Here is a 57,671-nt window from a genome sequence, read left to right on the forward strand (position 1 = left end):
GGACGTCGATTTCGTGTTCTCCGCGGTGAACATGCCGAAGGCCGAGATCCGCGCCATCGAAGAGGAGTACGCGAAGACCGAAACCCCGGTCGTGTCCAACAACAGCGCCCACCGCTGGACCCCGGACGTACCGATGGTCGTGCCGGAGATCAACCCGCAGCACTATGAGGTCATCGAGCATCAGCGCAAGCGTCTCGGCACCACGCACGGTTTCATCGCCGTCAAGCCGAACTGCTCCATCCAGGCGTACACCCCGGCTCTGGCCGCATGGCAGGAATTCGAGCCGCGCGAAGTCGTGGTGAGCACCTATCAGGCTATTTCCGGCGCCGGCAAGACGTTCAACGACTGGCCGGAAATGCTGGGCAACATCATTCCGTTCATCTCCGGCGAAGAGGAGAAGTCCGAGAAGGAGCCGCTGAAGGTTTTCGGCCACGTGGACGAAGCCAAGGGCGAGATCGTGCCGTTCGACGGCCCGCTGAAGATCACGTCGCAGTGCATCCGCGTGCCCGTGCTCAACGGTCACACCGCCACCGTATTCATCAACTTCGGCAAGAACCCCACCAAGGACGAGCTCATCGACCGTCTCGTCAACTACACGAGCAAGGCCGCCGAACTGGGCCTGCCGCATGCTCCGAAGCACTTCATCCAGTATCTGACCGAGGATGACCGTCCGCAGGTCAAGCTGGATGTGGATTACGAGGGTGGCATGGGCGTTTCCATCGGCCGTCTGCGCGAGGATTCCATCTTTGATTGGAAGTTCGTGGGTCTGGCCCACAACACCCTGCGCGGTGCCGCCGGCGGCGCTCTGGAAAGCGCGGAAATGCTCAAGGCATTGGGTTACATCACCAAGAAGTGACGCGCATGGGCGCGGTGACGCGCTGCGGATGACGTGGCATGCGCCCGCATCCATATGTCGGCGGAGGCCGGGTCGGGAAACCGATCCGGCCTCCGTTTTTGCGCTTATATGGCTGATGCCGTGCAGCACAGCTTGTGGGGAGGCGCGATACGAAAAAACAGTGCGCAGCATGATGCGCGAATACGAAAATATGCAAACGCACAAACGCACAAACGCACAAACATGCTTACATAACACTTGAGGCGGGCCCACGCGCTTGCGTGGAACCCGCCTCATGCGGAAAACGTCGAGTCGGAACCCGAATCAGCGACCGGTGCCGCCGTACACCACGGCTTCCACCTGGTCGGTGTCAAGACCGTACGCGGTGTGCAGCGCCTTGACGGCGTCGTTGAGCTGATCCAACGGCACCAGGGCGGCGATGCGAATCTCGGACGTGGAGATAATCAGCACGTTGATGCCCTTCTCGCTCAGCGCGTTGAAGAACTTGGCGGCCAAGCCGGAATGGGTCTTCATGCCGACGCCCACCACGGCGACCTTGCCCACGTTGGTGTCGATATCGAAGGACTTGTAGCCGAGCACGTCGTGTCTTTCGATGAGGATCTCACGAACCTGCTTGACCGCAGCTTCAGGCACGGTGAAGGAAATGTCGGCGGTGCCGACGGACGCGCCCGCCTGCACGATCATGTCGACGTTCACGCCGGCCATGGCCAGCTCGGTGAACACCTTGGCGGCCATACCGGGCTCGTTCGGCACGCCACGCACCGTGGCCAGAGCCTCGCTGCGGTCGTGGGCCACACCGGAGATGACCGGCGCCTCCGGTCCGAGGTCGGGGAACAGGTCACCCATGGATTCGTTCTTATCGCTCATGTTCTCTTGCTTTCGCTTCTGTTGGGATGGGAGTGGTTTCGTTGACTAGTCGAGGTTCGGCAGCGTGCGCGGATCCACGCCGTTCGGCACGACCAGCGTGCCGGTCCTATGGGAGAAGGACGAACGCACGTGCAGCGGCATGTTGAAACGCTGGGCGTATTCGACGCAGCGCAGCGCAAGCACCTTCGAACCGCATGCGGCCATTTCGAGAATCGACTCGTAGTCGATGCACGGAATGCGCTTGGCGGTCGGGACGATACGCGGATCGGCGGTGAACACGCCATCCACATCGGTGTAGATCTCGCACATGTCGGCGTCAAGCGCGACGGCCAAGGCGACCGCGGACGTGTCGGAACCGCCACGGCCGAGCGTGGTGGCGTCACCATTGGCGTTGATGCCTTGGAAGCCGGCCACGATCGCCACGTCACCCTCGTCGAGCGCATGCTTGACACGGTCGGGCTTCACGGACTTGATATGCGCGGCACCATAACGCGCATCAGTGAAGAAGCCAGCCTGCTGACCGGTGAAGGAGTGCGCGTTGGCACCTTCGGCGTGGATGGCCATGGCGAGCAGGCTCATGGAAATACGCTCGCCGGCGGTCATCAGCATATCCATCTCACGCTCGGGCGGGTTGGAATCAATGCTGAGGGCCTGATCGATGAGGTCATCGGTGGTGTCGCCCATGGCCGAAACGACCACGGCGACGGAATTGCCCTTCTTTTTCGTCTCCACAACACGGCGGGCGACGCGCTTGATGGATTCGGCGTCGGCCACGGAGGAGCCGCCGTATTTCTGCACGATGAGAGCCACAGTTGTCCTATCCTCTATCTCAAAAGTTTCAAACCTGCGTCTCATAGTACGCAAGTGTGACGATTATATGGAGGGGCATATTACCGTTGACTGCCCCGTTCACGATTTGGGACGCCGAAACGGGGCGGTTTCGGCCGCGCGGATGCCGGTTCAGGCTTCGGTTCAGGCTTCGGTTCAGTGGCCGAGGCGGGCTGTCGGACGGGTACGACCGGCACCGCTTGGTACCACCTGACCGCCGATCAGGTTCCGATCAGGCTTCGCGCCTGCCGGACAGCGCACGCCCGAGCGTGATTTCGTCGGCGTATTCGAGATCGCTGCCCACCGGCAGACCGCTGGCCAGTCGCGTCACCTTCAATCCGACCTGACTGAGCAGACGGCTCAGATAACTGGTGGTCGCCTCGCCCTCGATATTCGGGTCGAGTGCGAGGATCACCTCCTTGACTTCACCGTCCCCCAGTCGTTCCAGCAGTTTCGCGATGTTCAGGTCGCTCGGGCCCACATTCGCCATGGGGTTGATGGCACCGCCGAGCACGTGGTACAGGCCGTGGTATTCGCGGGTGCGTTCGATGCTCATCACATCCTTGGGCTCTTCGACCACACAGATCATGCTGCGGTCGCGGCGCGGGTCGGAACAAATCGGGCACGGTGATTTTTCGCACACGTTGCCGCATACTTCACAGAATTTCACCTTCGCCTTGACCTCGGCGATGGCGTCGGCCAAGTCAGCCGCCTCACGTTCGTCACTGCCGAGGATGTAGAAGGCGATGCGCTGGGCGCCTTTCGGTCCGATGCCGGGCAGTTTGGAAAACGCGTCGATTAACCGTTGGATCGCCCCATCGTAGGCCAATGCCATGCGTCACTCCTCCGTATGCTTCGTTGTCTGATGCGCGTTACGCGGGTTCCTCGGGTCGTCGGCCGCGAACTCCTCGACCTTCTTGACCTCGAACAGGCGTTTGATGTCGTCGGGGCTCATGGCCGTGGCCGCACCCAACGATTCGTCGCTCATCGAATATTCGTCCTCATCGGCCGCGACCTGCGGTTGTGCGGGCGCGGTGGCCGCGGGCATCGCCCACGGGTCAGGTTCGGCCGGCGCCATCGGTTCCGGTTCCGGGCCCGAACCCGGCATGGGTTCAGCCGGAGGCGGAATCGGCGCTCCCGCCATCTGCCACGGGTCGTCGGACAGGTCGACGCCGGAGGATGCGCCCATCCGGTTCTGCTGGTTCGCCTGTCCAGGCTGGTTCGCCTGGTTCGGTGTTCCGGCAGCCGACGCGGATGCGGATGCGGCTGTGGACTGCGCGGGCGTTCCCTGCACGGCGGTGGATGCTGCCGGAGTGGCCCACGGGTCGATGCCGTCGCTCAGATCCGGCACTGCGACATGTTTGTGATGTTCCTCACCCTGACCGTTTGCGGCGGTCTGCTGGGCGGTCTGATTCTGCGGATGCGACTGCGGGGGCACCGCCCACGGATCGTCATCCGCTTCCGTTCCCTGCGCAACCTGGCTTGCCTGCGCCGTCGGCGCCGCTTGCCCGGCGGCTCCGGGAACAGCCCAGCCGTCCACGGTCTCATTGGCGGAGGATACCGAATCCTGCCGCTGATTCACCGATCTTTCCGGAGCGAAACCGTCAAGCGATCGATGCGCGTCGGCATCATCGGACGCGTCCCCCTGCGCACCCGACGTATCCGAAGCGTCGGACCGTTCACGGGACGTCGATTCACCGACGGGTTCACCCCACTGCGAAACGTTTGCCGTGGCGGATTTCAGGTTCTCCTGCAACAGCTGGGTCTTGATGCGCTGCTGTTCCTCCGCGGGAAGCTGCTTGAACGCCGGCGCGCGCACGCCGTCATCGGTGAGCTTGGTGGGTGCGATTTCGACATGTTCGCCGAAGGCCTTACGCACTTCGGCGCGCACGATGTCGACGACCTTGGTGGTGCCGTCGACCGCTTCCTTCGCAACACCCAAAGCGAAGGCATACTTGCTCAACGCCTTGTCGAATTTCAGCCACAGACGCATTTTCCCGGTGCTCGGCTGGGGCGCGTACTTGACGCGCACCACCTTGTCGCGGGACACGTACCCGCGTACATCCTGCGGAAGATCGCGTACCAGCGCATCCCATTTCTCGTCCGGCGCGCGACCGTCCTCGGCCTGGGCGGCAGGCTGCTGCTGAGATTCAGATGCCTGCTGCGTGTTCCCGCCCTGCGACTGCGGCGCGGCAGCCGTGGCGGGATTCGCCGTATTCTGCGTGGCGGCGAAACCGGATGCATCAAGCTGCGGCGAGGACGGTTGCGTCGAAGCGGCGGTTGCGTTCTGGCCATGATCCTGACCACGTTCCTGGCCGTGCTCCTGATTGCGCGCGGCACCGGCGAAACCACCGTGTGCGGGCGCGGATCCCGTATTGCGTGAGGCACCGGCGAAACCGATATGCCCTCCCGCCGGAGCGGCATGCTGCGCCGCGTTCGTCACGCCAGCGTTGGTGCCGGGCTGGGCGCTCACGGGTGCACCCGCGGAAGCCGCATGGTCCGCCCAACCGTTCTCACGTTCGGCAAGCAGACGCGCCGCCAGCAATTCCAGCCTCATACGCGGCGAAATGGCGCCCGTCATGTTGGCCAACGTGGCGTTCATCGTGTCGGCCATCACCGTGAGAGCGTTCAAACCAAGCGCTTCGGCCTGGCGGCGCAGCTCGGACATATCCTCACCTTCGGCGGAATCGGACAGCACGCTTTCCGCGCGATCTCCCGCCAAGGTGAGCACCATGAGGTCGCGCACGCGGGCCAGCAGATCCTCGACGAAACGACGCGGATCGAAACCGCCCACCACGACCTTCTGCACCACGTCGTAAAGCGCTTCGCCATCACCGTCGATCACCGCGTCGATGCCTTGGCCGATCAGCGCATCCGGCGTGAAACCGAGCAACGCCACGGAAGCGTCATGCGTGATGACACCGTCGACGGATCCGATCATCAGCTGATCAAGCACGGACAGGGTGTCGCGCATGGAACCGCCGCCTGCACGCATGGCCAGCCTGAGCACGCCGGGTTCGGGCTTGATGTGTTCCTTCTCGCAGATTTGTTCTAGGTACGGTCCCATAACCTCCTGCGGCACAAGGCGGAACGGGTAATGGTGCGTACGCGAGCGGATGGTGCCGATTACCTTGTCGGGTTCTGTGGTGGCGAAGATGAACATCACGTGCTCCGGCGGCTCCTCAACGATTTTCAGCAGCGCGTTGAAACCTTGCGGGGTGACCATATGCGCCTCATCGAGGATGAAGATCTTATAGCGGTCGCGCGCGGGCGCGAATCCGGCACGTTCGCGCAGTTCTCGCGCATCGTCCACACCGTTGTGCGACGCCGCGTCGATTTCGACCACGTCGATGGATCCCGGGCCTCCCGTGGCGAGATCCTTGCAGGACTCGCATTCGCCACACGGGTGGGAGGTCGGCCCCTTCGCGCAGTTGACGCAGCGGGCGAGGATTCGTGCGGAACTGGTTTTGCCGCATCCTCGCGGTCCGGAGAACAGGTAGGCATGCGTCAGCTTGCCTTCGTCCAACGCCCGCATCAGCGGCACGGTGACCTGCTCCTGTCCAATAACGCCTTCGAACGTATCAGGGCGATAACGACGATAAAGAGCCAACGCCATATTTCTCAACACCTTCCGGTACTAGCCAGCGCGCATCGCGTGCGCACCGCCACCTTACTGCATTCCCGTCCCGGCACATCATGCCGCGACGGACTATGCGAACCGCACGCATACCCACCTTACTGATTTCCGCACACCGATGCCATACGGCCCCACGCCTTCGGCATGTGCGCGTCGGAATCGACTCGTCAACGGCCATGCGCACGACGTGCACACGGCATCCCGGCCTGCCCGCATCCCGTACACTGGAATCTATGAGTTCCGGCAAAACCCCAACGCCCAACGGGAAGGACGACGCGCGTCGCGCGGCCATCGTGCGCGCGGCACGTGATATCTGCGCGGAGAAAGGCTTCTCCAAGGTCACCGTCAGCGACATCGCCAACCGTGCACGTATGACACGATCCTTGTTCTACCACTACTTTGCCGATAAGAGCGAAGTGGCCGACGCCGTTCTCGACGATGTGGCCGGGAGCATCCTCGCCCAAATGGAGGAATGGAACGCCAACCGCGAGACCGGCAATATCGATGGGGCGTTGAACGACTTCGTCGTGCTCACCCGCAGAATGATCGTGGATGAGAGTCCGTTCTCTGCACGTCTGGTCCAGGATGGCAACGCCGCGCTGTACATCCGGTTCCTCGACCGGGTCACCGACCGCATCGCCGATCTGCTGCAGCAGACCACGGCACGTGATTTCGAGGAACGTCACGATATGCCGATCGTATGCGTGCACGAAACGTTCGTCATGCTCGTTTCCGGGGTGATTTCGCTCATCCGTTCGCATCCTGACGTGTCCAACGCCACCATCAAACGGCTTATCGCGCAGACGCTGCATCTGAACGATTACGTGCATTTCGACTGAACCGGGTTCCCGTCGGTATTCGGCAGGCAGCATTCGGCAGACGGCATTCGGCAGGACCGTCCAACGGGTCAGCCCGGCCGAACGTCCGAATGCCGGGCGGATGAACGGCTTTCAGGCCCGCCAAGGCCCCGTTATATCCGCCCGGCAATTCACGCTGCCCGCAGCACCCACGGCATCAAGCGCATACGGCATGTACGGCACATATGACGCATACGGCACACGTTATCGCAGGAAGCTTCCGGTGACCGGATCGCGGCCGTCACGCTCGATGGCGTGCAACAGCTGTTCCTCGCCACGTTCCCGACGATGCCAGTCGACGACCGCCGGCGGTACGAGCACACGCAAGGTACGGCCGGCCGCTTCGACATGCACGGGCAGCATTCCCACGGATTCGCCGTCCGCCATCAGCACGGGCGGCTCATCGCCTTCCTCCGCGCAGGTGATGCTTACGCTTCGCACACGTCGCCATGCCAGGAAGTCGCAGGCCAGCACCTTGCCGTCGTAGGCATGGCGCAAGGCCTTCGCGATTTCCGGCAGGGTCGGCACGCGTTCCATCCACACCATGTCGAGTAGACCATCCTCGAACGACGAGTACGGGGACAGTTCGATGCCTCCCCCGATATGCCGGGAATTGGCCACGGTGAGCAGCGGGGTCACGATGTCGCGTTCCTCGACGTCGCCGTGTTCATCGGTGATCACGACGTGGTACCCGTACCGTTTCATATGCATCAGTTCCATCAGGACCGCGGCGAAATAACGGAACGACCCTCCGGGCAGGTTCGAATGGTTGGCGCGATCGTTGATGCTCGCGTCGATGCCGCAGGACAGCATGCCGGCGAAACGACGATCGGTGCTTTCGGATTCGCCGTTCGGCACGATGCCGTTCGACGCGATGCCGTTCGACGCGATGCCGTTCGACACGGCGTCGTTCGACGCGGCGCCATCCGGTATAGCGCCGCCCAACGAGGTGACATGACCCATATCGATGTCCATGTGTGAACCGCAGACGATGGCTCCGACAATGCCTTCCACCGCGGTTTCGATGCGGTTCACCGGAAGTTCGAGACCACGGGCGAAATCATTGCCCGAGCCGACGCCCACGATGCCCAATGGCACACCGCTGTCCGCGACGGCGTTGACGCCGAGGCTGACCATACCGTCGCCACCGACCACGATCAGGTAATCGTAGGTTCCTTTCGCGTTTTCCAGATTGCCGAGCGACTCCTCAAGGGTGCCGCCGGTCAGATCGGTCACATCGAATCCGTGCACCTCACTCCGGGAGACGAGCAGATCCATCACCCGCTTGTCCACCTTCGCGCCTTTGCCGTTGTTCGATACGGGGTTGCCGATCACCGCGACGACCGCATGGTTCCTGTGCTCATTCATATCCACACGATACGCATACCCGGCTGGGCCAGTCAACGGCACGCCGCAGGCCCCGCACGCGCGGAAGCGGTGATGCGCGGCACGATCGGCAGAGCCGTATCCACCGCGACATCGGCAAGAACATCGCCGGCGTAGTCGCCTTCCGTGCGGCAGGAAGCCAGGCTTGCCCCGTTGGCTTTCGCCACGGTGGCCGCCACGGCGCATGGTTCCTTCTGCGCGTTCCGCCAAGCAATCGCCGCGGAAAGCGCCGCGAGATCGGCTGCCGACCGCGCCTGCGCATGCCGTATGACCACATGACCGGCACCGGCCGCGGCCGTCAGTAGCACGGAAACCATCAGGATCAGCGCCGCTCCGACCACGGTGCCGGAACCACTCTCCGCACCCCGCAATCCGGTGGATAGTCTCCGCGCAAGACCATGGGCACGCTTATGAGCGCTTTGCCGAAACCGCCGCCACGGAAAGCCGTGAAACAATCCGTGGAACAGTCGGCGGAAATATTGCCGTCGCAGCGACCGCGACACGTCGCGCAACATCATGACAGCACTCCCACGGCCTTACCTTCGACCACGGTCGGAAGTACACCGCCAGGGTCGGGGATCACCGGGCAACGGGTGACGACCGTCACCTGCCGTTCCGTCATGTTGATGTTCACTGCGACGCCCTTTCCGACCACCGCTCGCGCCGCGGACGAGGGATCCGTTTCATCACCGCTCGCGATCGCGGCACGTGCGGCGGCCGACGCGGCATCCTGGCAGCCGATGGAGACTCCGACCAAGCGAACCAACGACAGCAACAGCAACGCCACCACCATCACGGCCGGCAGCACAGTGGCGAATTCGGCGGTCACCGCACCCCGTTCGCAACGGTATGCAAGCCGTGCCGACGTGATCGCACCGTCTCCCGGCCTACCTGGCGGGCGGCGAGCGCGATAGGCCATGAATGTCCCGTTCATCTCACCCTCCCATGCTCAGCGCCTGTTTGACGATGTCCAGCAGCATTTTTCGTACGGTTTCCGATTTCATGATGGTGACCAGCAGCGCCGCGAAGCCGGTGGCCGCGACCAGTACGACCGCGTATTCGGCAGTCGCCGCGCCTTCCTCGGCTTCGATGCCGCGCGTACGTAGCCTGGCGTCCAGCAGACACAGGTTGCCGTACATGCTCTCATATGCCCGCAGCGCACGTTCTCTTGCTCCGGTGGCGAAGCCTCGCCCACCCGTGCCGGTGGGAATCGTCGTATGCATGATTCGCTCCTTTCGTGGAATATGCCCTGAGTTTTTGCCGGCTGCATTGCCGGTCATTCCACTGTGGGGATGATCGCGGGCATGTGCAAGCTGATACGACCCTTGTGGTCGGAACCCCCCGTCGTCACCACTTCCCGACATACCATCCATGATTCGCGGCGATTCATCCACGTCTCCCATCGATCCGAGCCAAAGACGGAAAATGGCGGAACATTCCGAATTCCCGCATCGGGAGAACGGGCGCGCTGATTTCCTCGGCTCCTGGAGCGCAGGCATGAAAAAAGGGAACCCGCCGAAGCGGGTTCCCTTCCAAGTCCAACAAGAGCAGAATCTCTGCACAACATCATCGTTGCAACGGTAAGTCTATCCAATGCCCGTCCAACGTACCAGTCCTTATGACCATTACTTCTTTGTGGGCTCTGCTCTGTTCTGTTGTTCTTGTACCTCATAATTTAGACGCGATGAGGCGACGACGCAACCCGCGTAACGGACATGTTCGCTTTCTTGCTCAAATGGTTCGAACCCAGCATCGGAACACGCATGATTGAGCGGGATTGTGCACTTCCTCCAGCCCATCTGTTCCCCTGTGTGCGCTTTGCGGATTATTGACGGCGTGTCGGTTCCGAGGAAACGAACGCAACGAAACATGGACGCAGGCGGCCAGCACCGCGGATGACATGTCGGAATGCGGATGCAACGGGGGGTTCCGACCACAATGCCCGTTCAGCTTGCGCACGCCACCGAATCCGGTTTTCAATCGGGGCATGACTATGACATCACCACCGAATACGGCACGCACGCAGATGAGTCCCGGCAGGAGCCGACTACCAGCTCCCCTGCCGGCGACCGGTTTGCCTGCGCCGATCAATCATCCGACGCAACGCCCACAAGCCGTCACACATACCGCATACACCGCGCGTACGCCATCCGCTCGTATGCCATCCGAGGATCCACGCAACGCCATCGTCACACCCGATCACCCGAATCTGGTGGCGTTCAGTTCGCCCAGCGGCGGCATCGGATTGAGCACGCTCACCGCATTGAGCGCGCTCAATCTCAGCAAACAAGGCGTCGACTGTGCACTGTTGGACGCCGACATTCCGAACGGCGGACTGGGCATCCTGTTGGGCATCGAACATGAACCCGGACTATGCCTGCAGGATCTCGACGCTCCCCTGGGGCATATCGATGGCAAAGCACTCAACCGCGAGTTGCCGCACTGGGAGGATATCAACGTGCTCGCCTGCGCATCGTGGCGCGGATCTGCACCTGAGCACTGGGAAATGCGGGCTGCCATACAAGCCTTATGCGAGGCGAACAGCATGGTGCTCGCCGACATCGGCGATGGGGATATCTGGGGGCATGTGCCGGAACTGTTGATGGCACGACAAGTCGTGGCCGTCGAGCTGACGGTACTCGGACTGGCCCGGGCCAAAGCGCATCTGGCAAGGCTGCGACGCCTGCAACGGGACTATGCGGGAAACAACGACCCGCCGGATGAGCCAATCGTCATCCTCATGGAACCACGCGGCGTACCGAAACGCTTGACCCCATCGACAATCGCCACAACCGAAGCCGTCTCCTACCTCGGGGACGACGTGCTCGGCCCATTGCGCAACGCCCCCAAGCTCTGCGCCGACATCCTGGACGGGCTCGGCATCGCCGCCGTGCCCAAAAGCAACCGCGCCGCCATCCAAGCATTGACCGACCAGCTCTTGAACGGCCGAAAATCCAAAAACGGGCGCACCCGCACCCGATGTAACGGAAAGGAGCACCATGGTCTGCCTTGAACTCGGCCCTCTTGAAAGCGTCGCCGCCGATCCCACCGTCACCGACATGACCATCACCAGCGAGGGGCGGGTGTGGGTGGATCGCGGCAACGGGATGGAAGAGCACCACCCGCGTTTCCCCCTACGTTCGCCGAGCATCGTCCGCGAATACGCAGTACGCCTTTGCGCCCAACTCGGCCGCAGACTCGACGACGCACGGCCGATAGCCGACGCGTCGGATGAACGGGGCGTGCGCGTACACGCCGTCATCGCCCCGCTCGTTCCGCATGGAGCCTCGGTTTCGATCCGCTTCCCCTCACGCGCCGCCCCCACCCTCGACGCTCTTCGACGTGCGGGCATGTACCCCGAATCCTGGATCGGTCTACTACGTGGTCTGGTGCGCAACCGCGCGACCATACTGATCACCGGTGGCACCGGAAGCGGCAAAACCACACTGATGAAAGCCCTGCTGAACGAAGTCGACGCCAGTGAGCGCATCGTCACGGTGGAGGAGATTCGCGAACTCGACGGCATCGCGCCACCCAATCATGTGGCGCTCGCCACCAGGGAGGCGAACGTCGAGGGCATGGGCGCCATCGGCTTGCCGGATCTGGTCAAGGCGACCTTGCGTATGCGTCCGGATCGGGTCGTGCTGGGCGAATGCCGCGGCGAGGAGATCGCCGACCTGTTGCGCGCCTACAATTCCGGGCATCGCGGCGGTATGACGACTTTGCATGCGGACAGCGTGGAGCGCATCCCCGCCCGTATCGTCTCATTGGGCATGCTCGCCGGTTTGCGTCCGGATGCGGTCGCCATGCTTGCCGAGGGGGCATTCGATGCGGTGATGCATCTTGAACGCACCGGGGGACGGCGGCGCATCGCGCAACTGGGGCTTCTGCGCGGCTCGGGCGGTGACGTTCCGTATAACGGCGGCGCAGCCACCGACGTTCCGGGCCAGAACACCCTCGCATGCGACATGTCCGGTGTCACGCTCGCCACGTGGGATGGCATGGGGATGCCTTCCCTCTCGCCTTATTGGAAAGGGTTCGCCGAACGCTGGGGAGAATCAGGGAACGTTGGAAACCCAAGAAACACCGAAACCACCGAAACCCACGGGAATACCGGGAACACCGGAAGCCTCGGGAACACCGGGAACGCCGAAAACACTTGGAACCCCAGGAGCGTCGGAAACACTGGAAACGCCACGCCTCGGTTGGCGCGAGCATAGCGGAAAGGAGCGGCCATGTACACTCCGCATGTCATCTCCATCATCATCGCGGTAGGCGCGTTTATGGCGTGCTTCCTGCCGCGAGCGCTGCTGACGCACGTCGAACGCGCCGGACCGTCCCGTATTCCCGTCACGGCAACCAATGGGGATACGTGCACCGCCACAGGCATCGCCTCGGTCATCGCCGCGATCATCGCGCGAACGGCCAGCGGCGGCAATGTTCGGGATGCGTTCCGCGAACAGTACGGCATGGAGTTCGCCACGTCGACCATCACACCGGCACGCGCGGCAGCGACGCTGCGCCGTCACGCCACCACTGATGAGACCGAGCAGGACATCGTTCGCATCGCACGGCAGCTCGCATCGGCATGTCTGTTGAGTGAGCGCCTTGGTTGCGGCGCCGCACACTGCCTGCAATCCGTATCCGACTCATATCGGCGTGATTGCAGGGCTCGCGATCTTCGCCGCGAGGCGTTCGCCGCACCCAAGGCAACCATCGTCTTATTGAGCGTGCTGCCATTGGCGACGGTAGGGCTTGGGGAGTTCATGGGAGCACGTCCCCTGGCGTTCCTGTTCGGTTCCGCGAGAGGGGCCATCTTCCTGTTCCTCGGACTGGCTTGGTACGCGATCGGCTTGTTGTGGATACGTCAGTTGTTCGCGCGGTTCGCGACCCACGGGCACGATGATCAACCGCTGCCGCTGCTGCTGGAAATGATCGGGGCCGCGCTTTCGCAGGGCGCGCCGATTCCGACGGCGCTTTCCGCCGTGGGGCAGACCGTGGGCGGACGACTCGCGACCGTGCTGCGCGAGGCCGGGGCGGCGCTGTTGCGGCAGTCGACATGGCATGAAGCGTGGGTGGGGGCATGCGCGACCCTCGACGAGGACGACAACAGAGACAAGAACGGCGATGGCACTACCGCTGGCATCGGCGGTCTCGGTGGTTTCGGCAGTTTCGGCAGTCTCGACGCTATCGGCGATACCAGAGGAACCGGCAGCGGCACAGCAGACTCCGACATCAACGCACAAGCTCACGAAACCGCAGCCGGAGAAACCGCAACCAGAACCACAACCAGAAAAACCGCAAGCAAAAGCGCAACCGGAAAAACCGCAACCGAAGCCGGTTCCACCATCGAGCGCAACGCCATACTGATCGCCGACTGTCTGGAGGATGCTTGGGTTCACGGTTCCTCACCTATGGAACGGCTGAGACTTGCGGTCGAGGAATGCGAAAGCACCGAACGCAGCGCCATCGAACAGGCCGCCGCACGTCTTTCCGTCCAACTGCTCGCCCCGACGGGATTATGCTTCCTGCCCTCGTTCATCCTCATCGGCATCATCCCCGCCATCGCCTCGTTCGCCGCATAGGCATCATCCCCGCCATCGCCTCATCCACCGCATAGGCGGGCGCACCCTCAGCCCCGCCCGAATACGGTGCTATCGGTGTTAGACACTCCGCGTCTAGCCGTTGGATATCGAAAATGTAAACCCCTTTTGAATTTTGTGGGACCAAACTGGACGTACAGCCCTTGGAAAGCCTACGATGAAACACATGGCACAGATTTTTGACGCACCCTCAAAGGCGATTCTGCGTAGTCAGATTGCAGAGCACATCGCCGAGACAAACAAGAACGACAGACGAGAGACTCTGGAAGGCGAGGCACCGTTGCCTCCCGACCGTTTCTTCGACCGTGAGCTGAGTTGGCTGAAGTTCAACAAGCGAGTCCTGGAGCTTGCCGAGGACGAGGATCAGCCGCTGCTGGAACGCACGAATTTCGCAGCGATCTTCGCCAACAACCTCGATGAGTTCTTCATGGTTCGTGTGGCGGGCCTCAAGCGCCGCATCGATTCCGGTATCGCGGTCCCCTCCGCCTCCGGGCTGAGCCCCCGCCAGCAGCTGCGCGCGATCAGCGATCAGGCGCACGCATTGCAGGATGAGCACGCGCACTACGTGATCAACCACATCCTGCCCGCGCTGGCCAAGGAGCACGTGGTACTGCTGAGCTGGGATAAGCTCACCACCGAAGAGCAGGAACGTCTCTCCCGCTACTACCGCCAGCAGGTGTTCCCCGTGCTCACCCCGCTCGCGGTCGACCCCGCGCACCCGTTCCCCTACATTTCCGGCGGTTCGCTGAACCTTGCCGTACTGGTGGAGAACCCGACCAGTGGCAAGTCCCACTTCGCCCGCGTGAAGATCCCGGACAACCTGAACCGTCTGGTTCCGGTGGATGACATGACCGATGAGGAGTCCAACGAGGAGCGTTACGGCTTCATCACCATGGAGAACCTCATCATCGCCCACCTCGAATCGCTGTTCCCAGGCATGATCATCAAGGAGGCCCGTTCCTTCCGCGTCACCCGTAACGAAGATATCGACGTTGAAGAGGACGATGCCGAGAACCTGCTCAACGCCATGGAAAAGGAGCTGCTGCGCCGTCGTTTCGGACCGCCGATCCGCTTGGAGATCTCCGACGAGACCAGCCCGTTCCTCTCCCAGCTGCTCGCCGATCAGCTACGCGTGAGCGTCGACGAAGTCTACCGTTTGCCGGCTCCGCTGGATATGACCGTACTGTTCGAACTCGGCGGCATCGACCGCCCCGACCTGAAGAACCGTCCGTTCATCCCCACCACGAACCGTCAGATCGCCGAAGTCGAATCCAGCCGTGCGCAGGACATCTTCGCCGCCATCCGCGAGCGCGATATCCTGCTGCACCACCCGTATGATTCCTTCTCCACCTCCGTGCAGGCGTTCCTTTCGCAGGCCGCCGCCGATCCGAAGGTGCTGGCCATCAAGCAGACGCTGTACCGTACCAGCTCCAATTCGCCGATCATCGACGCGCTGATCGATGCGGCGCATGCGGGCAAGCAGGTGCTGGCGCTGGTGGAGATCAAGGCGCGTTTCGACGAGGACGCCAACATCAATTGGGCACGCAAGCTCGAACGTGCGGGCGTGCACGTGGTGTACGGCATCGTCGGCCTCAAGACGCACTGCAAACTCATCGAAGTGGTCCGTCAGGAGCAGGACGGTCTGCGCCGCTACTGCCATGTGGGAACCGGTAACTACAACCCGAAGACCGCACGCCTGTACACCGATCTCGGTCTGCTGACCTGCGACCCGGTCGTCGGTCAGGATATGACCCGCCTGTTCAACCAGCTGAGCGGTTACGCCCCGAAGTCCAGCTTCCACCGTCTGCTGGTCGCGCCGCGTACCATCCGCACCGGCCTGATCCAGCGCATCCGCCGCGAGGAGGAGGCTGCACGCGCCGGCAAGGAGGCGTGGATCAAGATCAAGGTCAACTCGGTGGTGGATGAGAAGACCATCGACGCCTTGTACCGCGCCAGCCAGGCGGGTGTGAAGATCGACATCGTCGAACGTGGCATCTGCTCGCTCAAGCCGGAGGTTCCGGGATTGAGCGACAACATCCATGTCCGTTCGATTCTCGGCCGTTTCCTCGAGCACAGCCGCATCTACGCGTTCTGCAACGCGGACGGCCCGCAGATCGGCGAAGGCCCACTGTCCGGCCCCGAAGTGTGGATCGGTTCCGCCGATCTGATGCACCGCAACCTCGACCGTCGTGTGGAGGCTCTGGTCCGCGTCACCGCACCGGAGCAGATCAACGAGCTCATCAAGTACATCGACATGCAGATGGCCGATTCGACGATCAGCTGGCATATGCAGGCTGATGGCACGTATGTGCATCATTCCAAGGATGAGGAAGGCCGTCCGCTGATCGACAGTCAGGAATATCTGATCAAGCAGCATCTGCGCCGTCCGGCCACCCATAACTGACCGGTCACCGTTGGGATAGCCGCAAGACGATAACCTACGTTGGGAAGAGCCCGGGAAACCGGGCTCTTCCCTTGCCATCAGGCATATCCCCCACCATCGGCGTAGGATCGTTCCCGAACGTGATTGAAGGCAGGATTGAGGGCAGGATCGTGAGACGAATTGTTGAAGCCGCAGGCGGCATCGTATACCGCAGGCGCAAAGGCCGGAACGGCGAACCGGGCGACATCGAGGTGTGCTTGGTGCATCGCCCCAAATACGACGATTGGAGCTGGCCGAAAGGCAAGCTCGACGCCAACGAGTCGCATAGGCATGCGGCGGTGCGTGAGATCGGCGAGGAGACCGGCATGCCGGTGGCACTCGGCCCGTATCTCGACGACGTCGAATACCCGCTGAGCGATGAGGGCAAAAAGCGCCGCAAGTCGAACAGTTCCGCTTCCGTGCTCAAACATGTGATGTTCTGGATGGCCACGCCGATCAGCGAGGAGGAGGACCGCAACCGCGCCACCGCATTCGGCCCCGTGCATCGCGCCGACGTGGACGAAATCAATTCGGTGGTGTGGCTCACCCCAGCCGAAGCCCGCAGAAAACTCACCCATTCCACCGATAAGGATCTGCTCGCCGTATTCATGGATCGCCTCGCCGAAGGCGCCGACCGCGCCGTGCCGTTTCTAGTGGTCCGTCATGGCAAGGCGGAGGCCCGCAAGGCTTGGAAAGGCGAGGAGGCGCACCGCCCGATCACGCCGCACGGAGCTGCATGCGCGTTCGCGCTCAGCTACGAACTGGCCTGCTTCAACCCCAAGCGTCTCACCTCGTCGCCGTGGACACGCTGCCTGGAAACCATGGATATGTTCTCCTGGCAGACGAAGCAGAAGATCATCCACCTGCCCCAACTCACCGAGGACGCGTTCGCGGAGAACCCACAGACGGCGTGGGAATGCTTCCATGGCGAAATGTTGAACGCCGCCCGTACCGGCACGCCGACCGCCATCTGCATGCACCGGCCCGTCATCGGCGGCATGTTCGACCACATGCGCGGCATGTGCGCCTCGCATTCGCTCGCCAAACGGCTCATCGCCAAGTCGCCGTACATGCCCACCGGCACGGCATTGGCCGTATTCGCCGTGCCGCAAGGCGACGGCACCCTCACCATCATCGACCTGCAAAAGGTGGTACCGCTTGTCTACTAGACCCGCAAATCCCGGATCTTCGAATTCCTCCGCAGCCGCAGCGGCCGCACGCGCCTCGCGTTACGGCGCGAACGGCGTCGGATTCGCATCCCTGCGCACTTCCGGCACCAGTTTCTCCCCCACGCAGCTGGGAGCGCTGCGACCGACCCGCCCGGCACAGCTGAGCCCGGCCGTGGCGGAGAACATCGCCGGAGGCATGGACCCGCAGGATATCAGCGAAATCAGCCATCTGTCCGCGGCCGCTTTGCTGGACCGCGTACGTCACAGCGAGGACCCCGAAGTGGTACGTCGTGTGCTGACATTGGTGGAAACCGTCGGCGTGGATGAAATCGCCGAACTGTGGAGCAAGGCCGAACCCGATTCGTTGCCCGGCATCCTGTGGCGACTGTATCTGCTGCGCACATGGATGCGCACGCACCGCGACAGCATCGCACGCCTATGGCGCGTGGGCGAACCCGTCGCGACCAGCGCCTCCGCCATCGCCGGCGTGGATCAGGCGCCCACCGAAGATGCCATCGCACGCACCGCGGATTCGATTCTGTCCGGCGCGTTCACCGGTGATTTCGCCATGGCATTGGATCGCGCAGCCGCATTCGTCGACGTGGTGGCGCTCGGATTGCGCATCGAATCGAAGTACATGACAACCAAGGCCGCGCAGATGCACCCGGAATCGGAGAAGCAGATCCGCACGAAAGCGGCCCGTCTGCTACACACCGCGGGCAATCTGAGTGTGACGGCGAAGGATTTCCAGCACGGCGCCGCGCTGTGGCGCTGCGGCAAGCTCGAATAGCCCGAAGAATATCGCGTCGCAACCTGCCAGGCTGCAGTCTCACATCCCATTTGGTTGCATAAGATACTCTTCGGTAAGATACTCATGAGTATCTTACCGAAGAGTATCTTATTAACAGAGGGGTGTGGCATATTCGTAGGCAGGACTCGTGAGCTGCAATCGCTGGAACATATGTGGAAACGCGGTTCATTCCAGATGATGGTGATGCTGGGACGCCGTCGCGTGGGCAAAACCACGCTGATCGACGAGTTCGCCGACGGCAAGCGCACGCTGTATTTCACGGCACGCCAGCAAACCTCGACGAACAACCTCCGTGACTTCTGCCGCACCATGTATTCCTTCTTCGGTCTGCCCGATTCCATGCCGATGCTGGCTTCCTGGCAGGAGGCGCTGGATTTCCTCGCCGATCGCGCGGCGCAGGAGCCGGGGCGATTCCTCTTCGTGTTCGACGAATTCCCCTACGCCGCCATGAGCGAACGCTCGCTCCCTTCCTCATTGCAGATCATCATCGACCACAAACTCAAGAACCTTGATCTCATGATGATTCTGTGCGGCAGCAATGAGGAATTCATGGAAAGCAAGATTCTGGGATACAAGAGCCCACTATACGGTCGCCGCACCGGTCAAATGCGCCTCGCCCCCTTCGACGCGTTCGACGCCCGTGACATGCTGGGCCAGATATCGGCCGAGGATGCGGTCCGCTATTACGCCACCTTCGGCGGAACCCCGTATTATCTCGCGCAGATCCGGCCAGAGCTCGGTTACGAACGCAATGTCATCGATCTGATGTTCAACACCAGCGGCCTGCTTTATGAGGAGCCCGCGATGCTCATGCGTCAGGAACTGCGGGACCCGGCCACCTATAACTCGGTCATGGATGCGGTGGGACAGGGCGAAACCAAACAGAATGCCATAGCGGACAAAGCCGGCATCGCACCCTCGGCCATCGGCAAATACCTCACTGTACTCACCGATCTCGGGCTGGTGGAACGTCAGGTTCCTTTCGGGGCCGACCCCGCACGCTCGCGCAAGGGACTGTGGAAGATACGAGATCCGTTCTTCGCCTTCTGGTATCGCTTCGTCAGCCCCAACCTGACATCCATAGAGAGCGGTGACGGGGAACTCGTAGCCAAGGCGACGGTGTTCGGCCCGGCATTGGACACCTATGTGGGTCAGCGTTTCGAGGATGTCTGCCTGCAGTGGCTGCATCGCGCCAACTCGGACTCCGAGCTTCCCTTCCTGGCCACCCGCTTCGGTCATTGGTGGGGCGCCGACCCCGTCGCCAAGGCTCAAGCCGATATCGATGTCATCGCCGCGGACCAGCAGTCGGGGCACATTCTTCTGGGCGAACGCAAATGGCGCAATGACGTCAACGTGGCCGAGACCATCGCCACACTGCGTGGCCGTGCGAAGCTGATCCCCGGCTATACGGAGCACCGGTTCGCTTTGTTCCTCAAAACCGACGAGTTGGCGCGCACCGCCCGGGAACGCGGCGAAAGCGACCTCATGGTCCGCTCGGTGAACGACCTGTTCCGCGGGAAATAAGCACGGCGCCGCGCTGTGGCGCTGCGGCAAGCTCGAATAGCGTATACTGTTATCTGCGCCGGGCCGTGCTTAAGCCCCGGGCTCCATTTTTTGCCGCTGCGAGCGGCCTTTGCGCCGACAGGCGCTTTCATGGTTCGGCGCACATCATACTTGCGCACTTGCACACTTACGTACTTGCACACTTACGTACTTGCGAAAACGGTTCCTCCCCACCACGGGAAGGAACCGTTTCTCATATCCTGATGCCGTGTCTCCGCGCCGCACCGGCATGACGCCGATATGCGCCGCATGCGATCAGCGACGCCGCCAGCACCAGACCGCCCAGCAGTATGCCACGCATGGTCGTTCCACCGGTGAAGGGCAGCTCCTGCGCGTTCACCCTGTTGACGAACGCGGCCCCGTCGAAGGTCCGGTACCCCGGTGTGCTGGCACGCACCGCAAGCACGCCCTTCTCCTGATCCTCGGTCACCACGAATCGTATGTACCGCACGCGCGAATCGTAGGTGATGCCGGAATCCTTGTCACCGGCCTTCTTACTCACCTCATACACGTAGGTGCCGGTTTTCGAGAAGGTGAACGATCCGAACGTCACCTTGCCGTATGTGCCGTCTATCAGCGTCGACCCGCCGCTCACCGAAACCTCATACCCTGAGGTCGGGTCGGGCAGCTGCGCGAGCGTCGAATCGCTGACGGCGCAGCCGATCGTGCCACCGTCGATGGTGAAGTTCAACGTGTTCGCGGAAGTGTCCGTACTGTAATTGCATTTCCTGGCCGTGAACGTGAACGATGTGTCGGCATCCCATTGCCGGCCGACGAGCTGTTTGTACAACGGCGATGAGGCCTCGATGGTGGCCAGGAACAGCACTTCGTAGGTGTTGACGAAGGAGAATATCCAGTCCGTCAGCCCGTCTGTTTTCGTTTCGCCGTTAACCACGCCCGCGGTAACGGTGTGGCTTCCGTCACTGTACTCGCGGAAATCCTCGTCGTTCCCATCCTTCTTCAACGCCTTCGTCACGGTGTACATGATGCCGTCGCCGTTGTCATGCACGGTGACTTCGGCCATGTACTGCGTCTGTTGAACCAGACATTGTCGATGCGTACATCGCCCGCATTATCACCGCTGGCAATGGGGTTCTCTTCGCCGGGTACGTCGTCGGGAGTCGTGTTCGTCACGCCGTTAATGGTGTGCTGCGGTTTCTTCCTGATGATGAAACCGGTACGTTTTGCCGGCATCGGACTGGTTGAACACCAGACCATGCTCGGTGCCGTCCGTATCGATGGAACCGGCGAGCTTTTCGGTCATGAGATCGGTCGCCTTGCCCTGTTTGTCGGAATCCTTGCCTTGGGGTTCCGTGGCATCAATCGAACAAATCGGTGGACACCGACGATGGATTGATATCGTTTGCAACGACGTGACGCTCGTATGGGTCGGTGGTCTCGCTTCCCGCTGCCACCGCAGTGAACGCCAGCATAGTCAGGGAACCCGCCATAGTCGCCACTGCGACGATAACCGCGAGCAACCGTCCGCCCGCATGTCCCTGTGCGCCAGCTCCGTGTGCATGATGACGGTTCCGAACCGGACGCCGAGAAAACATCACTATCCTTTCGGCACGCAGCAGCGTGCTATCGCCAAGAACACAAAACAGCCTGTCCCATGCAGAAAATTGACAGACTGTCTGATTGATCAGCTAGCAGGATAGCACACGAAATCGAACCCCCGAATCATGTCATCGTTCTCATGAAGAAAACCTCGGCAAGCCTTACGTATCAACCTTTTCTACGACGCCTCACCATCCCCCTGTCATACCTCATTGCACGCCGGGCGTCTCCCGCGGGCACATCGCAGCCGCGCCGACGCACGGCACCCGCGGGAGACATCGTCAATGCTTCTTCTTGCGTCCCTTGATGAGAATGTCGAGCACGATCCAGCACCCCAACGTGAACGCCACAATGTACCCCATGAAACCGACGATCGGAATGCCGAACACCACCGGTTTGATACCCGCGTAGTACACGATGGACGAGCCGATGAACAAGCCGACCACGATCAGCGCCATCGTCAGCCTGTTCACCATATCCGACAGCTGTTGGAACGGCTCCTCCGAACCGACGAGCTCCATATTCACCCTCAACTGGCCACGGGTGAGCATGCGCGTGGCATGCTTCATCTCGGTCAACGCGGCCATCGCGTCATGCAGCGCCTGCCGGCCTTCGATGGCCAACGATTTCGCCTCGTTCTTCACCATCGTTTCGGGGGTTTGCGAGGCGGCGATATGCGCGGAGATGATCTGGATCATATTGACGTTGGGGATGAACTCGTCGAGCAACCCCTCCAACGTGACCAACGCGCGACCGACCGTGGTGATGCTGCTGGGGATTTCGATGCCGTGGCGCGACGCGAGCTGGGTGAGCGAGGTAAGGAACGCCGCGATATCCAATTCGGACAAATCGACCGTGCCGAACTCCTGGACGACCATGTCGAGATCGGCGAGCAGCGACGGGTAATCCTCGCTATCCGGACTGGCGACGGCGAACCGCAGCAGGCTGTCCGCCAAAGCCGGCGAATCCTGTTTGGCGACGGCGAAGATCATATCCTTGAGCACGTTGCGCGTACGCTGATCCAAACGCCCGGTCATGCCGAGGTCGATGAGCACGATCTGCCCGCCGCGCACGATGATGTTGCCCGGATGCGGATCCGCGTGGAAGAAGCCCTCGTCCAGGATCTGCGTGGCGTAATTGTCGACCAGCTTGGTGCCGATTTCCTTGAGGTCGTAACCGGCTGCGACCAACTGGCCGGGGTGCGAGACGGAAATACCGTCGACGTAATCCATCACGACCACATGCTCGGTGCACAACTCCGGGTAGGGGGCCGGGCAATCCATGTACTTGTAGGGTTGCGAGAATTTCTTGAACGCGGCGAGATTACGCGCCTCGATCAACGAATCGGTTTCCGCCTCGAAGGTATCCCACAGTTCCTCGACCACACCCTTGAAATCGATGATCTGCGTGTCGGGGAACAGTTTCGCCGCCACCTTGGCCAGCGAGCGCATGATCGACACGTCCTGCGCCATGGTTTCGCGTACGCCGGGGCGCTGCACTTTGACAGCCACATCCTCACCGGTGATGAGCGTGGCACGATGCACCTGGGCCAACGATGCCGAACCCAACGGCTTGGGGTCGATGCGCGAGAAGATCTCCTCGATGGGCCTGCCGTACTCCTTGGCGAGCGTATCCACCACGGTTTGGTACGGCATCGGGTCGGCGTCGGCGCGTAGTTTGGACAGCTCGTCGCAGAAGGATTGCGGCAGCATTTCGGAACGCATCGACAGGATCTGCCCCACTTTCACGAACGTGGGGCCGAGCGCTTCGAACATGAGTCGCATCTTGACCGGCGTCAGGCCGTGGAAGATGTCGAACTGTTTGGCGATGCGGACGATTTCCCTCAGCCGCTTCGCCTTGCCGCGCCGCGTGAGATGGTAGCGCTCGGAGAAGCTGTCTCGACGCAAACCGAACAGCGAGAAGGTCACGCCTTCCCGCTGCACGGCTCGCTCAAGATCCACCGTGGAATCGGCGGGCTGGGAGGTGGAATCGATCACTCGGACTTCTCATCCTCGTTCTTGGTCGCCGTCTCGGCGGTGGCCTTCGCGTCGTCCACGACTTCGCTCACCTTGCGCTTGAGCTCGGTGTTCAATGCCTTGCCCTGTTCGACGGTGATTTCGCCCTTCTTGACGAGTTCGTCCACGATTTCGCTGCTCTTCTCGTATGTGGTGGCCAGGGCTCCGATGCCCGCCAGCACGATCTTGCGCAGGCCTTCGCCCAGATTGAGATCAGCCATGATGTCCTCCTTTGTTGCAGAGTGGATGCGGTCAAACGCCGCATCGCTATTTCCCTAGACTACCGCACGGACCGCGCGGAAGCCCTGAACAAACGCCGGGAGATGTCAGGGTCAGCGCGGCCTTGATACGGCGACTTCGCGGGCTTTCGCGCAGTATTCGTCGAGTTGCGAGAGTTCGGCGCGTTGCTCATCCGTCTGCGCCGACAGGTCGAAGGAACCGTATCGGCGTTCCACGGCGGTACGGATCAGGAAATCACTGATCGCGGGATTCTTCGGCAATAGCGAACCGTGCATGTACGTGCCGATCATATTGTGCACGCGCGCGCCTTCGGTGCCATCCTCGCCGTTGTTGCCCAAGCCTTCGCCGACCTTGCCCAGCGGTTCCACACCTTCGCGCAGGAAGGTCTGGCCGGAATGGTTCTCGTAGCCGATGATGTCGTCGAAATCCTCGGAATGCTCGACCAGATTGCCGATGCGCCGCACGTCGCCGCCCACGGTGTACGCGCCGATTGCGCCGATGCCGTCGAGCCTCGTGCCGTCCACGGTTTCGAAATACTCGCCGAACAGCTGGTACAGGCCGCAGATCATAAGCATCGGCATGCCGTCTTCGACGAGTCCACGCAACAGGTCGGCACGTTCGAACAGGTCGTCGATGATCTTCTTCTGACCGGTATCCTGCCCGCCGCCACCGAGGATCATATCGACCTGTTCCGGCCATGCGTCGCCCTGGTTGACGAAATGCACGCACGGTTCGTAGCCGTACAGGCCCAGCCTGCGCGTGATGGTGAGCACGTTGCCCGTGTCGCCGTAAATGTTCATGTCCTTCGGATAGAGGGACACGATGTCGATTCGCTTGCTCATCTGCCCACCCCCGCATCGGAGACTTCGGTGATCCGTCCAAGCACGGCACGCGCCTTGAGCATGGCGGTGTACGTGCAGTACATGTGCTTCGGTTTGCCGGGATTCGCGGTCACGAACGAGGTGACGGCCTGGTCGAAATCGGTGTCGACCGTGCCCACCGGCACCTCCTCGTAGCCCAGACGCAACGCCATATCCCACGCGCGTACGCCGGACACCATCGCGACGCCGGTTTCCCGCAGCGACGTGAAGTCCACGTCCCACAGCCAGCTCATGTCACGCCCGTCGGCGTATTCGTCGTTGATGGCGATCATGGTGTCGCAGCCTTGCGGCGCGAAGGAGGCGAGTGAGAGGCGGAAGCCCATCGGGTTCTTGACCAGCAGCAGTTCCACCGGGGAACCGTTGACGTCGATCACCTCGCCGCGGCCGAACGCCGGGGTCACGTCGGATACCGCCTTGATGAGCGCATCCGCGTCGCCGCGCATCTTCGTTTCCGGCACGTCGGCGGCCACGGCACGCACGAGGGAGAGCGCGGCGGCGGCATTGTACAGGTTGTACACGCCTTCGAGCTTGACGTCCGTATCATGATTGCGCCCGTCCATGAGGAAGGTTGCGGCATGGTCGCGCACTTCCACGAGGGTCACGTCGGCGCAGTGTTCGTCCGCGCCCGTTCCCGCGCCCGTTCCCGCGCCCGTGTCATCCGCTCCCGTGGCCGTTCCCGCGCTGGGCGTGGTCGCGTCGGCGGTCTTCCCGTCGCCCTCGAACGCCGCGTTCATCTCATCATCCGTCGGGAAGAAGCGCTTGAGCGCCTTCGCCAAGCCGAAATACCGTACGGATGTGCCGCGCGGCACCTTGCTGGCGAGCGCTGCGATGCGCGGATCCTCGCGGTTGAGCACCACGGTTCCGGTGGTGGCTTCGGCCACGTGGGAGAGCAGTCGGGCGGTGTTGTCGATTTCGCCGAACCGGTCGAGCTGGTCGCGCATCACGTTGAGCAGCAGGCTGTACTTGGGGCGCACCTGTTTGACGAAATGGACCGCGTAGGCCTCATCGAGCTCCAATACCGCGATGTCGGCGTCGAGTTTGCCGGTGAGACTGACTTCGGTGAGTAGCGCGGAAACCACGCCGCGCGTGAAATTCGACCCGGTGGGGTTGGTGAAGACGCGCAATCCCAAGTCGCTCAGCATGGAGGCGACCATGCGCGTGGTGGTGGTTTTGCCGTTCGTGCCGGAGACCAGTACCACGCCGTATGGCAGTTGCGCGAGTGTGCGGGCGAGAAATCCTGGGTCGATGCGTTCGACCACCTTGCCCGGCAGCGCACTGCCGCCGTGTCGTGTCAGACGTGCGAGATGGCGCACGCCACGTCCTATGGCTACCGTTGCAAACATCGCATCACACTCCCTGCGCGTAATCCTGCGGCATGTCCTTGAACTTCGACGTCGCGCCGAGGAATGCCAAGTGGAAGGTTTCGGTCGGACCGTTACGGTGTTTGGCCATGATGATGTCGGCCTCGCCCGGGCGGTCCTCCTTATCGTAGAAGTCGGGCCTGTGCACCAGGAACACCACGTCGGCGTCCTGTTCGATCGAGCCGGATTCACGCAGGTCGGACAGCTGCGGTTTCTTGTCGTTGCGCATTTCCGGGCCACGGTTCAGCTGGCTCAGCGCCACGACCGGCACTTCAAGCTCCTTGGCGAGCAGTTTGAGCGCACGGGAGAAATCGGAGACCTCCTGCTGGCGGCTTTCCACCTGCTTGCCGGACGACATGAGCTGCAGGTAATCGATCACGACGAGTTTGAGGTCGTTGGTCTGCTTGAGTCGGCGGCATTTCGCGCGGATCTCCATAAGCGACATGTTCGGCGAATCGTCGATGAACAGCGGGGCGTCGTCGAGTTTCGACCAGAAGTTGTTGAGCGTGGCCCAGCGGTCGGAGGTGATTTCGTCGGCGCGACGCAAGGCGCCGAGCGGGATGTCGGTTTCGGCGGAGATGATGCGCTGCGCGAGTTCCACCTTGCTCATTTCCAAGCTGAACACGATGGTGGTCAGATGGTGGTGGAGCGCGGCGGAGCGGGCGAAGTCGATGCCGAGCGTGGACTTGCCCATGGCCGGGCGGCCTGCGACGACGACCATCTGACCGGGCTGCAGGCCTTGGGTCAGGTCGTCGATGTCGCGGAAGCCGGTCGGCACGCCCTTATTGACCAGGCCCTGCTGCAGCTGGTCGATCTGGTCGAGCGCATCGTGCACCACCGGGCCGATGGCCGTGTAATCCTGGCGCACCCTGCCCACGGACATTTCGTAGACCTCGGATTGTGCGAGGTTGACGACATCCTCGGCCTGCGAGCCTTCGGCGGAGTAGCCGAGCTGCGCGATCTTGGTGCCGGCGGCGATCACGTTGCGCAGAATGGCGCGCTGATGCACGATTTCGGCGTAATACGTGGCGTTGGCCGCGGTGGGTACGGAGGCGACGAGCGAATGCAGGTAGTCGACGCCGCCGACCTTGTCGAGGTCGCCGTGCTTGAGCAGTTCGTTGGCGACGAGCACGGCGTCCACCGGCTGCGACGCGGAGAACAGGTTGATGATGGACTCGTAGATGGTCTGATGCTTGGGCTGGTAGAAGTCGGTGACCTCGATCATCTGGCTGACTTCGCCGATGGCGTCCTTGCTCATCAGCATGCCGCCCAGCACGGCCATTTCCGCATCGTCGTCATGCGGGGGCACACGGTCGAACAGGGCGTCCCTCACCGGGCTGCCAGTCCTGCCGGGCACGTAATTGCCGCCGCGGCCGTCGAGTCTGCGCGTGCCGCCGCCGGTGTTGTCGTGAACGTCGTCTTCCCAAGGTTCCTGAGCCATGATTCCCCAGTATAGGAATTCCCCAGTATTAGGAGAAGATGCAAAAGCCGCACTAGAACGGTTTGACAGGGATGCGCATGATCCGGCCGCGGAATCGAACACGTTGTGTGTGCGAAAGTGAACGGGGGTTGAACGGGGAACGACCGATATGCAACACGCGCGGGGAGCCAATGTGGATAGAAAAATGAGTTATCCACATTTCGGGGATAACTGTGTGGAAAACGTATCAGGTTATCCACATATTGGGGATAACTTTGTGGACAACATGAGGATAACTTTTCCACACCCGGCAACCGGGTTGCACAATCGGAAGATTCATGGTAGAACGATCGGCGCTCACACGAAACCGCCATTTTCCAACGTTTTCAGACACCATGCTCACATGTGGTACCGCGCCGCCGCGTACATGGTGCGCACCAGGGACTCCCGCCACTTGCTCCAACCGTACTGTTTGCTTATGGTTTCGCCCGCCGTGGCGCCCAATGACGAACCATCGGCGCGTGTGAGGTCGAACAGCATATCCAACAGGATCGGATCATGATCGACGCATGCCGCAAGATCATCACCCACCGTCGGATCGTTCGGGTTCTTCCCCGTCGCGAAATCGGACAACGTCAAATGCTCACGCACCAGCAGCGTCACCCACCACACCGTGTCCGCGTCATACCCCATGCGTTTGAGGATCGCATTGGCATGACGCGCACCCTCGGCCGCATGGTCACGCACACCGGGACGTTTGCCGATATCATGCAGGATGCCGGCCAGCAGCAGCGCATGATACCGTTCGTCGCTGTACGGTACGCCACTCGGCGACATGCGCCCGAGGCGGGACACCACTTCGACCATATGGCGGTCGATGGTGTACCGGTGCGCCGCCGACATGCTCGGACGATTGCGCACACCCAGCCATTCGGGAATCCACCGCCCTGGAATATCCACGAAATCAAGCTCCTCCCACACGGAAAGCAGTGAATCGGAACAGGCGAGTAGCCGCACGAACAGGTCACGCGATTCGCCGTCCCACACGCTGTCGCGAATCGGGCAACGACGCAGATTATTCAAGGTTCCCGGCGCGATGGGCAGCCCCGATTCCGCCGCGGCAACGGCCACGCGCAGCGCAAGATTCGCGTCGAGCGTGGGGTCCACGCCGGGGGCGAGCACGACCTCGCCCTCATGCTTGGCGATACCGGGCGCGAGCAGCTCGAATTTCGGGGCTTCACGCTTGCCGTGCGCCCTGGGTTTGGCCAGTTGGAAGAACGCGAAACGCGGCTTCTCATGCGTGAGCGAATGGCCCGCGCGCGAAGCGGTGGCGTCAAGGGAGAACGCGATGGTGCGCCCCAGCCGGGCCAGTATCGTCTGCAAATCGTCAATGGATTCCGCCTCGCGCTCCCCCTCGGGTAGGGTCGGATCGGCCAGACCAAGCATCGCGGCGACCTCGGCCTGATACGGCGCGAGCAGACGGTTCGCATCCTTGCCCGCGACCAGATGAATGCAGTCACGCACATCCAGCAGCCGTTCGACGGCATCGTCATACCGGCCATGCGGACGATCCGCCAACCAGGACGCCGCCAATGCGGACACCAGCACCGAGTCGCGCAATCCGCCACGAGCCTCCTTGATATCGGGCTGATTGAGATATTCCATGCGCCCGAACTCATCCAACCGGGATTTGGCGGAACCGAGCAGTTCGGGAAGCCGCTTGCGCGCGGCCTTACGCCACCGCTCCAGAATCGACAGGGCCGTGGAACGGATCAGTTCGGTATCGCCCGCAACCGGCACCACATCAAGCCAGCCCATCGCGGCGGGCAGATCATGGTCGGTCACCGCCTCGCACTGCGCACGCGTACGCACCGACTGGTCCAGATCCAACCCGGAATCCCACAGCGGGTACCAGAGTTTGTTCGCCAAGGCGTTAAGCTGCTGGTCGTTCAGCGCCTTGGCATCATAGATAAGCACCAAATCGAGGTCCGAGCACGGACCCACCTGGCCTCGCGCCAGCGATCCCACCGCGCCAAGGCCAACGCCGGTCTTCGGCACGTCGAATGCCACCGCCTCGCACGCCTCATCCCACAGATCACGCAGGCAGGCCATCGCCAAATCCGTTCTGGCCTTGCGCTTCGCCGCGCCATCGCGGTACACGCCATCCTCGTCGGCGCGGCTCATCGCCATGAACCGCCGTTTCAACCCGTCAACCGCCGAAGTCATTCCCCATCCCTTTCCATACGCTTATCGGCCGTCACGCCTACAGACGTGAACCGCAGCCCGCAACCGCACGGCCCTGCAATCCCGCGCTTCCTGCGGCCCAACCTAACACACCGCCCGAGTACACGAATCCCCGCATGGAGACTGGCTCACATGCGGGGATTCATTCATATCGAAATATGCGCGGATCGCGGATCAGATCGCGGCGGAACCGGTTTCGCCGGTACGCACGCGGGTCACGGAATCCAGCGGGGCGACCCAGACCTTGCCGTCGCCGATGGTGCCGGTGCCCGCGGCCTTGACGATCACGCCGACCAGCGTTTCCGCATCGGCGTCATCGGACAGCACCTCGACGCGGATCTTCGGAATCAGATCGACGGTGTATTCGGCGCCACGGTAGATCTCGGTGTGACCACGCTGGCGACCGTAACCATTGGCCTCGGAAACGGTCAGACCATGCACGCCGGCCGCGGCGAGCGCCTCCTTGACATCGTCAAGCTTATGCGGCTGGATGATAGCGGTAATGAGCTTCATCTCACTTCACCTCCTTGAGAACGGAGCTGGCAGTACCAGCGAAATCGTATGCACGTTCGCCCTGATCGGCAAGATCGATACCGCCGACCTCCTGGGCTTCGGTGACACGCCAACCGATGGTCTTCTCCAGCGCGAAGGCGATGATACCGGTGATCACGGCGGACCAGATGATGGCCACGAGCGCGACGAGCAACTGCACGACCAGCTGACGCCAATCGCCACCAGCCAGCAGACCAGTGCCCTCACCGAAGAAGCCGATGAGCACGGTGCCGGTGAAGCCGCCCACGCCGTGGACGCCGACCACATCAAGGGAATCATCGTAACCGAGCTTGAACTTCAAACCGCAAGCCAGGCAGGTGAGCACACCGGCAATCGCGCCGAGCACCACAGCCCACAGCGGGGACACCACATCGGCGGCCGGGGTGATGGCGACCAAACCGGCGACGATACCGGAAGCGGCACCCATGGCGGTGTAATGACCGGTACGGATCTTCTCAGTGAAGCCCCAGGAAAGCATTGCGGCAGCGGTGGCGGCGGAAGTGGACACCCAAGCATAGCCCGCGGTGCCGTTGGCGGCGAACGCGGAACCAGCGTTGAAACCGAACCAGCCGAACCACAGCAGGAAGGCGCCAAGCATGACGAACGGAACATTGTGCGGACGGAACGGCTGCGTGCCGAAGCCCTTACGCTTGCCGATGATCAGCACGATGATCAGGGCCGCGACTGCGGCGTTGATATGGACGACCGTACCACCTGCGAAATCATGCGCCTGAGCGCCGATGGCCTGGGAGATCGCGCCGTCAGCGGACAGCAGGCCGCCGTTCCACACCATGTGGGCGAGCGGAGCGTAATCGAACGTGATCCACAGCGCCACGAAAATCATCCACGTGCTGTACTTCACACGTTCCGCGATGGCACCGCAGATCAGAGCGACGGTGATCATGGCGAACGCGGCCTGGAACGCCACGTCGATGCTCACCGGGTACTTGTTGTCGTTCAGACCGGTGGAAGTGAACACACCGTCCTTGGCGATCATGGAATCCTTCAGCAGGAAACCGCTGGCAGGGTCACCGAAGATACCTCCGATGGACTTGCCGGCGTACGCAATCGACCAACCCCAGAACACCCAGATCACCATGGTGACGGACAGCGCCGCAGCCTCCATGATCATCATGTTCAGAACGGCCTTCGCGCGAACCATGCCTCCGTAGAAGAACGCCACACCCGGCGTCATGAGGAAAACCAGGGACGCGGAAGTCAATATCCATGCGGCATTTCCGGTATCCATGTCTACCTCCCTCTCTTATCTTTCGCCCTTTCAAAAGGGACTTGCTCAGTTATTCGACCCCTTACGGGGCTCACAGTTGAGTAGTGAACGCCGCGCGCGTTTTCTTCAAGTTACGACAGGTTACATATGTGTTAAACATGTAAAAACCGTGTTATACGAACACGCGCACGGCATTGGAAACACTACGTTTCGCCACGGTCGCGGCAGGCCGGCGATCAGTCGAGGATGCCGTCCACGAACCCTTCCGGGTCGAACGGGGCGAGATCATCGGGGCCTTCGCCCAAGCCGACCAGCTTCACCGGAACACCCAGTTCCTTCTGCACGGACACCACGATGCCGCCCTTGGCGGAACCGTCGAGCTTGGACAGCACCACGCCCGTGACGCCGATCGCCTCGGCGAACACCTTCGCCTGGGCCATACCGTTCTGACCGGTGGTGGCGTCGAGCACAAGCAGCACCTCGTCGACCGGCAGATTCTTCTCGGTGACGCGGCGGATCTTGCCCAGCTCATCCATAAGATTCGCCTTGTTCTGCAAGCGGCCGGCGGTATCGATGATGAGCACGTCCGCATTGTCGGCCTTCGCCTTGGCGCTGGCCTCGAACGCGACGGACGCCGGATCGGCGCCATCCTTATCGGAACGCACGACCGGCACGTTCACACGCGCACCCCACGTCTCCAACTGGTCGGCCGCCGCGGCACGGAACGTATCCGCCGCGCCCAGCACGACCTTCCTGCCATCCGCCACGAACAGACGCGCAAGCTTGCCCGCGGTCGTGGTCTTGCCCGTGCCGTTCACGCCCACCATGATGATGACGCTCGGCTTGTTCGCACCCTCCTTATCGGCATTCAGACGACGGTCCGTATCGAGGCCGACCACATCAAGCAGCTTGTCACGCAGCGCCGCACGCACCTCGGAGGCATCCGCCTTGCCGGTCACACGCGCATCGGTGCGCAGCTCCTCGACCAGACGCTCGCTGGCCTCGGCGCCCACGTCGGCGAGCAGCAGCGTGTCCTCGACATCCTGCCAATCATCCTCGGACAGATTATCCTTGGCGAGAATGTTGAACAGCGCCTTGCCGAAGGGGTTGGCGCTGCCGGCGAGCTTGGCCTTCAGACGGGTCATGCGGGAGCCGACGGATTCGGGGGCGTCCAGCGCCTTGGCGGTCTTGATGGGCTCGGGCTGTTCGGGTTCGGAGGCGGGTTCTGACGTTCCGGTTCCAGATGTTCCGGAGGATTCGGGCTTGGATTCGGCTGCGGATTCGGCAACGGACTCGAATGCGGCCTTGGGCTGCCCGGTTCCGGACCTGGCCCCGACGGTCTGCGCACCGGAACGATCCAACGCCTTATCCAAATCCTTCTTGCGGGATTTCTGCATCCACACACTGACGGCGATCAACGCGACCACCGCAACAACAATGCCTACAACGGCAAGAATCATATTCATATCCATAACGTCCCAGTCTACCGATGGCGCACCCGGCACGCCCTCCCCCACGGCAATCCCACACATCGTCGGAGCGGAGCCGCGTCATGCCGCCCTTTTCCAGTGGCCGTGAAAAACTACGCATATGGCCAATACTTCACGAATGTCGTCCTTGCAGCGTCGCGAGCAACTCATCCAAGTGGCCCGTTCGCTTTTCGCCGCCAAAGGATTCGAAGCCGTGAGCGTCGAGGAGATCGCCGCCCATGCGAAGGTCTCCAAACCGATCGTCTACGAACATTTCGGCGGCAAAGAAGGCATCTACGCGGTAATCGTGGACCGCGAGATGCGCGCGTTGACATCCGTGCTCATCGAATCGCTTTCCGATCCGACCGCGCACCCGCGTCAAATCGTGGAACGCGCGGCCATGGCTCTACTCACTTACATCGAGCAGAACACCGAAGGCTTCCAAGTACTGGTCCGCGACTCGCCAACCACCGACCCATCCGGGTCATTCAGCTCCCTGCTGGGCGACATCTCGCTGCGCGTCGAAGACCTGCTGACCGCGACCTTCAAACGCCAGAAGCTCTCCCCCAAAGGCGTGCCCTACTACGCGCAGATGCTGGTGGGCATGACCGTGTTCACCGGCCAATATTGGGCCGCGCATCCGAAAGTCAGCAAGGAACAGATGGCCGCCTACCTCGTCGACTTGGCGTGGCACGGGCTGAGCCGACTCGACTCCAAGCCGAAACTGCTGTTCGAGGACGCGAAGTCGCGCAAGAAGAACAAGGACGGCAAGGGCGGCGAGAACCGAAATGAAAGCCGGAATGGCGACGAGGATGCGCAGGTCTCTTCCGCACAGGCAGATACAGTGCTACCGTGTGAATCTGACAATGAGCAGGATGACCGAACGGCCTGACCGAACCTGACCCACGGGGTTGAAGAGGATATACGTGATGACGAATACGTCGAAAACGCTGAGTTTTGTGATTCCTTCATACAACATGGAGGCCTATCTCGACCGCTGCGTGAACTCGCTGCTGTCCGCGCGCAAAACCGATGACATCGAGGTCCTGATCGTCGACGACGGGTCCAAGGACGGCACCCTCGCCTACGCGCAGAAGCTGGAACGCAACAATCCGGGCGTCGTGCGCGCCATCCACCAGGAGAACAAGGGACATGGCGGCGCGGTGAACACCGGCATCGCCGCCGCGACCGGCGCCTACGTGAAGGTCGTGGACGCCGACGACTGGGTGGGACCCGAATCGCTCGAAGAGGTGATGGCCGTGCTGCGCAAGGAAGTCCAGCGCGACGACCCCGTCGACATGCTGGTGACGAACTACGTCTACGACAAAATCGAGAAGCGGCACAAGCACGTGGTGAACTTCCGCCGCGCCATGAAGCCCGGCAAACGCCTCACCTGGGACGACCTGGGACGTTTCGGCATCGCGGAATACATCCTCATGCACGCGCTGATCTTCCGCACCGACGTGGTGCGCGCCTCCGGCATGCAGCTGCCGGAGCACACGTTCTACGTGGACTTCATCTACGCCTACCAGCCGTTCCCCTGGGTGAAGACGCTGCAATACCTCGACACGCCGTTCTACCACTATTACATCGGGCGCGAAGGGCAGAGCGTGCAGACCGACGTGATGATCAGGCGCGTGGATCAGCTGCGGCTGGTGAACCAGCGCATGGTGGAGGCGACACCGGAACGCGGCACAGTGCCGGACGGACTGTACCGTTACATGATTCACTTCCTCTCCATTGAGAGCTCGGTGGCCAGCGTGTTCATGATCCTGTCGAAGAATCCGGAGAATTACGCCAAGAAGGAACAGCTGTGGGCGGATATCAAGGCGCACTCCCCCTCGATTTACGCGGATGTGCGCAGGAAGCCGATGTCACGGGCGCTGAATCTGCGCGGGTCGGTCGGGCGGTTCATCATCCGCAACGGCTATCTGGTGGCCGAGAAGGTGGTTGGCTTCAACTGATCGGCGGTTGGGGCGGTGGACTGGCTGCCTTGGGCTGCCCTTGGCCGGTCTTGTCTTGGCCACAAGCGGCGTACTTGGTCGTTTTGCGGCTCCCGCGACTCTTATAGCTCTCAAGTAGCCCTTCGCTGACCGTTGCCGCGGCCGGCGAAGGGCTACTTTGCTTATGTATGGCAGATTCCGGGGTTTGGGTTTTACTAGGTGGCTTATATATGGCACGCAAATCGCAAAACCCCGAGTACAAGCGCTGGAATTCCAGCGCTTGTACTCGGGGTTTCGGGCTTTCGGTGCCATATATAAGCCACTTGGTCATTCCGGAGGGGCCGAATCCGCCACACATAAGCGAAGTAGCGGCAAATCCATGCATGGAACCGTGCAGTCGGGGTGTGTGGAACCGCGAATACGGCCCCGCACACCCTTCTCAACGCCTACCGGCTCAATTCCAGCTCAGTCCCGGCTCAGTCCCGGCTCAATTCCAGCGGTCGGACATGGCGAAACTGTTATGCATCAGGTTGCTGGATGTGTACAGCACATCGTTGAGCAGCGTGGTGGCGTGCTTGCGCAGATATTCCGCCATTTCGGTGTTGGCGGCTTCAAGACGACGACGCATCGTCGCGGCATCGCTCGGCGCTTCCCCGGCGAGCGCCGCATCCGTGCGTTCCACCAGACGATGCCCGAACACGCGCGCATTCTCCGCAAACCCCTCAACCGCATTGTTGGTCTCATACCAGTGCGCATCGGCGAGCGCCGCGATCAGACGGTTCGTCCAATACAGGTTGCCGGTGGAGACCTCGGGCGTGGTGTCGCGCAGGTAGGCCGGGGTATCGTCCACGTTCGCGTAGAACGGGGTGGCTGCGGTGAACGGGCCGGAACCGTAGGAAATCCACATGATGGAACGGCTTTCGGCCGGCGCATACGGGCGGATCTGCATGGCGACCATGTGGCCGGTGCGGTTGATGCCGATCGGGCGGTAGCGGTGGCGGCTTTCCGGAGTGCCGAGCGTGCCATACGGGTCGTAGGGCGTGCCTTCGAAATGGGCGCTCATGAGGAAGTCGACGTCTTCGATGGTGACGGTGTTTTCCGGCACACGGCACCACGGGATGTCGTCGCTGGACGGCGTGTAGCGGGCGGCGGACGAATCCCAGTCCTCGCTCGGGTTGAGGTGGCGCTGCATGTACCAGGCGCGAGGCGTGTTGTAGATGTGATCCTTGGTGGTGGCGGTGCCGAACACGGTGCGCGGGTTGAACCGGTTGAGATCGGTGTCGGAGGGGTTGACCGTGCGGTTGAGATGATGTTCGGCTATGAATTCGCGCAAATCGCCGGAGCACAGGTGTTCGCGCTGATCGCCGAAGGCGTCGTTGCAGTCGAAATCGTCGATGCCGAGCTGGTTGGGGATGGTCGCATAGCAATCATCCGGCACGCGGCGTGCGATCCAGTGGTGCCCGCCGATGGTTTCGACGTACCAGATCTCGTCCATGTCGGAGATGATGACGCCGTTCGCCTCATAGGTGCCGTACTGTTCCAGTAGTCCGCCGAAACGCTTGACACCTTCGCGGGCGGTGGTGATGTATGGCAGCACCAAGGTGATGATGTCCTCTTCGCCAATGCCGCCGGGCGTACCGTCCTCCTCCAGCTTGACCATGGGGTCGGCGGCGAGTACACGCTCGTTGACCGCGATGGTTTCAGTGGCGCTCATGGCCACATTGTGCTCGTTGACGCCCGCTTCGGCGAGCACGCCGCGGTTGGGCAGCACATTCGGCACGATGCTGTAGCGGCAGGGGTTGTCGGGGAGGTCGATGTCGACATGGCTCAGCACGCTGCGGTAGTGGCGGGGCTGATCTTCCGGCGCGACCACGATGAAACGCTTGGGATCGTAACGGCCCGAACCTGAATCATCGTCGCGGGCGATGATGGTGGAGCCGTCGTAGCTGGCTTGCTTTCCTACGAGAATGGTTGTGCATGACATGCTGCCTTACTGTAGGAGGATGCGCGGAAGACGGCGATGCCAGTCGGGGAGTTGCGAGGCGGCAGCGGCTGTGAATCGCACGGGTGAATCGCGCATGGGCGGATTGCACGGAATGGGCACAGGACGGGCCGAGAATGGGCACAGACTTGATTGACATGCCTGTTTGTGGCGCTTCTTCGAAAGATGCTGTATAATGTCCGACTGTTGCCCCTCTAGCTCAACGGTTAGAGCAGCGTCCTTTTAAGTCGTGGGTTGTGGGTTCGAATCCCACGGGGGGCACCGCGAATCCCTCGGAGCCGTTGGCTCCGAGGGATTTTTCATACCTATGCTTGTACTACTATGCCGCCCCCACTGAAGGAATGGCGCACAAACCTTGCACCTCGATCTTCCTAAAATCAGACAGAATCAGGAACTTGTCCGAAAATGAGGAAGCCCACCGAAACCCACCAACACCCCGCTCCTCAAAATCAGACAAAATTGAGGGAAATATGTCTGAAAATGGGGAGAGGAGGGTGGTGGACGCGACTGGAGGCAGGATTTCGCCAGCAAACCCCGGAGGGCTCATCAGGGGGAAAACATGACACGGACGGGCTTATCAGGAGAAGACATGGCAAAGCCCGGAATAGGGCCGACGGCGCCACACATGCCGGGATATACTGAGACGCGAATACGGCGAAAATGAACAAGCACGGGAGGAAGCCGATGATCAACGAGCAATACAAGGCGATGCTGGGCGGCAAGTCCGTCATCCGCGAGCTGAGCGAATACGCCACCAGGCGCGGTGCGCAAATCGGGTATGAAAACGTCTTCGACTTCTCCCTGGGTAATCCTTCCGTCCCCGCGCCGCGCGACTTCACCGACGCCATGGTCGACCTGTACGAGAACGGCGACCCCGTCGCCATCCACGGTTACTCCCCCTCGCTGGGCATCCCCTCCGTATGCGCCACCATCGCGGACTCCTTGAACCACCGCTTCGGCATGGATTACGAAGGCCGCCACATCTTCCCCACCACGGGTGCCGCGGGCGCACTCTCCCACGCCATGAGGGCCGTGACCAAGCCGGGTGACGAAATCATCACCTTCGCCCCCTACTTCCCCGAATACCAGCCGTATGTGAACGGCACCGGCGCACATCTGACAGTCATCCCCGCCGACACCGCCAGCTTCCAAATCAACTTCGAAGCGTTCGAAGCCGCGCTGAACCCGAACGTGCAGGCCATCCTCATCAACACCCCGAACAATCCTTCCGGCGCGGTGTATTCCACGCAGACGCTGACCAAGCTGGCAGCGATCCTCGAAACGAAGCAGCAGGAGTACGGCCATGACATCTTCCTCATCAGCGATGAACCGTACCGCGAGATCGTATTCGACGGCAACACCCAGCCGTACCCGGCCCGCTTCTACGCCAACACGCTGACCTGCTACTCCTTCTCCAAGTCGCTGTCGCTGCCGGGCGAGCGCATTGGCTACGTGGCCGTGAACCCGAAGGCCACCGACGCCGATCTGCTGGTGCCGATGATGGGCCAGATCAGCCGCGGCACCGGTCATAACTGCCCGCCGAGCTCGATTCAGCTGGGTGTTGCAAAGGTCATCGACGAGACCAGCGATCTGAGCGTCTATGAGACGAACATGAACCTGCTGTACGACACGCTCACCTCGCTCGGTTTCGACGTGGTGCGCCCCGGCGGCACGTTCTACATCTTCCCGAAGGCGTTGGAGGAGGATGCGACCGCGTTCTGCATGAAGGCGAAGGATTACGATCTGATCCTGGTGCCGTCGGAAAGCTTCGGCGTACCCGGCTACTTCCGCATGGCGTATTGCATCGATACGGAGAAGGTGAAGCGTTCGATCGGCGCGTTGGAGCGTTTCGTGCACGAACAGTACGGCAAGTGACGGCTGCCAGTACAGAATTGGGCTGATTCTGTCTGATTCTGAGGAACCCCTGGCCGCATCCCCGCCACCACCAGTCGCCTCCGTCAGTCCATCTCTCTCCCCATTTTCAGACAAATTCCCCTCAATTTTGTCCGATTGCGGGGAGGAGGGGATGCCGGAGGGTTTCGACGGGTTTCGGAGGGCTTCGGCGGGCTTCCCTGTTTTCGGACAGAGTTGGGCTGATTTTGTCTGATTTTGGGGAGGGGCCTGATTTTGCGGAGGTCAAGGTGTCCGGGCTTTCACTTCCATTCCCTCAGCGTGAGAGCGATCACGGACGCCCGGCCAGCGTCGGGTCGATATGCATGGTGGGCAGGCGCTGCTCCATCACCTCATTGTTGAAATGCAGGTCGATCCATTGCACGACCGGCGAATCGGAGTGGATGCCGGCCAGACGCATGTACCAGCAGTCGATGGCCATGAGCGTGAACAGCGCGTCGCTCAGCAGCAGCACGAAACATACGGAAGTCAGCGAGTAGCGGATCTTCCACGGAATCCGGTTGATGCAGTTCAGCAGGGCGGGCAGAATCAGCCGCATCCATATCACGCCCAGCACGCCCCAGAAGAACATGAACTGGCCGCAGGTGCGCCCGCCGATCGACAACCATTTGCCGGTGTAATCCCACGCCTTCATGCCGACGGTCACTTCCATGAACCAGCTGCTGAGCCATTCGAACGCACCGCCCAGCACCGCCGACGACATGAAGATCGTCAGGATGCCCGACCGGTACAGACGGTTCAGGCATACGGAGACGAGCAGCGTGCCGAAACCATAGATCGCGGAGAACGGCCCATACAGGAAGCTGGCGCGATTCTGATACCCGCCGAACACGACGGCGTGGTACACCGTTTCGACGGCGCATCCGAACACGCAACCGACGGCGAACAGCCAGAACATGTTGAAGAAGTTCAGTTCCATGTAGCCTTTGCCGGTGCGGTCGCGGCCAAGCATGCCGTCGCGTTCGCTTTCGAGGAACGCGTCGCGCTCGTCCATGCGCCGCAGCGTGCGCTGCAACCGGCGTTCTTCGCGCAGGCCCGGATCGACCATGACGGACAGCGCCGCCAACAGCAGGAATTGCACCACCTGCACCAGCAGATTCCACCCAACACCGTGCAGGCAGAGGGCGAACATGATCTCGAAGAAGGTGAGCGGCATCAGCACGTATGTCCAGGGCGCGGCGCGATGGCGCTTCTTACGGAGGATCAGCAGCACGCCGAAGATAATCATGAGCACGGAGTTCACGGCGAACAGCGCGGCACCGATCACGGACATGATCACGGTGAGGTTCAGCGGATTGACGTGCCGGTAGCCGAGCGCCACTGCGCTTATGGACAGGATGATTTCTCGCATGACGAGCGGAAAGGACACGATGCCGTCGAATAGCACCAAGTCGCCGAAGAAGGTGACGATGAGCGGCATGTTCCGTTCCAGATCGCGGGTGTGAGCGTTGTGAGCGGCGCGATGAGCGGCATTGCGAGCATCGTTACGAGCGGTATCCGCCATGTTTTCTCCCTATCTACCCAATACGCTCCAACCTAACAAAGCGGGCATACTTCGGCCTTGGGGTCAGCTTCCGGCAAAACCTGGGCCGCCACCGGCCACGGCACGGAATCGCTTGGCAGCGGAATTGGGGACAGGGTACGATACGCTACTTGTTGCGTAGCGCTACGCAATGCGTAGCATATACTGAGAAGACTTCACAGGCCTTCGCAAGACTTCATAAGGAGACCGATGGGCAACGTACTCGCGATTCTCAAGCGCGATTTCAAACGATTGCTGAAAGTACCGTCCGCGTGGGTGGTGGCGATAGGCCTCGTACTGATTCCGCCGATGTACGCATGGTTCAACATCCGCGGATTCTGGAACCCGTACAAGAACACCAGCGGCATCGAAGTGACGGTGGTGAACAACGACGAAGGCACCACCAACACGCTCGTCGGCAAAACCAATCTGGGCCTCCAGATCGTCAACCGGCTGAAGGACAACACCCAGCTCGGCTGGAACTTCGCCGACGAACAGGAAGGCATGGAGCGCGTCCTCTCCGGCGAATCCTACGCCACCATCGTCATCCCCAAAACCTTCTCCAAGGATCTGCTCGGCGTCATCACCGGCAGCGGCAAACAGCCGGAACTCAAGTATTACGTCAATGAGAAAGCCAGCGCCATCGCCCCGAAGATCACGGACACCGGCGCCAGCACGGTCGACAACCAAGTCAACAGCACTTTCGTCTCGACCGTGAGCGAAGTGCTTTCCAAAGCGGTGAACACCCTCGACGGCGAAATCACCGACAAGGCCGGCAGCATGCAGACCAGCGCCGTCAGCTCGCTGACCGAAGCGCGCGGCACAATCAGCTCCACGCGCACCAAACTCGTCTCACTCATCGCCGACATGGACGGCACGCCCACCAAGACGCAAGCCGCGCGGCAATCCATCTCCAGCCTGCAACAGGCTGCGGTCGACGCGGGCAACAGCCTGAGCGGCACCTCGACCCTAATCTCCAGCACGCAGAACAGCCTGAACGATTTCGCCGCCAAAACCTCCAGCGGACTCGACAAGGGTTCCACGGCGATCACCCAGACCATGCAGCAGGCGACCACCACCATCAACACCGTCACCACCGGTCTGACCAACGTCAACGCCACGGCGGGCAACGCGGTCACCACCCTGCAGAACGCCAACGATTCCACGGCCAAAGTACTGGAATCGTTGAACCAATTGCCGATTGTGAGCGCCTTGCCCGAGCTGAAGGACGCCATCGCGCAACTGCAGAAAAGCAACGCGAACGCCGCCGAAACGCTGCGTGACATCAAAGCGCTGAACACCAGCACAGGCACGACCATCACCACCGTCTCCGGGCTGACCGCAAACGTCAACAACGCCGCGCAACAATCGTTGACCGCCACCAACACGGCCCGATCGACCATCACCTCCGGTGCCATGCCACAGCTGAACGCCGGTCTGAGCTCGTTGGCCGGCGTGACAGGCACGCTCGGCGGCGGTCTGAGCAACCAGACGGCACTGGCCAGCCAAACCGCCACAGTGCTCGACCAGCTCGACAAAGCCAGTGCGGACACCGCCTCCGCGCTGCGCACCATGGACAAAGCGTTGGCGAAACTCAGCGACAAACTCGACACCGTCATCACCGATATCAGCGCATTGGACACCTCGAACATGCTAGGTTCCATGTTCGGCACGGACGGTGAGCTCGACACCGAACGTATCGCCGAATTCATGCTCTCCCCCACCGTGCTCGACACCAAAGTGTTGTACCCGGTGGACTCCTACGGTTCCGGCATGGCACCGCTGTTCACCAACATGGCGCTGTGGGTGGGCGCGTTCGCCCTAGTGGTGATCTTCAAAACGGAAGCCGATGAGGAAGGTATCCCGAACATGACCTCCACGCAAGGCTACATGGGCCGATTCCTGTTCCTCGCCGTATTCGCGGCATTGCAAGGCCTCGCCACCACCGTGGGCAATCTGATACTCGGCGTGCAGACGGTCAACGCGGCCGCGTTCATCCTCACCGGCGTGCTCACCTCGCTGGTGGACCTCTCCATCATCTTCTCACTGTCCACCGCGTTCCTGCATGTGGGCAAAGGCGTGTGCATCGCGCTCATCATGCTGCAGATCCCCGGCGCTTCAGGCCTCTACCCCATCGAGATGATGCCGAAGTTCTTCCGCACGCTCTACCCGTTCTTCCCGTTCAACTATTCGATCAAAGCGTTCCGCGAAACCATCGGCGGCTTCTACGACGGGCATTGGGAGCAGAATATCGCCTACCTGCTATTGTTCAGCATCATCGGCTTCGCCATCGGCCTGATCATCCGCCCGCTCATGGCCAACACCAACCGCATGTTCGCGCGGCAGATCCAGGAAAGCGACATGATCATCGGCGAGGACGTGCATCTGCCCGGCTCGGAATACCGCATTTCCAACGCCCTGCAGGCGCTGACGAACCATAGCAGATACAAGATGTCCATCGAACGCCGCGCCGCGCAGTTCGAAGCGCTCTACCCGCGCCTCAAACGCAGTGCATTGATCGCCGGGCTGGCCGTGCCGATCATTCTGGCCGTCACGTTCTCGCTGACGACCAACGCCAAGCTCGAAGCATTGCTCGCATGGATCATTTGGATCCTGCTCATCATCGGCTTCCTGCTGGCCATCGAATTCATCCGCGACAACCTGCGCAGGCAGCGTGAGCTCGGCAACCTGGATGATGACGAGATCCGCATCGCACTCGCACGACACGAAAGGAAGCACGCCAAATGAGAACAATCGGCAAACTGTTCATAGGCGACGTGCGCCGCCTGACCAGCAACATCGTCTCCATCATCATCGTAATCGGCCTGACGGTGATTCCCGGCCTGTTCACCTGGTTCAACATCGCGGCAAGCTGGGATCCGTTCAGCAACATGAAGAACCTGAAATTCGCCGTCGCCAGCGTCGATGAAGGCTACCGTTCCGACCTCATCCCGATGAAAATCACCATGGGCGACCAGATCCTCAACACGTTGCGTGCGAATTCGGAACTCGACTGGACGTTCACCGACGAACAGGACGCGATCAAAGGCACGAAATCCGGCAAATACTATGCCGCGATCGTGATTCCGAAAAGCTTCAGCAAAAGCATGATGACGTTCTTCTCCTCCAATGCGAAGAACGTCAGAATCCGCTACTACACCAATGAGAAAACGAACGCGCTCACCCCGAACCTCACCAATCAGGGCGCGAACGAAGTAAGCACGCAGATCAACCAGATGTTCGTCAAAACCCTTACGGGCACCGCGCTGTCAATCGCTTCGCAGCTTTCGGACGACCTGTCGTCGCCCAAGGCGACCGCCGCACTGAACAACTTCACCACGAACATCGGCACGCTCGCCACCACGATGCAGGATTCCTCCAACACCATCGGCGATTTCAGCGCGCTCACCACCTCCGCGTCCACGCTGCTCAACAGCTCCTCCGCGCTGCTGAAGAACATCTCCGCAACCGGCGCCAGCGCCGGCGATCAGCTGAAATCCGCGAAGAAAGGCGCGACCGATCTGACCGGTGCACTCGACACGAGCACCAACGCGCTCGCCACCGCGCTCAAGCAGAGCGCTTCCAGCTATGATGCGGTCGCGGATTCGGTCGATTCGCTCGTCGCCAGCGCCGGCACGCAGATGACGGACACCGCGCAGCTGCTCAACACCGAAGCCAAGCATGTGAGCGATCAGGCGGAACAGTACCAGACGATCCGCAATACGCTCGCCGCACTGGAACCGCAGATTCCCGACAGCAGCAAACCCAAGTTCGACGCGATCCTGTCGCAGCTGGAAACGGCGATCACCATGCAGGACAATCTCGCGACATCCCTGAAGAACGCGGCCGCCGACGTGACCTCGAAGAAGGGCAGCGTCGACGAGCAAAGCAAGCAGATCAAGGCCTTCGCCGCCGAAGCGAAGCAGGCCGTCAACGGCGTTTCCACCGACTTCTCCACGAACATCAAACCGACGCTCTCCCAGATCTCCACATCCGTGGCCAACGCGGCCGCCGAACTGAACACCGGCGTGGCCACGCTGAAAACCGCGGTGGGCGACGTGGACGATATCAGCACGAAAGCGACCACCAGCCTTGACGAGGTGAAGCAGTCGCTGGACAAACTGGCCAAGAAACTATCGACCACCGGCACGGATCTCGCCGAATTCAACACCAAGCTCGAAACCGCATTGAACAGCTCCGATCTGGATGAGATCAGGAAGCTGCTGGGCACCGATTCGGAAACACTCGCCGCATCAATCGCCGCACCGGTGAAGCTCAAGCGCGAAGCGGTGTTCCCCGTCGCCCAATTCGGTTCGTCGCTTGCGCCGCTGTACGTGATCATCCCGCTGTGGGTGGGCGCACTGCTTATGGCCGTGACGCTGAAAACCACGGTTTCGCACCGCACTCGCAAGGAATTGCGGCATCCGCGGCCGCATCAGATGTTCCTCGGCCATTACGGCGTGTTCGCGCTGATCGCGCTGATGCAAAGCACGTTCTCGGCGGGCGGTTCGCTGCTGTCCATGCACGTGCAGGCGGTGCACCCATGGCTGTTCATGCTCACCGGCTGGGTGAGCTCGCTGGTGTTCTCGTTCTTCGCCTACACGATGGTCGTGAGCTTCGGCAACGTGGGCAAGGCCATCGGCGTGCTCATGCTCATCATGCAGATCTCCGGTTCGAATGCCGCCTACCCGTTGCAGATGCTGCCATCGTGGCTCAGCGCGATCAGCCCGTTCCTGCCGGCCACGCATGCGGTGACCGCGCTGCGCGCCTCGATTGCGGGCATCTACGACATGGACTATTGGAAGGCCATCGGCGCATTGCTACTGTTCATACCGCCGCTGCTGCTCATCGGTTTGGTGTTGAGAAAACCGCTGATCAAGTTCAACCAGTGGTATGTTGCGAACGTGGAGAGCACCAAGCTGATCGCCTAGGCGGTCGGCGGTTGTGGTCGGCGGTTGCCGGCCGCAACCGGTTCGCGGTGGCACGCGCCACCGCGATGAGGGAACGAAGAGGAATCATGACGAGGGACATGAAGAAATGCGAGACCGCTGCCGCAGCCATCGCATCGAAAATGCCGAAACTGCCGTCTCCTGTGAAATCGCGGGCGGCGCGTATGCGTGAGGCGACGGATCGCAAGATCACGCAGACGACGGTGCAGATTGCCGCATCGCGCGGCATCGGCGCGGTGACCATCGAGGAGGTGGCCCGCCGCTCCGGCGTGGCGAAAACCACGATCTACCGGCGTTACCGTAACACTGAGGATCTGCTGCACAAAGTCCAGATCGAGGCGAGCGGCACGTTCGAAGTGGATGAGTTCGGCCCCACGCGCGACGACTTGTGCCGTCTGCTGGAGCGTATCGCGGCCGCCTTCAACGACGAGATCGGGTTCAAGGCCGTGGGTCTGGTGATGAGCTCGGACAACGACTATGTGAAAAGCCTGGCCAATCAGGTGATCACGCCGGCCGAACAACGTTTCGGCGATTACATCCGCCGCGGTATGGATGCGGGAGCGTTCCGCCGCGATCTCAACGCGAGGTTCCTGTTCAGCACGGTGTTGGGCTCCATGCTGGCTTATAAGGCGCTGTGCCATGCGCAGGATGCGCAGTGGGCGGAGCAGATGACGGCCATATTGTGGCCGGCGATCGCGGCATAGGGTTCGCGGGGCGGTCTGACCGGATATCCGGGCTCGTGGGAGCCGCATGCAGGGGCCACTTGGGTCTGTTCCCACATCCGAAACCGCTACTTGGCTTATATATGGCAGATTCGGACCATGTGATTCCGCTAAGTGGCTTATATATGGCATGTAAACGGCGATATCGCGGGTATGCGCGTTGGAATTCCAACGCGCATACCCGCGATATCCGAGAATCGGTGCCATATATAAGCCACTTGGTTCGTTGCGACCCCCGAAATCTGCCATATATAAGCGAGATAGCACCTGCTCCGTGTGCCGGGTATGATCAACGCGCACGGGGAAACGAGAGTTCTGGACGGCAATGACGGGACGGCCGGGGGATCATGTGCGCAACGGGGCATACAACAGAACATGCAACGGCATACAGCAAGACATGCAACGGAGCATGCGTGCAGGGAACCGTGCGTCCAGTCAAACCATTACTGGTCAATAGGCAGACTCGACAGGCAGACTCAATAGGTGTGCCCAACAGGCGGGCGCGGGAGCGGCCGAAACGCTCCGGCGCGGCGCGGGCCGGAAGGGCAGGGCAGTGAACAACGGGAGCAGGAAGAACGCGGGGATCGCATACCAGAACAGCGCCGAGGGCGCGGCGTACAGCGACAGATTGTTGAAGAACAGCAGCCCGAACGCCGCCAAAGCCGGGCCGACCCCGCGGCTTCCGCGGCTTCCGGGGCTCCCTTGACTTCCACCGTTCCGGCACTCTCGGTGGCTTCACCACCTTGGGCGGCTTCCGTGGTTCCGATGGCTCCAGCGCGTTTCGCACCACCAGTACGTTTCGTGCCCTCCGCGGCCTCGACCGGTGCCGCGCCCCGGCATATGCCGAGATGTTTCCTCGCACGCATCTTCCGGAACACCGCCTGCCCTATCAGCGCGAGCGCGATCAACAGCGGTATCCATGTCACGTACAACGCCATCGAGGTCAGCGGATTCCCATGCCGCGCCCATCGGTGCACTCCGGCCAGCGCATCGGCTTTCCACTGCGGTTTGCGCGACGTGCCCGTCAACGGCTGCAGCTCACGCGTGATATCCGCCAAGCGCCGCGCCGCCACACTCTCGGCATCGCCCGCATATTCCGGGCCGGTGAGGAACGTGGACCATTGCCGCATGTATCCGGGTGTGAAAATGTAGTCGGAATCGATGGGATAGGCGAAGTTCGCGGTGATGTCCCACCAGTGGCGGATCGGCCCGGCGTACGCTTTGAGATATGTGCCGGGGTGGCTCAGGCCAAGTTCGAGCCACGCGCCGACCGCATTGAGTTTGGCGCCCAGGGAGGGCTGCGGGTCGGTTTTCAGGGTGTGGAATGTTTCATCGGTGCGATAGTCGACGATGGTGCGGGCCGCGCGTTGCAGGTCCATGATCTTGTTGAGACGCCGCCGCTGATCGGGGGGAAATCGCGTGTGGCTCGTCGTGCGCGAGACGTGCGACCGGCTGCGTGACATATCCCCAGACTTCGCGGGCGATGGAATGGTTCGCATGCGTCACCGCTGCGGCAATCGGCGCGAACGCGCATTCCGCGATGACGATCGCGGCCACCAAGCAGGTTGTCGCACGCCCGCGCAAGCCTTTGGCGCACACCGCCACCAGCAGAAGCCCCGCGCAGACCACTACGACCAGAGCGGCGCGCTTCGATGCGATCACCGCGAATCCGAGCAGCACGAAGCATACGGCGACCGGCGTGCGGGCGAGCACGCGCCCGCGGGTCAGGCACGCTTCGACGAAAATCACGGCGAATGGCATGAGGAATATGGTGTGCAGCGAGTCCTTACCCATGGTGGCGACGCTGCCAAACATCACATAACTTGTGGAGCAGTAGATGAGCCCGATCAGGGTCAGCCATCGCGGAACGCCGAGTTTGCGCGTATAGCACAGTATGAGCGAGCAGCCGGCGGCGAGCAGTACGGCTTGGATCAGGGTGTAGATGCCTTGCCCGATGAGCGGGGAGCCGAACAGTTCGCCCAGATACCAGAACGCGCCGAAGATCAGGGTGTCGAAGAGCGGGTGCTGCGTGTAATAGCCGTGCAGTCCGGAGGATTGCAGGTACTGGGCGAGGGTGTCGTCGCGCAATGCTCCGGGCCAGGTGAGCGTGAGCCATACCGACCAGCAGGCCAGGATGATGAGCAGGTATGGCAGGAATCGGGTGCGTAGGGAGGTGCGTAGGGAAGTGCGTAGGGAAGTGCGCAGAGTGATGCGCGGTGATGCCGGGGGCGGAGGTTGACCGGGTGGCCGTCCGCGTATCGGCCGGTTCGCTTACCGGTTCAATTACCGGTTCGCCTGTCCGTTCGACCTTCAAACCGGTCGATGATTCCATTACCTGTGTCGCATTGCGTTCAACCACGATTCCCAGTGTAGAAATGCACAACACGGGCACAAATGTCTAAAACCGATGTGCACCGAATCTCCCAACGGCACCCGCGCGAACCGACCCGCATACCCCGCATAATCCGCCCGATTCGCACATCCCGTGCGACCGGCGCCCGCCCCTACTGGATGGACGCCTCCTGCCGCGCCACTTCGAGGGCCTTGTTGAAGGCCTCGCTGGTCCAGCTGGCCCCAGCGACCTTGTCGACCTTCAGCCCCTTGAGCGGTTTGCCGTCCACCACGCCGTTGATCGCGTTGGCGAATTCGGTCTGATGCTTCTTGGAGATCGACGTGAAGGGGTGGCCCACGATGTCCACCTTCTCGACGCTCCCCTGTTTCACGGTGAGTTTCACGTCGATGGTGTCTTCGCCGATCGGACCGTACTGGCCGTTGATCTTGTACGTGCCATCGGCGTAGTTGCCAGTGTCCTTCTTCTCGGAAGTCGTGGAATCCGAATCGTCGGCATGGTTCTTGACGGTGCCGTCGGACGAATCGGAACCGCTGCTCCCCTGCTGCGACTTCTGCGACTGCTGTTCCTGCGATTGTTCGCTTTCACCGGAGTTGCCGGCGTATTCGTCGTTCATGGGCGTGGCCTTGGGCTCGCCGCACGCGGACAGCAGCGCCAAGCCCGCCGCGGTCAACGCAACGACTTTCACCGCATCCTGTTTGCTGGGCATGTTCTTCCTTTCATCCTGTCTGCTCATATCGTCTGCTCATATCGTTTTCCGTATATCGTTTTCCACACCCAACCGGCCCGGCAACCGCCAGTCAGTCCTCGGAACCGCCGGTTTTGGCGGATTTGGTCGGATCGACGAAGTCGATGGCGGTGTCGCCGCGCTGCGCACCCTCGGCGGTTGACCCGGTGAAGGCCGGCTTGCCACCCGCGGCCTCATAGGCCTTGAGCGCCACCTCATCATTCCACTTCTCCCCCACCAACACACCATGGTTGAGCATGATCTCACGCTGTGCGCAACTGGCGACCAGTGCGTCATGCGTGACCACGATGATCGTCGTACCCTGCTCGTGCAGCTGGCGGAACAGGTCGAGCACGATCTTCTCGTTCTTCTCATCCAGGTTGCCGGTAGGTTCGTCGGCGAGGATGATCTTCGGGCAGTTGATCAGGGCGCGGGCGATGCACACGCGCTGCTGCTCGCCGCCGGACAGCTGGCTCGGCAGGTGGTGTGCGCGATCCTTCAATCCCACGCGTTCCAACGCTTCCAGCGCCTGCTTCTCGTCGACCACGGAATGGTAGTACTGTGCCACCATAACGTTCTCCACGGCGGTCAGATGCGGCACCAGGTAGAACTTCTGGAACACCAGGCCGATCATGTTCTTGCGCACGTCGGCCAGCTGCTTGGCGTTGAGGTCCTCCAGTTTGCGCCCCTCAAGCTTCACGGAACCCTTGGAAGGGGTGTCCATACAGCCGATCATGTTCATCAGCGTGGTTTTGCCGGAGCCGGAGGAGCCGACGATGGCGAGCCACTGGCCTTGCGGCACGGTGAGGTTGAGGTCGTCCACGGCGTGCAGTTCGCCGTAGATCTTGCAGATGTGGTCAAGTTCGAGCAGCATGGGCATTCCTTTCCACTTGCTGGTTCGTATTCGGATGTCAAAACGGGTTTCAGGGATGGGGATCGAAATCGGATGTCAAGGATTCCGCGCTGCGGTCGTTCACTCCTCGCGCAGCACGACGGCCGGGTCGATGCGCGTGGCGCGGCGGACCGGCGAGACGGAGGCGAGGACGGCGATCAGCACGCTGAGCATGAGCGACGCCACGCCGAGCAGCCAGTTGAAGCCGATAGCACGGTCGAACACCGTCTGGCACAGCACACGCGCCAATAGGTAGCCGAGCGCCGTGCCGAGCAGGCCACCGACCAGGCCGTAGATCGCGGATTCCACGTAGAACTCGGTGCCGATGGCCCGTGCGGACGCGCCGAGCGCCTTGCGCAAACCGATCTCGTTGCGTCGCTGCGAAACGATCGAGCTGATTGTGGTGCCCACGCCGACCAAGGTCAGTACCAGCACCACCAGCGACACGATCCAGAACAGGGTTTGCAGCATGGTGATGATGCGCGTATCGGATGAGGTGATCTTGGTGACGGTCTGCGCTTTCACGTCGGTATTCGGATTGGCGTTCAAGGATTTCACGATGGCGTCGAGGTCGGAACCGACCGCGTTGACCGAATATTCGATGACATCCGCGCCGCGCGTGGAACCGGCGAGGCGGGCGACGTCGCCGTTGATCGCGTACACGATCTCGTCCTCGTTGCCGCCGGTGTCGACGATGCCGGCCACACGGAATTCAGTGCCGCTGGTTTCCATGATGTCGGAGGACACACGGCCATCGTGCGTAGCGTCGCTTTCATTCTGGCCGAACGCGCCTGCGGAACTTGCGGAACCACCGTTGTCGGAGACTCGGTAGCCGATGGTGATGCGCGAGCCGATCTTCACGCCGAGCGCGTCGGCCACGTCACGCCCCAGCATCACATTGCCCTTGCATGGCCAGTTGCCGGTCACGCTCCAATGGCGGTTCAGCGCCTTCACATCGGCGGTGTTGATGCCGGCCAGCGTGTAAGGCGCGGAGTTGATACGCACGCTCTCATAGCGGTATGCGGCGGATTTCGCGCTGTGTTCGCCACCCACCAACGCGTCGATGTTCTTGGCTGTGGCGTCGTCGATACCGTCGGATTTCATACCGGACGTACCGGAGACACCGGAATCGCTGGGCGTGACGATGAGATTCGCGCCGTACGCGCGCATTTCCTCGTTCATCTGCTGCGGTACCGCGATGCACACCGCGGCAAGACAGAACAGGGTCGCGGCGCCGACGAGCACGGCGATCACGGCCATGATCGCACGGGAACGTCGGCGGAACACCGCGCCCCACAGCATGGTGGCGAACATCCTCCGGTTCGTCATCGGCTTGGATTTGCCGAACTTACTGGATTTGCCAGCACCGGCCATACCGGCAGTACCGGCAGCACCAGAATCATTACGGGATGTACGATCAGCGGCCATGAAGCACCTCCGCAGGCTTCAGATTCAGAATCGAACGAATGGACGAGAAGGACGCCAGCAAAACGGTGACCGCAAGCAGCACGAACACCAGCACGAACACCATCGGCCGCATCGTAATGCCCGAACCGAACACCACATGCCCCACAATCTGCGCCATACCGGATCCGAGCAGCGCACCGACCACGGCACCGATCAGCGAAATCACCGCGGTTTCGGCCAACATAAGCCGCGACACCGCGCCATCCGTCGCGCCGATGGCCTTGAGCAGGGCAAGTTCCGCGCCGCGCTCGCCGATGGCCGAGGCCATCAGGTTCGCCACGGCGATGGCGGCCGCAATCAGCGACAACGCTGTCATCAGCACCATCACCGCCTGCGTCTTCTGCAACACGTCACCCTGCAATGCGGCCACCTGACGCACCTGCTTGGCAACGCCCCCCGGAATCACCTCTTCAATCTGGTACGCGATCGAGCTCGGGTACGCGGTGCAATACCAAGTTTCCCATTCGTCCTGGGTCAACGCGGCCGGATTCTTGGAAGCTTTGCGCGCGAGATCGTTATCAGGTGTGGTGAGCGCCTTGACTTCGATCTTGTCGACGGCGTCCGGCAGCCCGGCGAGGCTCTGCGCCTTGGAAGAGGGGATGTACATGGCGTTGTCGTCGGAGTCGCCGGACTTGTAAATGCCGGTGATGCGGATCTTCTGCTGGGAGCGTCCGGACGCGGTGGTTTTGCCCAGCGTGACGGTGTCGCCGACGTTCACGCCCAGTTTGGAGGCGAGCGTTGTGCCGACAAGCCCCTGCGCGGTGTCGTCCTTGGGCCAGGAGCCGTTGAGCTTCCACCATGAGCGCATGCCGTTCATGCCGGCCACGGTGGATTCTCCGGAATCCATATGCAGCGTTTTGGCGAACCATGTGCCCACAATCGGCACGTTCGCGGCCTTGCAACTGCCAGCCGACGTGCCGGAGCAGCCGACATCCGCATGGATGTTGAGTTCCGGGGCGAAATTCGTAATGTTGAACGCCCAGAAGATCGTCTTGATCTTGGGCGCATCCGATTCCTTGAGGAATGCGGTCGGATCGGTGGCGTCGGATTGTGTGGAATCACCGGTGTTGTACAGGTCGTTCACCACGGCGTCGGCTTTGGGCTGCACCACGATGTTCGAACCGTAGGTGGAAAGTTCGGCGTTGAGCTTGTCGCCCACGTCGAACACCACGCCAAGCATGGCGACGCTCACCGCCGCGGACAGGCAGACGGTGACCGCGATCAGCAGTCGGCGTTTGAACTGCCTGCTGAACGAACGCGCGATCATTCGTATGAAGAACATGCTGGCTCCTCACTCACTGGAAGTGCGCCGACAGGGCGTCGAGTACGGAAGTCTGGATGATGATTTTGCCGGGCTTGACCTGGTAGTCGAAGGGGATGGGGTTGCAGCCGCCTTTGAAGCCGATGGTGGCGAGGTTGATGGCGACATCGCATTTCTTGCAGATGATCTTGCCATCCTTCTCGTAATAACCCGCGTCGCCGCAGTTCTCGCAGGCGTCAAGACCGATGCCGTACGCGCCGCCGTTCTTCTTGATGATGATGAAGCGCATGACGGTACCGTCCTTGGCCTTGTACTGGAAGCGATGCAAATGGCCGTCCGACACCTGGTCGAAGGTGATGGTGGCCACGCCGTCCTTGAGCGCATACTGTTCGGGCGGCGAGAGCGTGACGACTTTCTGTGTTTGCGCGACACCGTAGGTGAGGGCGACGGTCACGCCGATGATGGCGACGAGACTCCATGCACCGGCGGCTTTCGCACGACGACCGAACGCCACATGCGCGCGCACGACGGCTTCGTTATCACCAGTTGTGGCGGTGGTGAAGCCTTTGACGATGGAGGCGATGGCAGGGATGAGGAAAACCATCGGCATGGCGATGGCCATGGCCCGCTGATGGTTGATGCACCAGACGAGCAGGAGGAACATGTCGCTCGGGAAGCTGACGATGCGCTTGGATTGCAGGATCTGAGCGAGATCGGTGAAATGCACGGCGAACAGAAGCACGACCTGCAGGAGCGCGGCGAGAATGAACGACCAGTGCGGCGTGGTGGATCGCATGGTGCGGAAAATCAGGGCGGTCACGATGGCGGTGGCCGCACCCAGAAGGAAGCCGAGGGCGCGTAGCAGCATGTCGGAAGTGAAGACGGGATCGCCCGGTTCCACGAAGATTGTGAGTTTGAGAATCACGTCGGGCAGGGCGCGGAACGTGGTGGCCGCGATGGCGAGCGCCGCGATGAGGTTGGCGATGTCAAGCCTGCGTGGATGCTCATGCCGGTTGCGGGTGATCGTACGTGCGCACAGGATGATGATGAACGCCGCGATGTCGAGGATGACGCAGCACCATAATGTCGGATAGTTGATGAACGTGCGTTGATTGATCACGGCCGTGGCACGCAGGGACGCGAAGACGACGGCTCCCGCGAAGCCTACGATGAAGCCGATCAATCGCCAGTATCGGCTTATCGGCTTGTCTCGCCCTTCGCCCACGGTGAGCGTCACGTTCAACGCCATGATCAGCAACGCCGGCGCCAATGTCCCTTGGAGCACCGTCACATACTGCAGCAGCATTTCAGCCCTTTCCTATTGCGCCGTTCCGCGCGTTTCCTTTCCTTACCGAACAACAATCAACCAGCAGCCAACCCGTCCGCTCTGGTATGGCCGGGAATCGTACCTGCGGCCGACACGCTCCGGGCCGCTCTGGCCAAGTCTTTACGGTCGGCCACAGGCACGATTCCCTAGTCTCGCCAGCGCTCCAAAGACCCCTGTATACCAACGCCCCAGAGAACGCCGCAAGCGGTTTCCGCATACGTTGCCCGACCGTAAGCTTGGCCGAACGGCCTTGAGTGTGTCGGGCAACGTATGCGGAAACCGCGGGGGAGGTAACTTCTAATCAGAGGAGCGGCAGGTATACGTCTTCACTCACCATTCCTGTGGCGTGTAGTTCCAATCCGGGAAGGTGACTTCCAGCGGCTCGGTCCAGAAGCGTCCGGTCACACCGGTTTCGGGATCAACGTGGAGCATCCAGCCCTTCTTTTCGGGGGATTCGATCTTGAGCACAAGCTTGTAGGCACCGGCCTTGTCGAGCTTGACGTTGGCACCGTAGTGCGGGCCGTCGGAGGCGTTCATCTGCATGAAGGTGCCGGAGCCGACGGACTCGTTGGTGGACTTGTCGATGATGTCGTAGTTGACGGTGAGGTCCGGCACGAAGTCGCCCTTACCATAGCCAAGCTTGGTGCCCTTCTGGTTGGCGTGGATGTCGGCTTCAAGGTGGAAGCTGGCGTCGGCGGCTTTCAGGCCCATGCCGGAGGGTTCCATGTCGATGGGCTGGAAGTATACGGCGTTGACGGTCAGCGGGCCGACTTCCTGGTCGGAGTGTTTTTCGTCGACCTGGATTTCTTCGAAGCCTTTGGAGTCGTTCTTGGCATCGGTGGTTTTGGAGGACGTGTCGCTCTTGGTGGATGCGGTCTTGTTGTCGGAGCTGCCGCAGGCGGACATGGACATGGCCATGGAGCCGGCCAGCAGAATGCCGAGTAGGGCGGCGATCTTCTTGTTCTTCATTGGTTCTCTTTCTTGGTTGGTTGTTGTTGAGTAAAGGAAAATCTGGTGTGGGGTGCCGGCGTTCAGTTCTGGACACTGGTGGTGCTGGTGGCGGTGCCGCTGGCGTCGGCGGCAGTGGCGGCGCTGCGTAGGCGGCGCTTGCGGGCGAAGCCGATGGCGAACAGCGCGATGACCGCGATTGCGGCGATCGCTTGTGCCGCGAGGCATTCGACGTACGGGTACAGGCCGATCCAATCGTTGGTGGGCACGGTGCTCAGGTAGTGGCCTTCGATGAGGTCGCCTTCGATGAGCGCATGGGTGCCGCCGCCTGCGAACACGACGACCAGTACGGCCATCAGGACGGAGGTGATGAGGAAGAACGGTTCGATGGGGATCTTCACGGAGGTGAAGCGCAGGATGAGGAAGATGGCGATCAGCACTGCTGCGGCGGCGAGTCCGCCGATCCACATGCCGTGCGCGTCCTGGCTCATCGAGTAAATGGATTCGTAGAAGACCACGGTTTCGGCGCCTTCACGGAAGACGGCGAGGAAGCTGAGCATGGCGAGCGAGACGACCATGCCGAATCCGACACGTTCGCCCGCGTCGACTCTGTTGGCCGCGTTGGCGACCGCGGTTTCGGTTTTGTCGCGGATGTAACGGTTCCATGCTTCCACGGAGCTCTTGTTGAGCATCCAGTTGCTGGTCCATAGCAGCATAAGCATGGCGATGAGCGCACACACGCCTTCGGAGATTTCCTGGATTGGTCCGGAACCACCGAAAAGGAAGGTGAAGAGCACGGCGATCAGGCCGGAGCCGGCGAGACCGACGAGCACGCCGAGATAGATCCACTTGGTGAAGCGCTTGTTGCCAGATTTCACAAGGTAGGCGATGACGGCGGCTACGACGAGCAGCGCTTCGAGGCCTTCTCGGATGAGTACGAGGAACGCTTGGCCGATGGAGCTGGTGATGAACTTGGCGAAGCCGTTCACGCCGTCGGCGGCACCGCCGTCGAGGGTGGCGGCGTCTTCGATAAGCCAGCTTTTGAGATCATCGACGAGCGTTTTGATTCCCTTCTGGGAGCCGCCGTCGCGCATGGTTTTGCGCGTCATTTTGAACTGGTATTCGACTTGTGAGACGCGATCGCCGGAGATGGCGTTCATCACGTTCTTTTCGAAGCCGAGTTTTTCGTAGTACTGGTAGTAGGCGTTGTTGACAAGGCTGGAGCCTTCGTCGCCTTTGCCGGAGATGGCGGCCTTGTATGCCTTGTCGAGAATGACGTTCATTTCCTTGGCGACATCGCTCCAGGTGCGGTCGCCTTTGCCTTTGGAGGAGTTCTTTTTGACGGCGTCGAGCTGTTGGCGTTCTTTGGTGGTTTGCGCGTCGCGCTGTTTGGCGTAGTCGCGCGGGTTGGCGAGGCTGCTGTTCGCGTCGAGGGTTTGCGCGGTGGCGGCGATGTCGTTGGAGAGCGCGTCGACTTTGCCGGCGATCGTGTCGGCGTTGTTCTGCTGGTAGGCGAGGGTTTCGAGGTCGGTGAATTCCTGGAGGAGGGCTTTCTGCTTGTCTTCGCCGATAGTGTTGTTGACGACTGTGGAGAAGTTGGAGGCGTCGTAGTTCATCCAACGTGCGTTCTGGAAGTCGGTGGCGGCCTGATAAGTGTTGCCGGAACGGTAGTCGCTTTCGCCTTGGGCAAGCTGCTTGTTGATGTCTTCGGCAACGGCGCTCCAGGTAGCGTAATCAGCATAACTGCTGCTGGCAGCGAATGCGGCTGAGGTGGTGGAGCCGAATGCGAATACGGTGGCGAGCGTGACGAGCGTCGCCATGATGATGGCGGCGATCCGGCCGATCATGCGACCTGTGGCATTGCCGGCATCCATGGCTTGGGCGTGCCGCTCGTTCACGACGCGAGATGGCATGAGACCTGTTCCTCTCTTTCGGCTTTGCTTTCGATGCGCCTGCATTGCCGTACGCATGTCGCGCACCGAAGGACAATGTAAAACGGAAGTTTTGGGAACAACAGTCTTGATTTTTGGAACGTTTTGCTGTAGACACCAGCAAAACGGCGGAATTTCGCCACTTATTTTTCCATCCCTCCGGGCGTGTCGTCTCACATGCTGAGCTTGCGCCGGGTTTTCCGCCCTTGCCGGCGCTCCGATTCGCATGGCTGACTAGGCTGGGGGCATGACTCATGATCTTGTCTCGTTGACCGTCATCATGGCGGTGGCGGTGATTTGCCCGATTGTCGCACAGCTGATTCCGGGCAGATTCATTCCGCAAACCGTGCTGTTGTTGGCTGCGGGTGCGGCGCTCGGCCCGTATGGGTGCAATGTGATCCGGACCACCGATGCCGTGGAATTGCTCAGCGAGCTTGGCTTGGCGTTCCTGTTTCTGCTGGCTGGGTATGAGATCGATCCGAAACGGCTTTCGGGGCATCAGGGCAAGGTTGGTTTGGCCACGTGGGCGGTGAGTTTGGGAATCGCATGGCTGGCCATCACGCTTATCCCGTTCTTTTCGTCGCGCGATCTGAACAGCATTGCCGTCATCATCGCATTGACCACCACTGCGCTCGGTACGCTGATGCCGATTCTTAAGGAGCGCCATCTTGATGGCACGCCGGTCGGCGACGCGATTATCTCCTACGGTACGTGGGGCGAATTGGGGCCTATTCTCGCCATGGCCGCACT

Annotated in this window: 46 protein-coding genes and 1 tRNA gene (2 of these 47 running past the window's edge); 18 read left to right on the plus strand and 29 right to left on the minus strand. The window is 61.5% G+C overall.

Features of this window, described 5'->3' with window-relative positions; genetic code table 11:
- Positions 1-856, plus strand: partial view of an aspartate-semialdehyde dehydrogenase gene (asd, locus tag BUB29_RS06235; RefSeq protein WP_033522640.1) — the 3' portion only. The gene continues 239 nt to the left of window position 1, outside the view; the window shows 856 of its 1,095 coding nt (coding positions 240-1,095); its start codon lies beyond the left edge, outside the window; the stop codon is at positions 854-856.
- 303 nt (positions 857-1,159) lie between these two features.
- Here the strand turns inward: asd and BUB29_RS06240 are convergent, their stop codons facing one another.
- The 4 genes from BUB29_RS06240 to BUB29_RS06255 form a co-directional block, all read right to left on the minus strand.
- Positions 1,160-1,723 (minus strand): ACT domain-containing protein, encoded by a 564-nt coding sequence (locus BUB29_RS06240; RefSeq protein ID WP_033522639.1) that lies wholly within the window; start codon positions 1,721-1,723, stop codon positions 1,160-1,162.
- Positions 1,724-1,768: 45 nt separating this feature from the next.
- Positions 1,769-2,533 carry an aspartate kinase gene (locus tag BUB29_RS06245; RefSeq protein WP_034249956.1) on the minus strand — a complete coding sequence of 255 codons (765 nt, stop codon included), beginning with the start codon at positions 2,531-2,533 and terminating at the stop codon, positions 1,769-1,771.
- 250 nt (positions 2,534-2,783) lie between these two features.
- Positions 2,784-3,386: a recombination mediator RecR gene (gene recR / locus BUB29_RS06250; RefSeq protein WP_033522637.1), complete on the minus strand. Its 603-nt coding sequence runs from the start codon at positions 3,384-3,386 to the stop codon at positions 2,784-2,786.
- Between the two features lie 3 nt (positions 3,387-3,389).
- Entirely contained in the window at positions 3,390-6,167 is a 2,778-nt protein-coding gene (locus BUB29_RS06255) for a DNA polymerase III subunit gamma and tau (protein ID WP_033522635.1), read from the minus strand.
- A 254-nt stretch (positions 6,168-6,421) separates the two neighbouring features.
- Here BUB29_RS06255 and BUB29_RS06260 point away from each other — a divergent pair, with 254 nt between their 5' ends.
- Complete coding sequence (locus BUB29_RS06260) at positions 6,422-7,027, plus strand: TetR/AcrR family transcriptional regulator (protein WP_033522634.1); 606 nt, start codon at positions 6,422-6,424, stop codon at positions 7,025-7,027.
- Between the two features lie 222 nt (positions 7,028-7,249).
- Here BUB29_RS06260 and BUB29_RS06265 read toward each other — a convergent pair whose 3' ends face one another.
- The 4 genes from BUB29_RS06265 to BUB29_RS06280 form a co-directional block, all read right to left on the minus strand.
- Positions 7,250-8,413, minus strand: coding sequence for a diacylglycerol/lipid kinase family protein (locus tag BUB29_RS06265; protein WP_033522633.1), 1,164 nt, complete (start codon positions 8,411-8,413; stop codon positions 7,250-7,252).
- Positions 8,414-8,445: 32 nt separating this feature from the next.
- A complete protein-coding gene (locus BUB29_RS06270; protein ID WP_033522631.1) occupies positions 8,446-8,802 on the minus strand; it encodes an Rv3654c family TadE-like protein in 357 nt (118 codons plus the stop codon).
- Between the two features lie 143 nt (positions 8,803-8,945).
- Positions 8,946-9,260: a TadE family type IV pilus minor pilin gene (locus BUB29_RS06275; protein ID WP_234356063.1), complete on the minus strand. Its 315-nt coding sequence runs from the start codon at positions 9,258-9,260 to the stop codon at positions 8,946-8,948.
- A 106-nt stretch (positions 9,261-9,366) separates the two neighbouring features.
- On the minus strand, positions 9,367-9,654 hold the full coding sequence (locus tag BUB29_RS06280; RefSeq protein ID WP_081888459.1) for a DUF4244 domain-containing protein: 288 nt from the start codon (positions 9,652-9,654) through the stop codon (positions 9,367-9,369).
- 770 nt (positions 9,655-10,424) lie between these two features.
- Between BUB29_RS06280 and BUB29_RS06285 the strand changes: the two genes are divergently transcribed.
- The 7 genes from BUB29_RS06285 to BUB29_RS06315 all read left to right on the plus strand — a co-directional run bounded on the left by BUB29_RS06285 (position 10,425) and on the right by BUB29_RS06315 (position 19,960).
- On the plus strand, positions 10,425-11,444 hold the full coding sequence (locus BUB29_RS06285; protein WP_143155166.1) for a CpaE/TadZ family protein: 1,020 nt from the start codon (positions 10,425-10,427) through the stop codon (positions 11,442-11,444).
- Entirely contained in the window at positions 11,431-12,651 is a 1,221-nt protein-coding gene (locus BUB29_RS06290) for a TadA family conjugal transfer-associated ATPase (RefSeq protein WP_081888458.1), read from the plus strand. The genes BUB29_RS06285 and BUB29_RS06290 overlap by 14 nt, the downstream gene beginning before the upstream one ends.
- A gap of 15 nt (positions 12,652-12,666) precedes the next feature.
- On the plus strand, positions 12,667-14,016 hold the full coding sequence (locus BUB29_RS09710) for a hypothetical protein (RefSeq protein ID WP_051915271.1): 1,350 nt from the start codon (positions 12,667-12,669) through the stop codon (positions 14,014-14,016).
- 184 nt (positions 14,017-14,200) lie between these two features.
- Entirely contained in the window at positions 14,201-16,438 is a 2,238-nt protein-coding gene (locus BUB29_RS06300; protein WP_033522796.1) for an RNA degradosome polyphosphate kinase, read from the plus strand.
- A 179-nt stretch (positions 16,439-16,617) separates the two neighbouring features.
- On the plus strand, positions 16,618-17,625 hold the full coding sequence (locus BUB29_RS06305) for an NUDIX hydrolase (protein ID WP_407640920.1): 1,008 nt from the start codon (positions 16,618-16,620) through the stop codon (positions 17,623-17,625).
- Positions 17,615-18,415, plus strand: a complete 801-nt coding sequence (locus tag BUB29_RS06310; protein ID WP_033522628.1) for a hypothetical protein — start codon at positions 17,615-17,617, stop codon at positions 18,413-18,415. The genes BUB29_RS06305 and BUB29_RS06310 overlap by 11 nt, the downstream gene beginning before the upstream one ends.
- 84 nt (positions 18,416-18,499) lie before the next feature.
- Positions 18,500-19,960, plus strand: coding sequence for an ATP-binding protein (locus tag BUB29_RS06315; RefSeq protein ID WP_268751049.1), 1,461 nt, complete (start codon positions 18,500-18,502; stop codon positions 19,958-19,960).
- Positions 19,961-20,192: 232 nt separating this feature from the next.
- Here BUB29_RS06315 and BUB29_RS06320 read toward each other — a convergent pair whose 3' ends face one another.
- A complete protein-coding gene (locus BUB29_RS06320; RefSeq protein ID WP_033522626.1) occupies positions 20,193-21,023 on the minus strand; it encodes a Spy0128 family protein in 831 nt (276 codons plus the stop codon).
- Positions 21,024-21,035: 12 nt separating this feature from the next.
- On the opposite strand from BUB29_RS06320, the gene BUB29_RS09715 reads away from it, so the two are divergent.
- Positions 21,036-21,356 (plus strand): hypothetical protein, encoded by a 321-nt coding sequence (locus BUB29_RS09715; protein WP_143155167.1) that lies wholly within the window; start codon positions 21,036-21,038, stop codon positions 21,354-21,356.
- 484 nt (positions 21,357-21,840) lie between these two features.
- Here the strand turns inward: BUB29_RS09715 and BUB29_RS06325 are convergent, their stop codons facing one another.
- From BUB29_RS06325 to ftsY, 9 genes are all read right to left on the minus strand, one after another.
- On the minus strand, positions 21,841-23,520 hold the full coding sequence (locus BUB29_RS06325; RefSeq protein ID WP_234356065.1) for an ABC1 kinase family protein: 1,680 nt from the start codon (positions 23,518-23,520) through the stop codon (positions 21,841-21,843).
- A gap of 32 nt (positions 23,521-23,552) precedes the next feature.
- Positions 23,553-23,795: a phasin family protein gene (locus BUB29_RS06330; protein ID WP_033522623.1), complete on the minus strand. Its 243-nt coding sequence runs from the start codon at positions 23,793-23,795 to the stop codon at positions 23,553-23,555.
- Between the two features lie 111 nt (positions 23,796-23,906).
- Positions 23,907-24,656 carry a type 1 glutamine amidotransferase gene (locus BUB29_RS06335; RefSeq protein WP_033522622.1) on the minus strand — a complete coding sequence of 250 codons (750 nt, stop codon included), beginning with the start codon at positions 24,654-24,656 and terminating at the stop codon, positions 23,907-23,909.
- Positions 24,653-26,038 (minus strand): Mur ligase family protein, encoded by a 1,386-nt coding sequence (locus BUB29_RS06340; RefSeq protein ID WP_033522619.1) that lies wholly within the window; start codon positions 26,036-26,038, stop codon positions 24,653-24,655. The genes BUB29_RS06335 and BUB29_RS06340 overlap by 4 nt, the downstream gene beginning before the upstream one ends.
- Positions 26,039-26,042: 4 nt before the next feature.
- The gene (gene dnaB, locus BUB29_RS06345) at positions 26,043-27,497 is read right to left on the minus strand and encodes a replicative DNA helicase (RefSeq protein ID WP_407640916.1); all 1,455 of its coding nucleotides are present in this window, start codon (positions 27,495-27,497) and stop codon (positions 26,043-26,045) included.
- A 378-nt stretch (positions 27,498-27,875) separates the two neighbouring features.
- Positions 27,876-29,702 carry a [protein-PII] uridylyltransferase family protein gene (locus tag BUB29_RS06350; protein ID WP_033522617.1) on the minus strand — a complete coding sequence of 609 codons (1,827 nt, stop codon included), beginning with the start codon at positions 29,700-29,702 and terminating at the stop codon, positions 27,876-27,878.
- Between the two features lie 192 nt (positions 29,703-29,894).
- Positions 29,895-30,233, minus strand: coding sequence for a P-II family nitrogen regulator (locus BUB29_RS06355; protein WP_033522616.1), 339 nt, complete (start codon positions 30,231-30,233; stop codon positions 29,895-29,897).
- Position 30,234: 1 nt separating this feature from the next.
- Positions 30,235-31,521 carry an ammonium transporter gene (locus BUB29_RS06360; protein ID WP_033522613.1) on the minus strand — a complete coding sequence of 429 codons (1,287 nt, stop codon included), beginning with the start codon at positions 31,519-31,521 and terminating at the stop codon, positions 30,235-30,237.
- A 215-nt stretch (positions 31,522-31,736) separates the two neighbouring features.
- A complete protein-coding gene (gene ftsY / locus BUB29_RS06365) occupies positions 31,737-32,972 on the minus strand; it encodes a signal recognition particle-docking protein FtsY (RefSeq protein WP_033522611.1) in 1,236 nt (411 codons plus the stop codon).
- Positions 32,973-33,108: 136 nt separating this feature from the next.
- On the opposite strand from ftsY, the gene BUB29_RS06370 reads away from it, so the two are divergent.
- Together BUB29_RS06370 and BUB29_RS06375 are read left to right on the plus strand one after the other, a co-directional pair.
- Positions 33,109-33,861, plus strand: a complete 753-nt coding sequence (locus BUB29_RS06370; protein ID WP_033522609.1) for a TetR/AcrR family transcriptional regulator — start codon at positions 33,109-33,111, stop codon at positions 33,859-33,861.
- Positions 33,862-33,898: 37 nt separating this feature from the next.
- Positions 33,899-34,933 carry a glycosyltransferase family 2 protein gene (locus BUB29_RS06375; protein ID WP_033522608.1) on the plus strand — a complete coding sequence of 345 codons (1,035 nt, stop codon included), beginning with the start codon at positions 33,899-33,901 and terminating at the stop codon, positions 34,931-34,933.
- 466 nt (positions 34,934-35,399) lie between these two features.
- On the opposite strand, the gene BUB29_RS06380 is transcribed toward BUB29_RS06375, so the two are convergent.
- The gene (locus BUB29_RS06380; RefSeq protein ID WP_033522607.1) at positions 35,400-36,896 is read right to left on the minus strand and encodes a C69 family dipeptidase; all 1,497 of its coding nucleotides are present in this window, start codon (positions 36,894-36,896) and stop codon (positions 35,400-35,402) included.
- A 206-nt stretch (positions 36,897-37,102) separates the two neighbouring features.
- On the opposite strand from BUB29_RS06380, the gene BUB29_RS06385 reads away from it, so the two are divergent.
- Positions 37,103-37,175, plus strand: a tRNA-Lys gene (locus BUB29_RS06385).
- Between the two features lie 423 nt (positions 37,176-37,598).
- Entirely contained in the window at positions 37,599-38,789 is a 1,191-nt protein-coding gene (locus tag BUB29_RS06390; protein ID WP_033522605.1) for a pyridoxal phosphate-dependent aminotransferase, read from the plus strand.
- A gap of 307 nt (positions 38,790-39,096) precedes the next feature.
- On the opposite strand, the gene BUB29_RS06395 is transcribed toward BUB29_RS06390, so the two are convergent.
- Entirely contained in the window at positions 39,097-40,329 is a 1,233-nt protein-coding gene (locus BUB29_RS06395; RefSeq protein ID WP_073117604.1) for a putative ABC transporter permease, read from the minus strand.
- 228 nt (positions 40,330-40,557) lie between these two features.
- Between BUB29_RS06395 and BUB29_RS06400 the strand changes: the two genes are divergently transcribed.
- From BUB29_RS06400 to BUB29_RS06410, 3 genes are all read left to right on the plus strand, one after another.
- Positions 40,558-43,095 (plus strand): YhgE/Pip domain-containing protein, encoded by a 2,538-nt coding sequence (locus BUB29_RS06400; RefSeq protein ID WP_033522603.1) that lies wholly within the window; start codon positions 40,558-40,560, stop codon positions 43,093-43,095.
- On the plus strand, positions 43,092-45,278 hold the full coding sequence (locus tag BUB29_RS06405) for a YhgE/Pip domain-containing protein (protein WP_033522600.1): 2,187 nt from the start codon (positions 43,092-43,094) through the stop codon (positions 45,276-45,278). Before BUB29_RS06400 ends, BUB29_RS06405 begins: the two co-directional genes overlap by 4 nt.
- 86 nt (positions 45,279-45,364) lie before the next feature.
- The gene (locus BUB29_RS06410; RefSeq protein ID WP_234356062.1) at positions 45,365-46,000 is read left to right on the plus strand and encodes a TetR/AcrR family transcriptional regulator; all 636 of its coding nucleotides are present in this window, start codon (positions 45,365-45,367) and stop codon (positions 45,998-46,000) included.
- Between the two features lie 494 nt (positions 46,001-46,494).
- On the opposite strand, the gene BUB29_RS06415 is transcribed toward BUB29_RS06410, so the two are convergent.
- The 9 genes from BUB29_RS06415 to BUB29_RS06455 all read right to left on the minus strand — a co-directional run bounded on the left by BUB29_RS06415 (position 46,495) and on the right by BUB29_RS06455 (position 56,864).
- The gene (locus tag BUB29_RS06415) at positions 46,495-47,397 is read right to left on the minus strand and encodes a hypothetical protein (protein ID WP_051915269.1); all 903 of its coding nucleotides are present in this window, start codon (positions 47,395-47,397) and stop codon (positions 46,495-46,497) included.
- Positions 47,348-48,106 carry a DUF6020 family protein gene (locus BUB29_RS06420; protein WP_051915267.1) on the minus strand — a complete coding sequence of 253 codons (759 nt, stop codon included), beginning with the start codon at positions 48,104-48,106 and terminating at the stop codon, positions 47,348-47,350. Before BUB29_RS06420 ends, BUB29_RS06415 begins: the two co-directional genes overlap by 50 nt.
- Before the next feature lie 416 nt (positions 48,107-48,522).
- Positions 48,523-49,077, minus strand: coding sequence for an FMN-binding protein (locus tag BUB29_RS06425; RefSeq protein WP_033522599.1), 555 nt, complete (start codon positions 49,075-49,077; stop codon positions 48,523-48,525).
- 91 nt (positions 49,078-49,168) lie between these two features.
- Positions 49,169-49,969, minus strand: coding sequence for an ABC transporter ATP-binding protein (locus BUB29_RS06430; RefSeq protein ID WP_033522598.1), 801 nt, complete (start codon positions 49,967-49,969; stop codon positions 49,169-49,171).
- Between the two features lie 99 nt (positions 49,970-50,068).
- Positions 50,069-51,316: an ABC transporter permease gene (locus BUB29_RS06435; RefSeq protein ID WP_033522790.1), complete on the minus strand. Its 1,248-nt coding sequence runs from the start codon at positions 51,314-51,316 to the stop codon at positions 50,069-50,071.
- An 88-nt stretch (positions 51,317-51,404) separates the two neighbouring features.
- Positions 51,405-52,736 (minus strand): ABC transporter permease, encoded by a 1,332-nt coding sequence (locus BUB29_RS06440; RefSeq protein ID WP_033522597.1) that lies wholly within the window; start codon positions 52,734-52,736, stop codon positions 51,405-51,407.
- Between the two features lie 13 nt (positions 52,737-52,749).
- Positions 52,750-54,021, minus strand: coding sequence for a DUF2318 domain-containing protein (locus BUB29_RS06445; RefSeq protein WP_033522595.1), 1,272 nt, complete (start codon positions 54,019-54,021; stop codon positions 52,750-52,752).
- A gap of 351 nt (positions 54,022-54,372) precedes the next feature.
- Complete coding sequence (locus BUB29_RS06450; protein ID WP_033522591.1) at positions 54,373-55,011, minus strand: iron transporter; 639 nt, start codon at positions 55,009-55,011, stop codon at positions 54,373-54,375.
- A 62-nt stretch (positions 55,012-55,073) separates the two neighbouring features.
- A complete protein-coding gene (locus BUB29_RS06455) occupies positions 55,074-56,864 on the minus strand; it encodes an FTR1 family iron permease (RefSeq protein ID WP_051915265.1) in 1,791 nt (596 codons plus the stop codon).
- Between the two features lie 304 nt (positions 56,865-57,168).
- On the opposite strand from BUB29_RS06455, the gene BUB29_RS06460 reads away from it, so the two are divergent.
- Positions 57,169-57,671, plus strand: the 5' end (the start) of a protein-coding gene (locus BUB29_RS06460) for a cation:proton antiporter (RefSeq protein WP_033522589.1). 958 nt of this gene lie beyond the right edge of the window; 503 of the gene's 1,461 nt are visible here — the first part of the coding sequence; its start codon is at positions 57,169-57,171; the stop codon falls past the right edge of the window.

This window comes from Bifidobacterium merycicum DSM 6492 (genome assembly GCF_900129045.1).
In the GTDB taxonomy this organism is placed as follows: domain Bacteria; phylum Actinomycetota; class Actinomycetes; order Actinomycetales; family Bifidobacteriaceae; genus Bifidobacterium; species Bifidobacterium merycicum.

What these genes read in the sequence shown, in the direction of transcription:
- BUB29_RS06240 (WP_033522639.1), bottom strand. Translation starts at nt 1,723, where the DNA reads ATGAGCGATAAGAACGAATCCATGGGTGACCTGTTCCCCGACCTCGGA.
- recR (WP_033522637.1), bottom strand. Translation starts at nt 3,386, where the DNA reads ATGGCATTGGCCTACGATGGGGCGATCCAACGGTTAATCGACGCGTTT.
- BUB29_RS06255 (WP_033522635.1), bottom strand. Translation starts at nt 6,167, where the DNA reads ATGGCGTTGGCTCTTTATCGTCGTTATCGCCCTGATACGTTCGAAGGC.
- BUB29_RS06260 (WP_033522634.1), top strand. Translation starts at nt 6,422, where the DNA reads ATGAGTTCCGGCAAAACCCCAACGCCCAACGGGAAGGACGACGCGCGT.
- BUB29_RS06265 (WP_033522633.1), bottom strand. Translation starts at nt 8,413, where the DNA reads ATGAATGAGCACAGGAACCATGCGGTCGTCGCGGTGATCGGCAACCCC.
- BUB29_RS06280 (WP_081888459.1), bottom strand. Translation starts at nt 9,654, where the DNA reads ATGCATACGACGATTCCCACCGGCACGGGTGGGCGAGGCTTCGCCACC.
- BUB29_RS06285 (WP_143155166.1), top strand. Translation starts at nt 10,425, where the DNA reads ATGACATCACCACCGAATACGGCACGCACGCAGATGAGTCCCGGCAGG.
- BUB29_RS06290 (WP_081888458.1), top strand. Translation starts at nt 11,431, where the DNA reads ATGGTCTGCCTTGAACTCGGCCCTCTTGAAAGCGTCGCCGCCGATCCC.
- BUB29_RS09710 (WP_051915271.1), top strand. Translation starts at nt 12,667, where the DNA reads ATGTACACTCCGCATGTCATCTCCATCATCATCGCGGTAGGCGCGTTT.
- BUB29_RS06300 (WP_033522796.1), top strand. Translation starts at nt 14,201, where the DNA reads ATGGCACAGATTTTTGACGCACCCTCAAAGGCGATTCTGCGTAGTCAG.
- BUB29_RS06315 (WP_268751049.1), top strand. Translation starts at nt 18,500, where the DNA reads ATGAGTATCTTACCGAAGAGTATCTTATTAACAGAGGGGTGTGGCATA.
- BUB29_RS06320 (WP_033522626.1), bottom strand. Translation starts at nt 21,023, where the DNA reads ATGGCCGAAGTCACCGTGCATGACAACGGCGACGGCATCATGTACACC.
- BUB29_RS06330 (WP_033522623.1), bottom strand. Translation starts at nt 23,795, where the DNA reads ATGGCTGATCTCAATCTGGGCGAAGGCCTGCGCAAGATCGTGCTGGCG.
- BUB29_RS06335 (WP_033522622.1), bottom strand. Translation starts at nt 24,656, where the DNA reads ATGAGCAAGCGAATCGACATCGTGTCCCTCTATCCGAAGGACATGAAC.
- BUB29_RS06340 (WP_033522619.1), bottom strand. Translation starts at nt 26,038, where the DNA reads ATGTTTGCAACGGTAGCCATAGGACGTGGCGTGCGCCATCTCGCACGT.
- dnaB (WP_407640916.1), bottom strand. Translation starts at nt 27,497, where the DNA reads ATGGCTCAGGAACCTTGGGAAGACGACGTTCACGACAACACCGGCGGC.
- BUB29_RS06350 (WP_033522617.1), bottom strand. Translation starts at nt 29,702, where the DNA reads ATGACTTCGGCGGTTGACGGGTTGAAACGGCGGTTCATGGCGATGAGC.
- BUB29_RS06355 (WP_033522616.1), bottom strand. Translation starts at nt 30,233, where the DNA reads ATGAAGCTCATTACCGCTATCATCCAGCCGCATAAGCTTGACGATGTC.
- BUB29_RS06360 (WP_033522613.1), bottom strand. Translation starts at nt 31,521, where the DNA reads ATGGATACCGGAAATGCCGCATGGATATTGACTTCCGCGTCCCTGGTT.
- ftsY (WP_033522611.1), bottom strand. Translation starts at nt 32,972, where the DNA reads ATGGATATGAATATGATTCTTGCCGTTGTAGGCATTGTTGTTGCGGTG.
- BUB29_RS06370 (WP_033522609.1), top strand. Translation starts at nt 33,109, where the DNA reads ATGTCGTCCTTGCAGCGTCGCGAGCAACTCATCCAAGTGGCCCGTTCG.
- BUB29_RS06375 (WP_033522608.1), top strand. Translation starts at nt 33,899, where the DNA reads ATGACGAATACGTCGAAAACGCTGAGTTTTGTGATTCCTTCATACAAC.
- BUB29_RS06380 (WP_033522607.1), bottom strand. Translation starts at nt 36,896, where the DNA reads ATGTCATGCACAACCATTCTCGTAGGAAAGCAAGCCAGCTACGACGGC.
- BUB29_RS06390 (WP_033522605.1), top strand. Translation starts at nt 37,599, where the DNA reads ATGATCAACGAGCAATACAAGGCGATGCTGGGCGGCAAGTCCGTCATC.
- BUB29_RS06395 (WP_073117604.1), bottom strand. Translation starts at nt 40,329, where the DNA reads ATGGCGGATACCGCTCGTAACGATGCTCGCAATGCCGCTCATCGCGCC.
- BUB29_RS06400 (WP_033522603.1), top strand. Translation starts at nt 40,558, where the DNA reads ATGGGCAACGTACTCGCGATTCTCAAGCGCGATTTCAAACGATTGCTG.
- BUB29_RS06405 (WP_033522600.1), top strand. Translation starts at nt 43,092, where the DNA reads ATGAGAACAATCGGCAAACTGTTCATAGGCGACGTGCGCCGCCTGACC.
- BUB29_RS06410 (WP_234356062.1), top strand. Translation starts at nt 45,365, where the DNA reads ATGACGAGGGACATGAAGAAATGCGAGACCGCTGCCGCAGCCATCGCA.
- BUB29_RS06415 (WP_051915269.1), bottom strand. Translation starts at nt 47,397, where the DNA reads ATGGACCTGCAACGCGCGGCCCGCACCATCGTCGACTATCGCACCGAT.
- BUB29_RS06425 (WP_033522599.1), bottom strand. Translation starts at nt 49,077, where the DNA reads ATGCCCAGCAAACAGGATGCGGTGAAAGTCGTTGCGTTGACCGCGGCG.
- BUB29_RS06430 (WP_033522598.1), bottom strand. Translation starts at nt 49,969, where the DNA reads ATGCTGCTCGAACTTGACCACATCTGCAAGATCTACGGCGAACTGCAC.
- BUB29_RS06435 (WP_033522790.1), bottom strand. Translation starts at nt 51,316, where the DNA reads ATGACGAACCGGAGGATGTTCGCCACCATGCTGTGGGGCGCGGTGTTC.
- BUB29_RS06440 (WP_033522597.1), bottom strand. Translation starts at nt 52,736, where the DNA reads ATGTTCTTCATACGAATGATCGCGCGTTCGTTCAGCAGGCAGTTCAAA.
- BUB29_RS06445 (WP_033522595.1), bottom strand. Translation starts at nt 54,021, where the DNA reads ATGCTGCTGCAGTATGTGACGGTGCTCCAAGGGACATTGGCGCCGGCG.
- BUB29_RS06450 (WP_033522591.1), bottom strand. Translation starts at nt 55,011, where the DNA reads ATGAAGAACAAGAAGATCGCCGCCCTACTCGGCATTCTGCTGGCCGGC.
- BUB29_RS06455 (WP_051915265.1), bottom strand. Translation starts at nt 56,864, where the DNA reads ATGGATGCCGGCAATGCCACAGGTCGCATGATCGGCCGGATCGCCGCC.